The sequence below is a fragment of the Treponema denticola genome (assembly GCF_024181605.1).
Classification (GTDB): domain Bacteria; phylum Spirochaetota; class Spirochaetia; order Treponematales; family Treponemataceae; genus Treponema_B; species Treponema_B denticola_B.
The window spans coordinates 2,537,544-2,595,214 of record NZ_CP054477.1; the positions used below are offsets into that span (position 1 = coordinate 2,537,544).

54 protein-coding genes and 2 pseudogenes (2 of these 56 cut by a window edge) are annotated in these 57,671 nt (G+C 37.0%); 24 read left to right on the forward strand and 32 right to left on the reverse strand.

Annotated elements, in window-relative coordinates; translation table 11 throughout:
- The 3 genes in view from E4N80_RS11965 to E4N80_RS11975 are tightly spaced (at most 10 nt apart) and all read left to right on the forward strand, a layout consistent with a single transcriptional unit that may run on beyond the window.
- Window positions 1-1,509, forward strand: partial view of an FAD-dependent oxidoreductase gene (locus E4N80_RS11965; RefSeq protein ID WP_253699396.1) — the 3' portion only. It extends 189 nt beyond the left edge of the window; 1,509 of the gene's 1,698 nt are visible here — the last part of the coding sequence; its start codon lies off the left edge, out of view; it ends in the stop codon at window positions 1,507-1,509.
- A gap of 10 nt (window positions 1,510-1,519) precedes the next feature.
- Entirely contained in the window at window positions 1,520-2,884 is a 1,365-nt protein-coding gene (locus E4N80_RS11970) for an APC family permease (RefSeq protein WP_253699397.1), read from the forward strand.
- A 10-nt stretch (window positions 2,885-2,894) separates the two neighbouring features.
- Window positions 2,895-4,151: a YeeE/YedE family protein gene (locus E4N80_RS11975; RefSeq protein ID WP_253699398.1), complete on the forward strand. Its 1,257-nt coding sequence runs from the start codon at window positions 2,895-2,897 to the stop codon at window positions 4,149-4,151.
- A 49-nt stretch (window positions 4,152-4,200) separates the two neighbouring features.
- On the opposite strand, the gene E4N80_RS11980 is transcribed toward E4N80_RS11975, so the two are convergent.
- The 3 genes from E4N80_RS11980 to E4N80_RS11990 are packed head-to-tail and all read right to left on the reverse strand — an operon-like array spanning window position 4,201 to window position 7,203.
- The gene (locus E4N80_RS11980; RefSeq protein WP_253699399.1) at window positions 4,201-5,508 is read right to left on the reverse strand and encodes a YhjD/YihY/BrkB family envelope integrity protein; all 1,308 of its coding nucleotides are present in this window, start codon (window positions 5,506-5,508) and stop codon (window positions 4,201-4,203) included.
- Between the two features lie 11 nt (window positions 5,509-5,519).
- Window positions 5,520-6,125, reverse strand: coding sequence for a response regulator (locus tag E4N80_RS11985; protein WP_253699400.1), 606 nt, complete (start codon window positions 6,123-6,125; stop codon window positions 5,520-5,522).
- Window positions 6,106-7,203: a sensor histidine kinase gene (locus tag E4N80_RS11990; protein ID WP_253699401.1), complete on the reverse strand. Its 1,098-nt coding sequence runs from the start codon at window positions 7,201-7,203 to the stop codon at window positions 6,106-6,108. The genes E4N80_RS11985 and E4N80_RS11990 overlap by 20 nt, the downstream gene beginning before the upstream one ends.
- 156 nt (window positions 7,204-7,359) lie before the next feature.
- On the opposite strand from E4N80_RS11990, the gene E4N80_RS11995 reads away from it, so the two are divergent.
- The 3 genes from E4N80_RS11995 (at window position 7,360) to E4N80_RS12005 (ending at window position 11,085) form a co-directional block, all read left to right on the forward strand.
- Window positions 7,360-8,562 carry a M20 metallopeptidase family protein gene (locus E4N80_RS11995; protein ID WP_253699402.1) on the forward strand — a complete coding sequence of 401 codons (1,203 nt, stop codon included), beginning with the start codon at window positions 7,360-7,362 and terminating at the stop codon, window positions 8,560-8,562.
- A gap of 101 nt (window positions 8,563-8,663) precedes the next feature.
- Window positions 8,664-9,722, forward strand: a complete 1,059-nt coding sequence (locus E4N80_RS12000; protein WP_253699403.1) for a Fic family protein — start codon at window positions 8,664-8,666, stop codon at window positions 9,720-9,722.
- A 154-nt stretch (window positions 9,723-9,876) separates the two neighbouring features.
- Window positions 9,877-11,085 carry an ATP-binding protein gene (locus tag E4N80_RS12005; RefSeq protein WP_253699404.1) on the forward strand — a complete coding sequence of 403 codons (1,209 nt, stop codon included), beginning with the start codon at window positions 9,877-9,879 and terminating at the stop codon, window positions 11,083-11,085.
- A 3-nt stretch (window positions 11,086-11,088) separates the two neighbouring features.
- Here E4N80_RS12005 and E4N80_RS12010 read toward each other — a convergent pair whose 3' ends face one another.
- The 8 genes and pseudogenes from E4N80_RS12010 to E4N80_RS12045 form a co-directional block, all read right to left on the reverse strand.
- Window positions 11,089-11,721 (reverse strand): ABC transporter ATP-binding protein, encoded by a 633-nt coding sequence (locus E4N80_RS12010; RefSeq protein ID WP_253699405.1) that lies wholly within the window; start codon window positions 11,719-11,721, stop codon window positions 11,089-11,091.
- A 20-nt stretch (window positions 11,722-11,741) separates the two neighbouring features.
- The gene (locus E4N80_RS12015; protein ID WP_253699406.1) at window positions 11,742-13,424 is read right to left on the reverse strand and encodes an ABC transporter permease; all 1,683 of its coding nucleotides are present in this window, start codon (window positions 13,422-13,424) and stop codon (window positions 11,742-11,744) included.
- Window positions 13,408-14,418, reverse strand: a complete 1,011-nt coding sequence (locus tag E4N80_RS12020) for a thiamine ABC transporter substrate-binding protein (protein WP_253699407.1) — start codon at window positions 14,416-14,418, stop codon at window positions 13,408-13,410. Before E4N80_RS12020 ends, E4N80_RS12015 begins: the two co-directional genes overlap by 17 nt.
- 194 nt (window positions 14,419-14,612) lie before the next feature.
- Window positions 14,613-14,852 (reverse strand): annotated as a pseudogene (locus tag E4N80_RS12025) (FAD-binding oxidoreductase); the annotation flags it as partial.
- A 68-nt stretch (window positions 14,853-14,920) separates the two neighbouring features.
- Window positions 14,921-15,058 carry a hypothetical protein gene (locus E4N80_RS12030; protein WP_253690349.1) on the reverse strand — a complete coding sequence of 46 codons (138 nt, stop codon included), beginning with the start codon at window positions 15,056-15,058 and terminating at the stop codon, window positions 14,921-14,923.
- Between the two features lie 9 nt (window positions 15,059-15,067).
- Window positions 15,068-17,161, reverse strand: coding sequence for a methyl-accepting chemotaxis protein (locus E4N80_RS12035; RefSeq protein WP_253699409.1), 2,094 nt, complete (start codon window positions 17,159-17,161; stop codon window positions 15,068-15,070).
- A gap of 735 nt (window positions 17,162-17,896) precedes the next feature.
- A complete protein-coding gene (locus E4N80_RS13000; protein WP_366797000.1) occupies window positions 17,897-18,184 on the reverse strand; it encodes a CC/Se motif family (seleno)protein in 288 nt (95 codons plus the stop codon).
- Window positions 18,185-18,194: 10 nt separating this feature from the next.
- Complete coding sequence (locus E4N80_RS12045) at window positions 18,195-19,568, reverse strand: L-cystine transporter (RefSeq protein ID WP_253699411.1); 1,374 nt, start codon at window positions 19,566-19,568, stop codon at window positions 18,195-18,197.
- Between the two features lie 292 nt (window positions 19,569-19,860).
- On the opposite strand from E4N80_RS12045, the gene E4N80_RS12050 reads away from it, so the two are divergent.
- Complete coding sequence (locus E4N80_RS12050) at window positions 19,861-21,468, forward strand: bifunctional aspartate carbamoyltransferase catalytic subunit/aspartate carbamoyltransferase regulatory subunit (RefSeq protein ID WP_253699412.1); 1,608 nt, start codon at window positions 19,861-19,863, stop codon at window positions 21,466-21,468.
- Here E4N80_RS12050 and E4N80_RS12055 read toward each other — a convergent pair.
- Window positions 21,465-23,870, reverse strand: a complete 2,406-nt coding sequence (locus E4N80_RS12055) for an EAL domain-containing protein (RefSeq protein WP_253699413.1) — start codon at window positions 23,868-23,870, stop codon at window positions 21,465-21,467. The two genes, E4N80_RS12050 and E4N80_RS12055, sit on opposite strands and share 4 nt — an antisense overlap.
- 142 nt (window positions 23,871-24,012) lie before the next feature.
- Window positions 24,013-24,327: a helix-turn-helix domain-containing protein gene (locus E4N80_RS12060; RefSeq protein ID WP_253699414.1), complete on the reverse strand. Its 315-nt coding sequence runs from the start codon at window positions 24,325-24,327 to the stop codon at window positions 24,013-24,015.
- A 162-nt stretch (window positions 24,328-24,489) separates the two neighbouring features.
- On the opposite strand from E4N80_RS12060, the gene E4N80_RS12065 reads away from it, so the two are divergent.
- Genes E4N80_RS12065 through E4N80_RS12085 form a run of 5 tightly spaced genes read left to right on the forward strand, consistent with a single transcriptional unit; the run spans window position 24,490 to window position 29,601 of the window.
- Entirely contained in the window at window positions 24,490-26,136 is a 1,647-nt protein-coding gene (locus tag E4N80_RS12065; RefSeq protein ID WP_253699415.1) for a DUF5312 domain-containing protein, read from the forward strand.
- A complete protein-coding gene (gene dgcA / locus E4N80_RS12070) occupies window positions 26,096-27,232 on the forward strand; it encodes a diguanylate cyclase DgcA (protein ID WP_366797003.1) in 1,137 nt (378 codons plus the stop codon). The genes E4N80_RS12065 and dgcA overlap by 41 nt, the downstream gene beginning before the upstream one ends.
- Before the next feature lie 21 nt (window positions 27,233-27,253).
- Complete coding sequence (locus E4N80_RS12075) at window positions 27,254-27,883, forward strand: rhomboid family intramembrane serine protease (protein WP_253699417.1); 630 nt, start codon at window positions 27,254-27,256, stop codon at window positions 27,881-27,883.
- A gap of 20 nt (window positions 27,884-27,903) precedes the next feature.
- Entirely contained in the window at window positions 27,904-28,584 is a 681-nt protein-coding gene (locus tag E4N80_RS12080) for a hypothetical protein (protein WP_253699418.1), read from the forward strand.
- A gap of 3 nt (window positions 28,585-28,587) precedes the next feature.
- Window positions 28,588-29,601 carry a tRNA-dihydrouridine synthase family protein gene (locus E4N80_RS12085; RefSeq protein WP_253699419.1) on the forward strand — a complete coding sequence of 338 codons (1,014 nt, stop codon included), beginning with the start codon at window positions 28,588-28,590 and terminating at the stop codon, window positions 29,599-29,601.
- Window positions 29,602-29,650: 49 nt separating this feature from the next.
- On the opposite strand, the gene vapC is transcribed toward E4N80_RS12085, so the two are convergent.
- From vapC to E4N80_RS12105, 4 genes are all read right to left on the reverse strand, one after another.
- Window positions 29,651-30,055 carry a type II toxin-antitoxin system tRNA(fMet)-specific endonuclease VapC gene (gene vapC / locus E4N80_RS12090; protein WP_253699420.1) on the reverse strand — a complete coding sequence of 135 codons (405 nt, stop codon included), beginning with the start codon at window positions 30,053-30,055 and terminating at the stop codon, window positions 29,651-29,653.
- The gene (gene vapB / locus E4N80_RS12095) at window positions 30,055-30,285 is read right to left on the reverse strand and encodes a type II toxin-antitoxin system antitoxin VapB (protein WP_253682979.1); all 231 of its coding nucleotides are present in this window, start codon (window positions 30,283-30,285) and stop codon (window positions 30,055-30,057) included. Before vapB ends, vapC begins: the two co-directional genes overlap by 1 nt.
- A gap of 279 nt (window positions 30,286-30,564) precedes the next feature.
- A complete protein-coding gene (locus tag E4N80_RS12100; RefSeq protein ID WP_253699421.1) occupies window positions 30,565-32,127 on the reverse strand; it encodes an LTA synthase family protein in 1,563 nt (520 codons plus the stop codon).
- 21 nt (window positions 32,128-32,148) lie between these two features.
- A complete protein-coding gene (locus E4N80_RS12105) occupies window positions 32,149-33,348 on the reverse strand; it encodes a coenzyme F420-0:L-glutamate ligase (protein ID WP_253699422.1) in 1,200 nt (399 codons plus the stop codon).
- Window positions 33,349-33,475: 127 nt separating this feature from the next.
- Here E4N80_RS12105 and E4N80_RS12110 point away from each other — a divergent pair, with 127 nt between their 5' ends.
- Window positions 33,476-34,810, forward strand: a complete 1,335-nt coding sequence (locus E4N80_RS12110) for a DUF1015 domain-containing protein (RefSeq protein ID WP_253699423.1) — start codon at window positions 33,476-33,478, stop codon at window positions 34,808-34,810.
- 30 nt (window positions 34,811-34,840) lie between these two features.
- Here the strand turns inward: E4N80_RS12110 and E4N80_RS12115 are convergent, their stop codons facing one another.
- The gene (locus E4N80_RS12115) at window positions 34,841-36,679 is read right to left on the reverse strand and encodes an aminotransferase class I/II-fold pyridoxal phosphate-dependent enzyme (protein WP_253699424.1); all 1,839 of its coding nucleotides are present in this window, start codon (window positions 36,677-36,679) and stop codon (window positions 34,841-34,843) included.
- Between the two features lie 234 nt (window positions 36,680-36,913).
- Here E4N80_RS12115 and fliS point away from each other — a divergent pair, with 234 nt between their 5' ends.
- On the forward strand, window positions 36,914-37,354 hold the full coding sequence (gene fliS / locus E4N80_RS12120; protein WP_253699425.1) for a flagellar export chaperone FliS: 441 nt from the start codon (window positions 36,914-36,916) through the stop codon (window positions 37,352-37,354).
- A 10-nt stretch (window positions 37,355-37,364) separates the two neighbouring features.
- Window positions 37,365-37,838: a flagellar biosynthesis protein FlgN gene (locus E4N80_RS12125; RefSeq protein ID WP_253699426.1), complete on the forward strand. Its 474-nt coding sequence runs from the start codon at window positions 37,365-37,367 to the stop codon at window positions 37,836-37,838.
- Here the strand turns inward: E4N80_RS12125 and E4N80_RS12130 are convergent.
- From E4N80_RS12130 to E4N80_RS12140, 3 genes are read right to left on the reverse strand one after another with little or no spacing between them, the layout of a single operon-like run.
- A complete protein-coding gene (locus tag E4N80_RS12130; protein ID WP_253699427.1) occupies window positions 37,835-38,749 on the reverse strand; it encodes a thioredoxin fold domain-containing protein in 915 nt (304 codons plus the stop codon). The genes E4N80_RS12125 and E4N80_RS12130 overlap by 4 nt on opposite strands.
- Before the next feature lie 22 nt (window positions 38,750-38,771).
- Window positions 38,772-39,653 (reverse strand): nickel/cobalt transporter, encoded by an 882-nt coding sequence (locus E4N80_RS12135; RefSeq protein ID WP_253699428.1) that lies wholly within the window; start codon window positions 39,651-39,653, stop codon window positions 38,772-38,774.
- Window positions 39,654-39,660: 7 nt separating this feature from the next.
- Window positions 39,661-40,308, reverse strand: coding sequence for a DUF1007 family protein (locus E4N80_RS12140; RefSeq protein ID WP_253699429.1), 648 nt, complete (start codon window positions 40,306-40,308; stop codon window positions 39,661-39,663).
- Window positions 40,309-40,411: 103 nt separating this feature from the next.
- On the opposite strand from E4N80_RS12140, the gene E4N80_RS12145 reads away from it, so the two are divergent.
- Window positions 40,412-40,831 (forward strand): metal-dependent transcriptional regulator, encoded by a 420-nt coding sequence (locus tag E4N80_RS12145; protein ID WP_253699430.1) that lies wholly within the window; start codon window positions 40,412-40,414, stop codon window positions 40,829-40,831.
- 1 nt (window position 40,832) lies between these two features.
- Here E4N80_RS12145 and E4N80_RS12150 read toward each other — a convergent pair whose 3' ends face one another.
- The 4 genes from E4N80_RS12150 to E4N80_RS12165 are packed head-to-tail and all read right to left on the reverse strand — an operon-like array spanning window position 40,833 to window position 43,782.
- Complete coding sequence (locus E4N80_RS12150) at window positions 40,833-41,747, reverse strand: PSP1 domain-containing protein (RefSeq protein WP_253699431.1); 915 nt, start codon at window positions 41,745-41,747, stop codon at window positions 40,833-40,835.
- Window positions 41,748-41,758: 11 nt separating this feature from the next.
- Window positions 41,759-42,319: a YaaR family protein gene (locus E4N80_RS12155; protein ID WP_253699432.1), complete on the reverse strand. Its 561-nt coding sequence runs from the start codon at window positions 42,317-42,319 to the stop codon at window positions 41,759-41,761.
- 9 nt (window positions 42,320-42,328) lie between these two features.
- Window positions 42,329-42,748, reverse strand: coding sequence for a bactofilin family protein (locus E4N80_RS12160; RefSeq protein WP_010689276.1), 420 nt, complete (start codon window positions 42,746-42,748; stop codon window positions 42,329-42,331).
- A gap of 2 nt (window positions 42,749-42,750) precedes the next feature.
- Window positions 42,751-43,782, reverse strand: coding sequence for a M23 family metallopeptidase (locus E4N80_RS12165; RefSeq protein WP_253699433.1), 1,032 nt, complete (start codon window positions 43,780-43,782; stop codon window positions 42,751-42,753).
- 249 nt (window positions 43,783-44,031) lie between these two features.
- Between E4N80_RS12165 and pheS the strand changes: the two genes are divergently transcribed.
- Complete coding sequence (pheS, locus tag E4N80_RS12170; RefSeq protein WP_253699434.1) at window positions 44,032-45,579, forward strand: phenylalanine--tRNA ligase subunit alpha; 1,548 nt, start codon at window positions 44,032-44,034, stop codon at window positions 45,577-45,579.
- A gap of 30 nt (window positions 45,580-45,609) precedes the next feature.
- Here the strand turns inward: pheS and E4N80_RS12175 are convergent, their stop codons facing one another.
- Window positions 45,610-45,915: a hypothetical protein gene (locus E4N80_RS12175; RefSeq protein ID WP_253699435.1), complete on the reverse strand. Its 306-nt coding sequence runs from the start codon at window positions 45,913-45,915 to the stop codon at window positions 45,610-45,612.
- A gap of 232 nt (window positions 45,916-46,147) precedes the next feature.
- On the opposite strand from E4N80_RS12175, the gene E4N80_RS12180 reads away from it, so the two are divergent.
- Window positions 46,148-47,773, forward strand: a complete 1,626-nt coding sequence (locus E4N80_RS12180) for an alpha-glucosidase (protein WP_253699436.1) — start codon at window positions 46,148-46,150, stop codon at window positions 47,771-47,773.
- 94 nt (window positions 47,774-47,867) lie between these two features.
- Window positions 47,868-48,872, forward strand: coding sequence for a lipoprotein TP_1001-related protein (locus E4N80_RS12185; protein ID WP_253699437.1), 1,005 nt, complete (start codon window positions 47,868-47,870; stop codon window positions 48,870-48,872).
- A 74-nt stretch (window positions 48,873-48,946) separates the two neighbouring features.
- Here E4N80_RS12185 and gltA read toward each other — a convergent pair whose 3' ends face one another.
- From gltA to ftcD, 3 genes are all read right to left on the reverse strand, one after another.
- The gene (gene gltA, locus E4N80_RS12190) at window positions 48,947-50,458 is read right to left on the reverse strand and encodes an NADPH-dependent glutamate synthase (RefSeq protein ID WP_253699438.1); all 1,512 of its coding nucleotides are present in this window, start codon (window positions 50,456-50,458) and stop codon (window positions 48,947-48,949) included.
- A gap of 13 nt (window positions 50,459-50,471) precedes the next feature.
- A complete protein-coding gene (locus E4N80_RS12195) occupies window positions 50,472-51,308 on the reverse strand; it encodes a sulfide/dihydroorotate dehydrogenase-like FAD/NAD-binding protein (RefSeq protein ID WP_253699439.1) in 837 nt (278 codons plus the stop codon).
- Between the two features lie 256 nt (window positions 51,309-51,564).
- Window positions 51,565-52,464, reverse strand: a complete 900-nt coding sequence (gene ftcD / locus E4N80_RS12200) for a glutamate formimidoyltransferase (RefSeq protein WP_253699440.1) — start codon at window positions 52,462-52,464, stop codon at window positions 51,565-51,567.
- A 137-nt stretch (window positions 52,465-52,601) separates the two neighbouring features.
- Here ftcD and E4N80_RS12205 point away from each other — a divergent pair, with 137 nt between their 5' ends.
- Window positions 52,602-52,862, forward strand: a complete 261-nt coding sequence (locus tag E4N80_RS12205) for a hypothetical protein (RefSeq protein WP_253699441.1) — start codon at window positions 52,602-52,604, stop codon at window positions 52,860-52,862.
- Window positions 52,850-53,071, forward strand: a complete 222-nt coding sequence (locus E4N80_RS13085) for a DUF4143 domain-containing protein (protein WP_495574016.1) — start codon at window positions 52,850-52,852, stop codon at window positions 53,069-53,071. Before E4N80_RS12205 ends, E4N80_RS13085 begins: the two co-directional genes overlap by 13 nt.
- Here the strand turns inward: E4N80_RS13085 and E4N80_RS13065 are convergent.
- The 3 genes and pseudogenes from E4N80_RS13065 to E4N80_RS12220 all read right to left on the reverse strand — a co-directional run.
- Window positions 53,071-53,213, reverse strand: a pseudogene (locus E4N80_RS13065) (HD domain-containing protein); the annotation flags it as partial. The gene E4N80_RS13085 and the pseudogene E4N80_RS13065 overlap by 1 nt on opposite strands.
- Window positions 53,214-53,306: 93 nt before the next feature.
- Entirely contained in the window at window positions 53,307-53,480 is a 174-nt protein-coding gene (locus E4N80_RS12215) for an HMG-CoA synthase (RefSeq protein ID WP_252507776.1), read from the reverse strand.
- Window positions 53,481-53,487: 7 nt separating this feature from the next.
- On the reverse strand, window positions 53,488-53,931 hold the full coding sequence (locus E4N80_RS12220; protein WP_253699443.1) for a hypothetical protein: 444 nt from the start codon (window positions 53,929-53,931) through the stop codon (window positions 53,488-53,490).
- Between the two features lie 563 nt (window positions 53,932-54,494).
- Here E4N80_RS12220 and E4N80_RS12225 point away from each other — a divergent pair.
- From E4N80_RS12225 to E4N80_RS12235, 3 genes are all read left to right on the forward strand, one after another.
- Window positions 54,495-55,925 carry a cysteinylglycinase gene (locus tag E4N80_RS12225; RefSeq protein WP_253699444.1) on the forward strand — a complete coding sequence of 477 codons (1,431 nt, stop codon included), beginning with the start codon at window positions 54,495-54,497 and terminating at the stop codon, window positions 55,923-55,925.
- Between the two features lie 76 nt (window positions 55,926-56,001).
- Entirely contained in the window at window positions 56,002-56,808 is an 807-nt protein-coding gene (locus E4N80_RS12230) for a class I SAM-dependent methyltransferase (RefSeq protein WP_253699445.1), read from the forward strand.
- A 111-nt stretch (window positions 56,809-56,919) separates the two neighbouring features.
- Window positions 56,920-57,671 carry the 5' portion of an ATP-binding protein gene (locus E4N80_RS12235; RefSeq protein WP_253699446.1) on the forward strand. 544 nt of this gene lie beyond the right edge of the window, so 752 of the gene's 1,296 nt are visible here — the first part of the coding sequence; it begins with the start codon at window positions 56,920-56,922; the stop codon falls past the right edge of the window.

Consider the following 57,671-nt stretch of genomic DNA (forward strand, 5'->3'; position numbering starts at 1 on the left):
AGTCCTGAAAAGTTTAAGAAGCAATATAATATTATTGCAAAGACCTCTCATGAGGTATTAGCTGTCGATTCATCAAAAAAAATCGTTAAGGTAAAAGACTTAAATACCGGTAAGGAATTTGAAGAATCTTACGATGTTCTAGTTCTTTCTCCGGGGGCCGCACCTGTGGTTCCGCGTTCTATAACGGGATATGATAAGCCTCATGTTTTTACCGTAAGGAATGTTGTTGACATTAAAAAACTTGATGATTATGTTAATGACAATAATGTAAAAGATATTGCGGTTATAGGGGCAGGGTTTATCGGTATTGAGGTTGCAGAAAACTTTAAGCTTGCAGGTAAAAATGTTTCTCTTGTAGAAAAACTTCCTCAGGTAATGGCTCCGTTTGATTATGATATGGCCCAAATTCTTCATAAAGAAATACATGATAAGGGCGTAAACTTAGTTTTAGGCGACGGAATAAAAGAGATAGGAGACGGTTTTATTATCCTCGAGAGCGGCAAAAAGATTGATGCCGGAGCTGTTGTTCTGTCATTGGGTGTTCGTCCTGAAGTTGCTTTAGCTCAAGGTGCAGGTGTAAAACTTGGAGATACGGGAGCTATTTTAGTAGATCATAATTATCGTACCAGTGTAGAAGATATTTATGCTGTAGGAGATGCTATTGAAGTAAGTCATTTTATAACAAAGAAGAAAACGAGACTTACTCTTGCAGGCCCCGCACAAAGACAGGCCAGAGCAGCTGCAGATGATATGTACGGCATTCCTCATCGAAACACAGGAGTTATCGGCTCTTCGGTTATCCAATGCTTTGATTATAATGCTGCGTGCACAGGTCTCAATGAAAGAGAATGTCAGGCCCAAGGAATTAATTACGATTTTGTCTATGTTATTCCCGGAGATAAGGTAGGTCTTATGCCGGATGCACATCCTCTTTTCTTTAAGCTGATTTTTGCCAAGCCTTCCGGTAAGATTTTAGGAGCACAAGCAATAGGAAAAGGAAATGTCGATAAGCGTATAGATGTTATAGCTTCATTTATTATGTTGGGCGGAACCTTGGAGGACTTAAAAGAGTTGGAGCTTTGTTATTCCCCGATGTTCGGGACTGCAAAGGATATTGTTAACCATGCAGCTCTTGTAGGCTTAAATATTTTAAACGGAGTGTATAAGCAGGTTCCAGTTACAATGGTAAGAGAGCTTGTAGAAAACAATGCTTTTATTGTTGATGTCCGCGAGCCCAAGGAATTTGAAGCGGGCCATCTTTTAAATGCCGTAAATATTCCTTTGAGTCAATTACGAGAAAGAATGAATGAGATTCCGAAAGATAAGCCTGTATATGTACATTGCCGCTCAAGCCAGAGAAGCTACAATGCTCTTTGTGCTTTAAAAGGAAAAGGATATAAGAACATAGTAAATATTATGGGTTCATTTTTAGGCATAAGTCTTTATGAATACTTTAATGACATTACTCAAAACCGAAAGCCGATAGTTACTAAATATAATTTTAGATAGGAAAAAGCTTTTGGAAGATAAAAAAATACCGGCAAAGGTAAAGGGGCTGTCAAAATTCGATGTTTTAAATCTTGTAATAGGTTCAATTATCGGATGGGGTTCTTTTATTTTGCCGGGAACTCTTTTTTTACCTAATTCGGGGGTTATAAATACCGTCCTTGGCCTTTGTATAGGTGGCCTTTTTGTTATAGTAATACAAAAGGCTTATCAGGTTATGCTTAGCAATCATGTAGGCGAGGGCGGTGAATTTTCCTATACCTTGACAAATATGGGAAAGGTACACGGTTTTGTTGTAGGCTGGTCATTGAGTCTTTGTTATTTGAGCATGATACCTTTAAATGCAACAGCTTATGTTCTTATATTGCGTAAGATTTTCGGTAAAGCGATGCTATGGGGCTATATGTATGATTTTGGCCAAACAAGTGTCTATCTTGCCGATATTCTTATAGCCTCAGCTCCGATTATAGTTTTCACTATAATCAATTTAAGAGGGCTTTCTTTAAGTGCAAAGATACAAAACATCATGAGCTCTGCGCTTGTGCTTATCGTTATAGTTTTATTTTTTATAATTTTGGGAAAAAGCGATTTAAAAGTCTTTTTCGATAATTATTTGGGCTATGATAAAATATCTTTGGCAAAAACCGCATCGATAATAGCTATAATTCCTTTTTTGTTTGTGGGCTTTGATGTAGTTCCGCAAGTGTCCTGCGATTTGGGGTTTGCTCCGTCTAAGACACATTTGCCTACGATTATTTCCATAATTTTCGGCATCTTGCTATACAGCCTTTTAAACATGATAGGAGCTTTGAGCTATGGCCCTGAAGAAGCTGCTAAGGTTGAGTGGGCAGTCGCCTCATCAGTAACAAGCAAGACCGGCTTTATCGGTTTTTTCTTTTTACTCATTGCAATTTTTTCGGCTGTTACCGGAGGTATTAACGGCTTTATGATAAGCAGCAGTAAATTGCTTGGAGCCTTGTCCAATGAAAAGCTTTCTCCGGCTTTTTTGGGTAAAAAGAACGATAAGAATTTATACCCGAATGCAATTTTGTTTATTACGGGCATAAGTTTAATAGGACCATGGATAGGACGAGAAGTAATTATTTTGATTGTGGATATGGCCTCCGTGTTGGCTGCATTGGCTTATACCTATGTGGGTATAATAGGAGTCAGAAAAGGTAAAAATTTATTTGAAAAAACAATGTGTGCTTTTTCGGGTCTTATAGGTTTGATATTTATAGGCCTTCTTTTAATTCCGGGTTCACCGGCACAGCTGACAAAGGGTTCAATGTTTTTTTTGATAGCTTGGACGTTGCTGGGTTTTCTATTTTATAGATTCGGTACCCGCCGAAAAGAAAAAGTACATAATAGTTTATAAGGAGTTTTGTATGAAAAAAATCGAAAACATTATCGGTTTTGCAGTGCTGATTTTAAGCATTGTTTTGGGTTCCGCTTTATTAAAGACGGATATGTTATTTTTTAGATGGGTTATAGGAATAGCCTTAGGCTATGTTTTAACCCGTTCATTGTTCGGCTTTGCAGGAAGTGTAAACAGAGCATATCGAACAGGCTCCACCAAACTTATGAGAGCTTTGATGTTGATGTTCGTAATTTCTGCAATTCTTACTTCTGCCTTTCTTATTTTTGGAGATGTTAAAAACTATGACCTTTGGATTAATCCTATAAACTTAGGCCTAATCTTAGGAGGCCTCCTATTCGGTTTCGGCATGAGTTATTCCTCTTGCTGTGCAACAGGAACTCTTACGGACTTGGTTACGGGTTTACCGCGAGCTCTTATTACTCTTTTATTTTTCGGAATAGGTGTTTTTGTAGGTCTTCCCATTCAGGCTAAACAGTCATGGATCAAAGATTCATTATTTAAAAGCGGAACAGGCAGCGGTGTCTTTATACCCGATTGGTTCGCTTCAAATGGAAAGGGCGGATATCTAGGAGCAATCATTGTAACAGCTTTATTTGCAGGCATTGTTGTTGTAATTTCATATATGTATGAAAGTAAAAGGAAAAAGCAAAACAAATATTCAGGTGTAGGTTCCGAAAAAGATCAGGATGCAGTAAAAGAACTTGATACACATAACTATAAATTTTTTAGTGAAACAACTTACAAAAAACTTTTTGTTGAACCTTGGTCTTTAACTATGGGGGCTGTTTTACTTTCTGTTTTGTTTACTCTTTTGATGGGTGTTACAAAGGAAGGTTGGGGCGCTTCGACTCCTTTTGGCTTTTGGTTCGGAAGACTGTTAAAGTTTTTTGGTATGAGTGTTGATTTCATTGTTGCTTTTACCGGAGGTAAACCGAAGCCTTATACAATGCCTTTCTTCGAGCATCCGGTTTTCGTTCAAAACATAGGTATTGTAGCCGGTACTGCAATATGTCTCCTTCTTGCAGGAAGCTTTACAAAAAGCTTTAAGGCGGAGTTAAAAATTAGGGTAAAAGACGTTATAGTTTTTGCAATCGGCGGTTTTGCGATGGGCTTTGGAACAAGGCTTTCAAACGGATGTAATGTCGGTGCCTTGTATACTCCAATTGCAAACTTTTCACTTTCAGGATGGATATTCTTAATTTTCCTTGTTGCCGGAGGTTTTTTAGGAAACTATACCTTAAAGTTGATTAATAAAAAGAAATAAGTTTAAGCAGAACCTCGAAGAACTGAAATTTTTCGAGGTTCTTTCAATTTCAATTTTGGTCGATTAAAGATTCGGCTAAAATTTTTAAGGCCTGCCTTGAAACATTTCCATCGATTGAAATCGCTTCTAAAAAAAGATTTTCGGGAACAACGGCTAAAAGACAGTCCGTTACAGCAATAGCCGTACCCGTTCTTTTTCCGTTTAAAAGACAGGCAAGCTCTCCGAATAAGTCGCCTTTTTCGAAATTTAAAATTTTGTTTAACCTTGTGACCCTTACGGATCCTTCTATTATGTAGTAAATTTCACTTGATTCATCTTCATAATTAAAAATAGTTTCTCCTGCTTTTATTTCTATAGCTTGTTTTCTATATTCTTTTGGCGGGCTAATAAAAAGATGCCTTAAAAGCTGATTAAAAAAACCGGGAGCATCTTCTTTTGGAAGCCTATAAAGTTGTGAGATTATAAAACTATTAAAAAACTGATTAACATACATAAACTGTGCAAAAAACACAAAGAAGAAAAAGAAAAACCAGACTTGAATTAAGACAAGTATTACATTTGTAAAAAGGCCGTATACAAATGTAAATTTGACGGTAGACCCAAAAAAAATAAAAAATATCTTTATAAAATAATAAGATATGGTGCAGGCTGCAGATGAAAGCAAAGCCGTTTTAAAAGAAGGTTTTATAGGCGGCATCAAATAATATATCAAACAGACAAATAGCTGCATAAAAATGACGGGAATAAATCTAAATAGATTTCTTAAAAGACTGAATAAATTCGGCGAAAAAACAGGTTGAGCAAAATCACTTCTAAATACCGCAGAACCTGTTATTAAAAATATAAATAGAAAAACAAGCAAGATGACAACAATTATTTCCCCTAGAATAACTATCAGGCTAGTTTTTAAAGGGGTGATTTTTATTTTCTTACGGTATACTTTTCTGATTGAATGTTGAATGGTGGCAAAAAAACGTCTGGCCATCCATAAAACAAAAATCAAAACAATAAACTCAAAAAAAGAAAAGCTGTTCACGTTCAATAAAAAATGAAAAAATCTGTCAAGATTAACCGTGTTTTGAAAAATTGAAAGAGCTCTGATAGCTTCTTTTATTTGCTGAGGGCTTTGTTTTAAGACACGGAGTAAAATAGTTAATGTTAAAATAAAAACAGGGAGAGCGGACATTAAAAAATTATATGCCCCCGCGGCCGCAGTGATTAAAAGATCATTATTTACAAAACTTACAATTGTAATATATATTTTTTGATTAAAGTCATAGAGTCCTTTTTTTTGTTCTTGAATAACTCTTGTATACCAAGCTAAAAATTTTTGACTCTTGTTTTTTTCTTTTTTCAATCAATGTCCTCCTATTTTGTATAATAATATACGACCAATTGTGTTCTGTCTCTTAAATTCAGTTTTTCGAGTATGGAAGAAACATAATTGCGGACAGTCCCTTCACTTAAACTAAGGCGGTTTGCTATTTCTTTATTATTAAGCCCATCTGCAACCAATTCCAAAACATCCGTTTCCCTGTCATTTAAGTCGTCTGAAAATTGAGAGCGGGCCGGTTTTGTTTGAGGGATTTTTGATATTATCTCCGAATCGAATACAATGCTTCCTGCACCGACTGCGTTTAATGCAGGTACCAAAGAATCTATGTTTTGTTTTAATATATAACCCTTACATCCGAAGTTAATTGCCTTTGTAATATATTCTTCATCGTTAAAGGTTGTAAGCAATAATATTTTTGCATCCTTATGTTCGGCTAGAATTTTTTCGCTTGCTTCTATTCCGGTCATATTTTCCATTCTTATATCCATTAAAAGAATATCCGGTTTATATTCATTAAAGAGGGTAATAGCTTCTCTTCCGTTTGAGCCGGTTGCAATAATATCGAAACCGTTGGCCGCTAATATGGTTTTTAAAGAGGAAACTACAAGACAATCATCATCAACTATTATTATCTTCATTGTATTTATCCTTTATTTTTGGAAATATGATATGGGTTTTAAATCCGCTTTCGGAATAAAATTTAATTATACCTCTATGTTTTTCTACAAGGTCTGCTATAACCTTTAAACCTATTCCATAATTTAGATTTTTGATTTGTTTTCCTGAAAAACCTCGCCCGTTATCTTTTATTATAAGAGAGTAAAAGCCGATGTGTTCCAGTACGCTTAAATTCAATTCGCTTGCTCCGCTGTGTTTGATGGTGTTTGAAAGGCTTTCTTTTACTATTGAAAAGATATCGTATTTTAGCTCATAAGGTATGGAGTCTACTTTATATGTTAATTGTATTTTAGGTTTTTTTGTGTTTTCAACAAGCTCTTCCAATCCTGTTTGTAAATTAAAAGAATCATTATGCATATTATGAAGACATTCTCTTATTTCGGTCATACCGTTTTCTAAAGAATTTTGTAAAATATTTAAGCTGTCTTTTACTTCTTTCTGATTTGAAATATATTTTAGTGCATTCACCTGTAAAATACCGGCACTAAGTGTGTGACCTATGGAATTATGAAGACTTCCTGAAATTCTGTTTCTTTCGGCGAGGATTAAAACTTCAGCATTTTTTAAAACCTCGTTTTCTAAAATTCGCTCTCTTTTTTTCGAATTAATTTTGCTTTCGGCAAGTTTGTCTTTTAGGCCGGTTACTTCCAATGTTTTAAGTAAATAGTTTTCCTTAACACCCGAATAGAAGAATATAATCAAAGTAAACAGAAAAAAAATAAGATCGAAATTAAAAAAAACACACAACAAAGGAAGAAATTTAAAAATAAGTGACAAGGTCTTTTGATTTTCTTCGGCTTCTAAATTCATAGCGATAAAAACGGGAGAAAAAAATGCAAGATTTCTATTGAATTCTGCTATAAATATAACAAAGACGATAAAAATAAAAGGTTTTATATTGCTGTGTATCATACCGCTCCAGAGCCCTATGGAAAAAAATATCATAAAGCATGGAATAACTATAAACGATCCGGTTTTAGAGAATACAAAAAGAGAAGAAAAAAGAACTATCAAAAAATTTTCTAAAAATAAAAGCATATAATTACAGGAGTCTCTCTATTAAAATATCTACCGTTCATTAAGTATAAAGGAAAAAGCTAAAAAAATCAATCAACAAAAAAATTAGTGTTGACTTTTGCAAAAGACTGTGCAATACTTTATTATACAATTTACATAAGGAGGTTTAATTTAAATATGTATAATATAATTGACTTGGTTAAACAAAAGGAAGCTAAGATTATTCAAATTAGGCGGGACTTACATCAGATTCCCGAATTGCAATTATCCCTTCCCAAAACTGTGGACTATGTTTGTAGGCAGCTTGATGCTATACAAATACCTTATCATAAACTTGTTGACGGCAATGCTATTGTTGCACTTATTGAGGGAAAAGAAAAGGGCAAATGTATAGCAATTAGAGCCGATATGGATGCCTTACCGATAAAAGAAAATACCGGCCTAAGTTTTTCCTCAAAGCATGAGGGTTGTATGCATGCCTGCGGCCATGACGGACACATGGCTATGGCTCTTGGAGCCTGTATGGTACTCAAGGAACTGTCATCGGAATTTAAGGGCTGTGTAAAAATTCTTTTCCAGCCGGGAGAAGAATATCCCGGAGGAGCCCTTCCCATGATCGAAGAGGGCTGTATGGAAAACCCAAAAGTTGATGCCGTTATAGGCCTTCACGCCGGTTATATTTATCCGGGTGTTGAAAAAGGAAAGATTGGTGCATGTAAGGGGCCTTTTTTTGCTGCAGCCGATAAATTCAAGATTATCATAAAAGGGTTTGGTGCTCATGGTGCTTATCCGTATCTTTCGGTAGATCCTGTTCCCATAGCCTGTGAAATAGTTTCCGGTTTACAAAAGATTATAAGCCGTGAACTTCCCCCAACTTCTCATGCCCTAATTTCCGTAGGGCAAATACATGGCGGATCAGGTTTTAATATCATACCCGATGAAGTTTTTATTGAAGGAACGGTACGTTCTGCTGATGAAAATGAACGCAGCTTCATTGCTAAAAGGATTGAAGATATTGCTTCGGGTATTTCAAAATCTTACAGAGCCGAAGCAAAAACGGTTTATGATTTTAGATATCCTGTTTTGATAAATGATAAAGGTTTTACGGAATTTTTTATTGAAAGTACAAAAGAAATTTTGGGAGAAGATTCTATTCACGAAATTTCGGTGCCTACAATGGCCGGTGAAGATATGGCCTACTTTTTGCAAAAAGCTCCGGGTACGTTTTTTGTTTTATCCAATCCTATAATACAGAAAGACGGTAGTATTTATCCTCATCACTCAGATAAATTTGATATGGATGAAAGTTTATTTTATAAGGGAACCTCTGCTGTGTTGGCCGCTGTTCTAAAATATTTGAATTTAGGCGGCTTAAAATAAAGCCTTTCACATAGTTTCTGCATGAAAATTCTTGATTTTTATGCAGAAAGACTTGACTTTTCTGCATAGAAGTGCATAATTTTTATGCAGAAAGGCGGCTTATGAGAAAATTCGATTATTCTTTTTCAAAAAATGCTTTGCTTCCGGCAGGGCTTTTGAATATTTCTTCAGGGATTGCAGAGCTTAAAAATGAGGCAAAACACAGAAAACAAGATTATGTAAAAGTTTTTACGGAACTTGAAGCAGTTGCAAGAATTCAATCTATCAAAAGCTCAAATGCACTCGAAGGTATTGTTACAAGCGATGAAAGAATAAATGCTATTGTAAATCAAAACAGTGCTCCTCTTAATCATGATGAGGCCGAAATTGCAGGTTATCGAGATTCTCTTGCTGCTATTCATTCAGCCTATAAAAATATTGATTTTACGGTTAAAGATATTTTGGATATTCATAAAATTTTAATGTCCTCGGCCGGATATGAATACGGCGGCCGGTTTAAAACTTCTAATAATTCTATAATTGAAGTAGATGCAGAGGGAAATAGGAAAATCAGATTTCAGCCTATATCTGCTGAAGAAACACCTAGGGCAATGGAACAATTGGAGCTTGCTTATCTTTCTGCACGGGATGACAGCGGTATTAATCAGTTATTATTGATACCATGTGTCATTCTCGATTTTTTATGCATTCACCCTTTTAAAGACGGAAACGGAAGAATGTCAAGGTTATTATCCTTACTTTTGTTATATAAAAACGGATATGATGTAGGTAAATATGTTTCTTTTGAGGAGCAGATAAATAATTATAAATCGTACTATTATAATTCTCTAAAAAAATCTTCATATTATTGGCATGAAAATAAAAATGAATATATCCCTTTTATCGAAAACTTTTTGTCCACCCTTTATCGATGTTATAAAGAACTTGATAAGCGGTTTGCCGTTCTTCACGGAAAAAAAGTTACAAAAACGGCCAGAGTTGAAGCCTGTGTTTTAAACAGCCTTACCCCAATTTCAAAATCTGAAATATGCAAAATTCATCCCGATATTAGCTCCACAACTGTTGAGGTTGTCTTAGGCACTATGTTAAGGGATGGATTAATCAAAATTATCGGCAGCGGCCGATCTTCAAAATATATAAGAAATAAATCCGTTCTATAATTTCGATTATAATCGAAATTATAACAAAAATCCTTATATATTTCGACTATAGTCGAAACTATAGTAAAAAATACTAATTTTATCGACTATAATCGAAATTCTTCTTGATTTTATCTTTTATTTCGACTATAATCGAAGTATAAGAGGTGACGGAATGAGCTATATTGTAAGATCCCGATATATGGAAAAAATCCGGCAGTTTACCGATAAGCCCATTATTAAGGTTCTATCCGGTATGAGACGGGTTGGAAAATCAACTATTTTACTGCTCATAAAAGATGAGGTTTTTAGCCACATACCCGATAAAAATAAAATTTATCTTAATTTTGAATCCATAGAGCTTTTTACGGTAAACAAGGCCGAAGTCTTAATTGAATACCTCAAGCCCTTAGTCAAGGACTTAACCGGAAGAATATATTTTTTCTTTGACGAAATACAGTTTGTAGAAAATTGGGAGCAGGTTATAAATGGACTGCGGGTTGATTTGGATTGCGATATTTATCTTACAGGCTCAAATTCAGGCTTGCTTTCGGGAGATCTTGCAAGTCTATTGGCCGGAAGATATGTGGAATTTGAAATTCAACCTTTCAGCTTTGGGGAATTCATAAGATGCTTTGACGGTAAGCTGCTTTCTAGGGAAGATTTGTTTTTCGCTTTTGTTAAAACAGGAGGAATGCCTTTTTTGAAGTATTTTAATTTGGAGGATGTCCCGTCTTTTAAATACTTAAATGATGTTTATAATACCGTTTTGGTTAAAGATGTTTTACAGTACAATAATATAAGGGATGTGGATATTTTTAACCGTATCCTAGATTATGCAATGGAAAACATAGGGCACACCTTTTCTGCAAACAGTATAAAAAATTATTTTAAAAATGAAAACAGAAATGTTTCGGCAGATACGGTGCTTAATTATTTGGATTATTGCAGTAAGGCTTTTATCATAAAAAAGGTGCCCCGCTACGATACTGCGGGAAAAAAGGTGCTTAAAATCGACGAAAAATACTATCTGACGGATCACGGGTTTAGGCAGGCACGAGGATTTTCCAATATGAAAGACATCGAAAGAGTGCTCGAAAATATTGTTTATATTGAACTTCGTTCCAGAGGTTATGAGGTTACAATAGGCAAGGTAAAAGACAAAGAAATTGACTTTATAGCTAAAAGAGAAAACGATGTTTCTTATTATCAAGTCGCTTATAAAATGGGAGATGAATCCACAAGGGAAAGAGAATTCGGTGTTTATAAGGCAATCAAGGATAACTTTCCCAAATATGTACTCTCCTTGGATTCTATGGATTTTACTCAGGACGGAATTATCCACAAAAACATAATCGACTTTTTGTTAGAATACGGAGCCTAAACTCTAGCCCATGTAGAGCACCTCATCGGCAAGGGCTGCCGCTTCGTCTTTGTCGTGGGTAACATAAACGGCTGTGTAGCCCAAACTTTCCTGCTTGACTCTTAATTCTTTGCGTAAGTGCAGGCGGAGGTCTGCATCGAGGGCTGAAAGGGGTTCATCAAAGAGGATGAGAGCGGGCTTTACCGCAAGGCTCCGTGCTAGAGAAACCCTTTGTTTTTCTCCACCCGAAAGAAGATCCGTTTTGCGTTTTTGTAAGGCTTCCAAATGAAAAAGCTCGACGAGGGGGGCAATGGCCTTGCGGGCTTCCTTTTTGGACATGCCTTGGGAAACCAAACCGTAGAAAATATTTTCTTCAACATTGAGATGAGGGAAGAGGGCGTAATCCTGAAAGACCATTCCGATTCCGCGTTTGCCGGGAGGAGTGTGATTGATATTTTTTCCGTCCAAAATGATTTCTCCCGAATCCGGAGGGACAAGGCCTGAGATTATTTTTAAAACCGTTGTTTTGCCGCAGCCCGAAGGCCCGAGGAGGGCAAGAGCTTTCCCCTTTTTTAATTCAAAAGAAATGGAAATATCTTTTTCGGTAAAATGTTTTTTTATGTTTTTAAGCTGTAAAAATGCTTTTTCGTTTTCCATCGGTTTCTCCTTAAATTATTTCAAGTTTCTTTTTCCTGTAAAAAGAAAACAAAGCCGGTTATAAGGCTTAAGACAACTGCAACCGCAGAAGATTCTACAAAGCGGTATGAAGAAGCATAATCGAAGATCAGCAGGGCAAGGTTATTAAAACGCGGTATGTTTAAAACTATTGGTAAGGAAGCATCTCCCGCACTTATGGCAAAGACAAAGGCTAAGGCGGAAAAGATGCCCTTCTTGCATAGAGGTACTATCACCTTAAAAAAGGCCGTTTTTTTATCCGGTGAAAGCAAGACTGCCGCATTGATAATATTTTGAGGAATGCGTAAAAGCGAGGTCTGTATTTGAGTCCACGCAAAGGGCCATGCAAGTGAGCTTTGTGCAAAGATTAAAATGAGCTCCGTTCCGTTGGGTTTTAACAAGAGCCAGCCGAAGCCCAGCATTACTGATGAAACTGCCAAGGGCAGATAGGGAACCGCGTATATTTTTCTCCGGTTATAAAAGACGGTTATGTATGCGAAGAATAAAGAAGCTATCAGGCTTACAAGGGCTGTAAGGACGCCGATTTTGATGCTTGTCCAAAGAGCCGTCCAAAAGGTTCGGGATAAAAAAATATTTTTCCACGCTTTAAAATAAAAGAATTTGTTAAAGATAGATGTATAATTTACATTATATGTAGAATGTAAAAAGATAGAAAACAATGGTGCTATTAAAAAAAGAATAATTATAAAAATAGTAAAGCTAAAAAAGATTTTTTGTCCAAAGCCTTTTATTGCAGACTTCTCCCTTATCCCCTTTAGGTTTTCGTTTTGCACCATCATCTTTTTTTGCAGGTTAGAATAGATGAGAATTAAAATTAAGGCCGCAGATATTTCGGTGAGGGCTATCTTTGCGGCAAGGTTCATATCCAATTTTGTGCGGGCTGCCTTGTAAAGTTCTACCTCTAAGGTGGTAAGGGCAATGCCTCCGAAAAGCAGGATTATTATAAAACTAAAAAAGCAAAAAAGGAAAATCAACAAAAAGGAAACGGCTATCGAATTTAAAAGAGCCGGAAAGGTTATGGTTTTAAAGATTCTAAATTTACTTGCCCCTAAAAGGAGGGCAGCATTAGGTTCATCTTCGCTTAAGCGTTCCCAAACTTGAGAAATTGTTTTCATCGCAAGGGGAAAGTTGTAGAAGCCGTGGATTATAATTACTCCCGTCATCGAAAACACAAAATTGACAGGCGGTTCATCTTGGTTTAATAAGCTCTTTAAAAAAGAATTGAGGATTCCGTTATTGCCGAAAAATATTATAAATGAAAGGGCAACGATTATTGCAGGCACGCAGAGAGGGACACTTGACAGAGCCATTAAAAATTTTCTACCCCGAAAGTTTTTTCTTGCACAAAAATAAGCGGCAGCAAAGCCTACCGTGCAGGCAAGGGCTGCGGAAAAAAAGGCCTGAGAAACCGTAAAGGCTGCAATCCTAAAAATCTGCGAAAAGTCAAAAGAGCTTTTTACTCCCGTAATATGCGAAAAATCAAAGCGTGAAGAAAATAAGGGAACAAAGCTTAAAATCAGCGGAAGAAAAAAAGAAAGCAGTACAAGAAAAAAGATAAGGCCGCCGAGCGGTAAAACAAGGCAGCCTACCTTTGATAGGCTGCTCGGCCGAGAAAGTCGGTCATATCGAGTATCTCGGCCTTGTTTTTTATTTTTGTAAAACATTGATTACGGCATTTACCGATTCAGTTTGATCTTCTGAAGGAATACGCAAAACTTTTGCAGGTTTGGGAACATCCTTATAAGAAGCAGGAAGGGCAAGCCCCTTGATAACGGGATACATAAACTGAGTTTCGGGAAGGAGGCTTTGAGCTTCTTCCGTCAGCATAAAGTCTATAAATTCCTTTGCTCCTTTAGTATTAGCTGCATTGGCGGCAATACCCATGCCTTCAATCTGAATAATATGCCCTTCTTCAAAAATCAATGGTTGAAATCGGTCTGTTTTGTCATATAAAACATGGGAGGCGAGGCTGCTTGTGTAAGAGATGGCTATGGGAGCTTCTCCGGCTGTAAAATAGCCGTAGCCCGTACTCCACTTGGGGGCCATGGCAAAGATATTCGGCTTGAGGGCCTTCCAAAAGTCAAGATACTTATCGCCAAAAACGGCCTTTGTCCACGAGACTAAACCAAGTCCTGTTGTGCTGGAACTCGGATCCAAAATAACAATCTTTTTTGCATAAGCAGGCTCGGTCAGCTCTTTTAAGGATGAGGGCTTTTTGATTTTAGCTTTTGTGTCGAACATAAAGGCAAAATAGCCGTAGTCAAAGGGGGTTAATAGCCAGTCATCGGCAATAAGAACACCTGAATCTATCTTGTCTGCGGCCGTAGGTTTGTAGGCTTTTAAAATTTTTGCCTTGCGGGCCTTTTCGATAAGGTGGTTATCTATACCGATGAGGACATCCGCTGTAGAAGCCTTGCCTTCCAATATGACCCTGTTTAAAACGCCTTCTTTGCAGATAACGTACTCAACTTCCTTGCCCGTTTTTGCCTTAAATAGCTCGGCAATTTTCGGACCCGGCCCGTAATCGGCAGCAAAGGATTTTGTTGTGTAAACTACAACCTTTGTTCCGTCAGATTCTTTTGCACCGCCTGCAAAAAGAGCGGCACAACCGATAATTAAAAAAGAGAAAATTAAAATAGAGCGTAAATGATTTTTCATATGCTCCCTCCGCCGGTATTATCCGGATCAGGTAATAGGGCATCCGTGCGGACAGCCCTTTGCGGGTATGTTCTCAGCTTGTAAAAGCACCCCGGCAATATGAGTTTAGCATAAGGAAAATAAAAAATCAAGGGGCGGAAAATTTGCGGGCATCCTCTGCACCGCTTTATAAAATGACTTTGCCGTACTCATAGTTATTTTTCTTCCCAAGTTTTTCCGGCATATTTAGGTTCTCTCTTTTGGTCTTCCGTCATATCGAGGCCAAGGGTATCGCCCGGATTCATTATGTTATCGAAGATGCCGTACTGGTATTCCACATATTCTTCCTTGTTTTTAAAAAGGCCTATAAAGATAAAGTACAAGTTTGCTCCTTGCGGATAAGTATGGGAAAGATGGGTCATGCATACCGTGTGAGGGCGAGATTTTGCAAGTCTTCCGCATCCGAAAGCCTAAATACCGAGGGAAAGCCCGATTCGTTTTGCATGATCTCACGGCAGGTCTTTTAATGGTGCTTTTTAAGGAGGCTTTTTGTTTCTTCTATCGAAGTTTGAATAGCCTTAACGGTTAGGTCAATCAGATCGGTTAAGACCTTTGTTTTATGCCTTCCCGTAAAGCTTGTTTTAAGTTTCTTTTTCTTCATAATCCTAACTTACACCTTAAATTTAGAAACCTCGTTTGCCAAATTCTCAATACTTTGCTTATTTTTTTGACTTATTGCGTTTACTTCCTGTACGGCGTTGCTGATTTGCACGGCACCGGAGGCCATCTCGTTCATGCTGTCGGTAATGACGCGCGTCAGCTCATCGAGTTTTTGCATCTCCTGAGCAACATTCTCACCGCCGCGGAGCATCTCGGCAGAGCCGTCGTTGACTTGGTTGGTTACCGTGTTTATGTCGCGAATAGCCGATAAAACTTCTTTACTGCCGTTTTCCTGTTCACGCATAGCATTCATTAGGTTTTGACTCATAGTCTTTACCTGCTCGGAAAGGGCGAAAATGGCATTGAACTTTTCTTCTGCCGTTTTTGAAGAGGCTGAAAGAGCTTCAATTTCGCCTGAGAGAACTTTGAGGGTAGAAGTAATGGTTTTGCCCTGAGTGCTTGATTCTTCTGCGAGCTTTCGGATTTCGTCGGCAACAACGGCAAAGCCTTTTCCCGCTTCTCCTGCGTGGGCGGCTTCGATTGCGGCGTTCATCGCCAAAAGGTTGGTCTGCGAGGCGATGTGCTGGATAACGCTTGAGGCTTCCAATAGGCCTCCGGACTCTTCGGCTATTTTTTGCGTAACGCTGTTTGCTCCTGAAATCGTTTCCTTGCCGTCAGCCGTGGCGGAAGCAAGAGTTTTTATAACATCATCGGTTTTGCCGAGTGTCTGTGTGATTGAAGCGATATTTCCCACCATCTGTTCGATAGCGGAAGAAGACTCGGCAACGCTTGCCGCTTGATTTTCAATGCTGCCATTGAGCTGTTTTATGGTGCGGATAATTTCTTCTACTGTTGCAGCCGTTTCTGTAACACTTGCAGCTTGGGTCAAGGCTTGCTGCTTAACGCCGTCAATGTTCGCACTTATTTGGTGAACGGCACTTGCGGTTTCTGTCATGTTGGAAGCAAGCTCATTCCCGATATTTGTCATATCTTCACTGTTTTCGCCGACGGTTTTAATCGACGAGCCGATTTTTTCAATTGTTTCATTGAAGTATTCCGATAAATCGGTAACTTCGTCATTGCCGTGCACGGGCAGGCGGACGGTCAAATCACCTTCGCCTTGGGCAATATCTTTTAGAGCACCAACGACAACTTTTACGGGCTTTATCATGCGGCGGGCAACAAAAAAGACAATGATCAAACTGACTGCTAAAACACAGAACCCGATGAGAATCATTTCAAGCTTCAGTTCATTAACGGTTCCCATAAATTCTTCTTTGGGGGCCTGAACAATAACTGTCCAACCAGTGGTTTTCATAGTGGCATACGAAGCTATTTTTCTTATATCGTTGTATTCATAATATCCGACTTCGCTTTCATCTATTTCTAAGGCGTGTTGTGTAAATGTTGCTAAAGAAGTAAAGTCGCTATTAGTTTTTGCATTGTTTAAAATATTATCCTGTGATCTTACCAATTCAAAATTTTTCTGAGCGATAGTTGTTCCTGTCAAACCAAGGATATAACATTCGCCCGTTTTGCCGACAACGATATCGGAAATTTCTTCGGAAAGCTTCTGAGCAAAAAGATCGGCTGCCAATACTCCTATAACCGTACGATTGTTATCATAAATAGGAACGGCAAAAGTAAGTGAAAGGCTGCCATCGGCACGGGATAAGATAGGTTCTGTTATAAATGTTTTACCTTTAATTGCAGAGTGGAACCATTCTCGGTCCTGTACCGAGACCATCTGGCTAGCGGATACATAAGCATTTCCGGCTATATCACAAAATGTAAAGTTATGTATCAGTGGATTAAAAGCCTCTTCTGCTTTTAACAGAGCTATTTTATCTGCATAAGAGCTTGCCGGGTCCGTTAAAATGGGCATACGTGCTATACCTTCCAAAAATTGACATATAGTGTTTGCTCTACCGTCAATAATTTCAGCCGTATCTGTTGCCTTATCGATTAGGTGAGCCTCGACCTTTTCGGTTACGGCCTTCCGGGCGGTACGCACAGCTAACAGCGCTAGTATAAAACCGACTGTAAGAATAAGTAGGCCGAACACCAGTATTAGTTTGGTTCGCAGTGAAAAACGTTTTTTCATATTAATCTCCTGTAGTTTAAGGGGGATGCCCCCTTAAAAATCCCCCCAATTAGGGGTGCTTTTTTCTTTTTTCCGACAAAAGAAAGAAGCACCCCTATAACCCCGAAAAAAGAAAAGTGCGGCTTAGGGGCTATGCCCCTAAGAACCCCGCTGAAAAAGGTACATCCTGTACCTTTTTCAGCTTCGAGTTTGCGGTGCAAACTCGAACGACTATTCTGGGCGGACATCCTGTCCGCTTTTGGGGTATTCTGTATTTTTTGGATTGAATTAGTCCCAATCCAAAAAGGACATTTTGATATATAAAACGGAATATATTTTTCCGTGTTTTATGAGATAGTTGATTGTTTGTAAAAAAGTTGTGCTGTTTGCCCTTTGTAATAATCCTTTTTGCAAATAGGCGAGGCAAGTACAAGTCACAAACAAAAATTACCCGCAGGCGTGCTTTTTGCACGTCGAGGACTAATTTTTGTGAAGTAACGCAGTAATTGTCCGCATATTTGCAAAAAATTCGGGGGGGGGGGGGGGTAGTATACTCATTTTTTTTATTTTGTCTAGTAGTTTTTGAGGAAAAATTTAAATTTTTTTCTAATAAAATAACATTTTGTATCATAGCTAATATTATAGGGTAAAAAATCGGAGGTGTCAAGGGAAAATTATATCTTAGAAAAATAAAAAAGCGGCAGAGGCCTTAAAAAGACCTGTCTGCCGCTATTAGTTATAACTTAATAAGGTTCTTTAAAAGACTATACCTTCAACGATTAGTTTTTCGGAAAATAATACCTTCTTGTATTTTACAGAAAGGGTATCGTTTGATGCATTGATTTTATTTTTTACATAAACATCAATATCTCCCGACTTTATCAATTTGAATTCTTCCTTATCTTTTTTGGGCTCTACCGGTGACACGACCGGCTGGGGTTCTCCCACGCCTCAGGAAGCGCAGCCTATAAGGTCAATAGTTATGGCCTTAGAATTGATTTTTTTTAAATAATCCAAAACTTTGTCATCAATATTTATTGTCATAAATCACTCCTTATTCAACAATAATTTCTTTTCTGTTATAGATAGATTCATCCAATTCACCTGTTCTTTTTGCTGCAATTACACCGGAGAGAAGAGAATCGCTTACGTTTAAGGCTGTTCGGCCCATGTCGATGAGGGGTTCAATAGCAACAAGAAGACCGGCAAGAGTTATCGGAAGTCCCATTGAGGATAGAACTATGATTGCGGCAAATGTTGCTCCGCCTCCTACACCAACGATTCCGAAACTGCCCAAGGCTGTAATTACGATAAGCTTTACAAGGAAGACAGGAGCCAATGGGTTGATTCCTAAAGTAGGTGCAATCATAACTGCCAACATCGCGGGATAAATTCCTGCACATCCGTTTTGTCCGATGCTCGTACCTAAACTTCCTGCAAGGTTAGCGATACCTTCCGGAACTCCTAAGTTGTTTACTTGGTTTGAAACGGTAAGAGGAAGAGCTCCTGCCGAAGACCTTGAAGTAAATGCAAACATAAGGTTTGAAACACTTTTCTTAAAGAAGGTTATGGGGTTTAATCCTGCCGTAAGCAAGTATAATCCGTGTACAACAAACATTATTATAATTGCAATATAGCTTGCTCCTATAAATCCGATAAGCCTTAAAATTTCAGAGAAATTTGAGGTTGAGGTGATATTAATCATAAGAGCTAAAACTCCGTAAGGCGTAATGCGGAGAACCATTCGTACAAGCCTCATTACTACATCGGAGCAAGAATTAAGCCATTTAATGAATACATCTGCACTGTCGGGATTGCTTCTTTTTAAGAATAAGGCTGCAAATCCAAGCATTGCCGAGAAGAAAACCGTAGCCAAGGTTGCATTTGAGCCTTGACCTGAAAATGCGTAGAAGGGGTTGGTCGGGATGATTTCAAGAATTTGCTGCTGAATAGGTTTTGCTTCGAAGTCATGAAGTCTGCCTTCCATTGCCTTTCCTCTTGCAATTTCACTTTCACCGGCTGTAAGGTTTTCTGCCGACAAGCCGAACGCAGAAGTTGTAAGGGCTCCTACAAGAGCTGCTATTGCAACAGTGATTACAAGAACAGCTAAAATTCTTCCGGCTGCTTTTCCGATATTTTGTTTTTGTGTAGCAATTGATTTTGTAATACTTACAATGATTAGAGGGTAAACAATCATTCTAAGCAATCTTACATAACCGCTTCCTACTAAAGTAATCCAGCTCATAGCCTTTTTTATCAGAGCTGAATCTTTAATGGTAAGCTGTAGTATTGCACCAAAGATGATACCTACAACAAGAGCTGTAACTACGCGTACATTAAAGCTCATATTAAGTTTTTTCATGTATCTAATTCCATACATGAGTAATAACGCTGCGGCGACAATGCCGCATATCCAGATTATGTCCATAAAAACTCCTAAATAGTGGTATTTTATAATGCGCAGCGAGTTTATCATAATACAAGATTTTTTGCTAGATGGGTTTAAAATAATGTCAATCAAAAAAGTCTATTGACAGATTTTTTATTTTTTGATAAAATCCCTTCCAATATGTGCGGTTGAGTCCGTATCTTAATGGAGGTGCAATATGATTTATTCCTTAATTACTATAAGCTGCAAATTTTGCCTCCCTCGTTTATTTTGATAACATCGGTTTTGCCGATGTTTTTTTTTGCATTTTTGTTTTTAACAGGAGTTTAAAATGGAAAACAAATTTATGGGGCGTTCATTGACGGTTATCGATGATTTATCAATCGATGAAAGAAAGTACCTTTTTGAAAAGACAAAGCAATTAAAAAAAGCTATTCAAGAAGACAATCAAAAGGTAATGGATGAATTTAGAATTAATGACAAAGACTTCGGTATTTATGAGGTCTTTTTGGAATCCAGTACCCGCACAAAAGAATCATTTAGAAATGCAGCCAAATTTCATCAGGTAAAATTAAGTGATCTAGCTGTTGAATCTTCTTCTTTTAACAAGGGAGAAAGCTATGCCGACACATTTAATACTCTTGCAGGTTATCAAAACAGCATCTTCATTGTACGCAGCAAGGTAGAGGGGGTATGCCGCTGGCTTGAAGATGAGGCTCAGGCCTTTTATAAACGAAACAATTTAAAAAGAAAGCCTGCCTTTATAAATGCCGGAGACGGAAAGCATGAGCATCCTACTCAGGAACTGCTTGACGAATTTACCTTTATTGAAGATAACAACTGGTCATTCGACAAGATTCACATAGCCTTAGTAGGCGACTTGTACCACGGAAGAACTGTACACTCAAAGGCCGACGGTCTTAAAATCTTTAAGTCCGTAAAGGTTGACCTTATAGCTCCCGCTGAACTTGCTATGCCTGAATATTACAAGGTCAGGATGCAGGAAAACGGCTTTACCGTAAGAGAATTTTCTTCGATCGAGGAATATCTGGGGCAAGCCGATGTCGCTCTTATTTGGTACTTTACCCGCCCCCAGCTTGAAAGAATGGGCGAGCAGGTTTTAAAAAAGCAAGACGAGCTCCGCCGCTCCATAACTTTCCGAAAAGAATTTATCGAAAAACTTCCCAAAAATACCCGTTTTTATCATCCCCTTCCAAGACACCGTGTCCATCCGACAATTCCTACTTTTTTGGATGCAACCCCCCTTAACGGCTGGGAAAGGCAGTCCATAAACGGAATGTACGTCAGAATGGTGCTTCTTTCGATGATAGCAGGTAAAATAGGCTATGACTATAAGGGGCCTGAACCTAAATCTTGTGAATGTGCTGCAGATGAAGACTATATAGTTGAAGTTTCCATAAGCAACTCCAAAGAAAGCAAGGTTGAAACCTTTTCCGAAGGTGTGCGTCCCATACAAAACGGAATAGTTATTGATCATATTTGCCGAGGAGAGAAGCCTTCAGTAATCAGGCATCACATGTCCAAGATTATAAATGTTATGGGACTTGAAGAAGGTAAGGGCGGTGAATGGGTGTCAACTTCTACAAAAGATAAGGGAACCTTTAAAGGTATAATTTTCCGACCGGGAGAGTATAAATTTTCAAGAGCAGACTTAAAAAGGCTGTCTGCCGTTGCTTCGAGCTGTACCCTCAACCTAATAAAAGACGGAAAAATTCAAGCAAAGTATCGAACGCATCTTCCTCCCCGAATTTACAACTTTGAAGACTTGATTTGCAAGAACGAAGCCTGCATTTCACATCCGGCGCAATCCGAAGGTGTCCCTGCAATTTTCTACCGCACTATAGACAACAGATATACCTGCCAATATTGCGGAACAATCCACACCTTTAAAGAAATCTGGGGCGAAAAAAAGAACTAAAATTTATATCCGTTCCTATCGTTTTGAAACTTTATAGCTTCTTCGATAGGAATAGGTTTTTGAAAAGCATATCCCTGCCCGTAATCGACACCTATATCTCTTAAGATTGAAACTATTTTCTCGGTTTCTGCATATTCACCTATTGTGTAAAGACCTAAATGATAACACATATCTCGCATGGTTTTAACCATAGAAAAATCTATGTAATCTTTATCTATGGACTTTATAAAAGACCCGTCAATTTTTACGTAATCTATGGGAAGGGTCTTTAAATATGGGAAAGAAGAAAAGCCTTTTCCAAAATCATCCAATGAAAAAGAGAAGCCTTGTTTTCTTAATTCGGTAACAAATTTTGAGGTTGCTTCCAAGTTTCTTACCGCACAACTTTCCGTTATTTCAAAGCAGAAGTTATGAGCCGGTACATTTAATGTTTTACGGCTTTCAGCGATGAATTCTACAAGATCATTTGAAAAAAACGAATCTGCTGAAATATTAATTGAAAATATTACATTTTCGTCTAAGTCTCCCCTACTTGTCGCTTCTGCAAAAAAGGCAAAAGCTTTTCTTATGACCCACTTATCTACTTCATATATAAGATTATATCTTTCGGCTATAGGAATAAAAACGTCGGGCATAATAATATGATCATCATTAGTTTTAAGTCTTATTAAAATTTCATATTTGGGATGAGAAAAAAGATCATTTAATGGCATAATTGCCTGTGCGTATAAAACAAAACTATCCTCTTTAAGAGCCTTTTGTATTGTATTTAACCAAAATGAAATATTTCCTCTGGAAAAACCTGTTATTCCTGAAGACAATAGAAGTTCGTAACACCCGCCTCCTTTTCTAAAAGCTGTAGAACAAGCATCATATGCATTTGATACGATTTCTTGAGAGCTATGAGGTATTTTAGGAATATTTACAATACCGACACTTATGGAAATAGTCAATTTTTTTTCATTCCAAATAAAGTGTTCTCGATTTATTTTATCGATAAGGGCTTGTGTGAACCGGCATACTTCTTTCTCGTTTCCGAAACAAAAGATAGAAAATTCGTCTCCTATGACATGCATAATAGAATCTTCGGGAATATTAAATGATTTTATATGGGCTAAAATCATAGAATATATGTGCTGTATTAGGGCATTTCCTGCATAATAGCCCCAAAGTTGGTTTATAGTTTTAAATTTATCTATATCCAAATATAAGAGATAGACTTCTGCATCGGCATCCATGGTGGCAATTATGTTATCTATTTTTTGAGTCAAGGTAGTGGAATTTAAGGTAAAATTCGTTTCCCCCTGAAGATTCGATTTTGCGTTTTTTACTACAGAATTAAAACTCATTGCAATTCTTGCAAGTTCGTAATTTTTTCTATCTAAAAAATCAAACTTAATAAGTTCATTGTTTTTTGCAGCTTTCTCCAGCCTGTTTGTAATGGTTTCTATGGGTAAAGCCACTTTTTTTGCAATTAGAAAAGATAGAATACTTACGAAGATAATAAAAGTACATGCAAATACTATTGCTCTAAATTGTAAACCGTTTATAGGATGATAAAAATCCGATGCAGGTATTGTAAATCCCACCGTCCAGCCGGAGGCTTCCGATTGTGCAAAGTAAAAGAATCTTTTAGCGCCGTCATAATCTTTTACGGCAGGCAAGTTTCTGCTATATCCGGAGTCGATTTTTAACTTGGCTATATATTCTATAAAATCTATACCGCCCTCAATATTATAAATCTCAGTAAAATTATTAATCTTTAATTGGTATTGCTCATTAGGATGAGATAATATGCGGTAATCTTTTCCTATCAAAAAAACATAACTATCGTCTGCATTTCTAAATTTTCCTATGAGGGATAATAATTCATCTATTTTTATTTCCCCTAAAAACACTCCGTCGACTCCGTTTTTTGTGGTAAATTGTTTTATAACGGAAAAAGCGATTGTATCCGGGTTTGAGCTTATGCTGTGATACGGATTGGTTATGATTGTTTCTTTGGTGCTTTTTGCCTCAATGTACCAGGGCCTCTTATTGGGGGTATAGGAATCAGGAACTCTCCAGTTCTGACCATTCGCAAAAACTCCTGTTTCAAAAAATACGGCAAAATCGGTTTCGGGGTTAAATCTATTTAAATTTACCAAAAACGAAGTGCATTCTTCATAATCGGTAATATCCATATAGGTCAAGGTATTTATGCTCTGCTCTACAACGGTTTTTTTTTCGATAAGCCATTCATCTATCTCTTGAGCTATAAGCTTAGCTTTTAATTTATTTTTATTGTTGAGATTTGTTGAAAAAATATTTGCGGCATAAAAAAAGTTTAGAACTACGGAAATAATTATAAGAGCACTAAATACTATTGCATTTGAGAGCACAATTTTCTGCTTTAATCTCATGCCTTTCTCCTTCAAATTAATTGATTTAAATTATAGATAGCTGTATCGTTCTTGTTCAAAATATAACTAAATTTCAGACTAAAAGTTACTTATTTTTTATCTTTATAAAGTAAAGTTATTCATATTTATCCAAAGGGTCATCTTAAAAGCTGCCCGAAACATATTTTTTTAATAGCTTATTCAAGTCTTTTATAAGCTCATTATGGTGCCCTGCTATTATCGTTAAATCTTCTTGACTGACATCATCCGTAAGAAATAGTTCATAAGGAGTAGTATTGAGTGCATCTGTTATTTTTGATAAGGTTGCGGCAGACACCCATTTTTGTTTATTTTCGATTGCATTGATAAATGCGATTGACACATCAGCTCTCAAAGCCAATTCCATCTGGGACATTTCCAATTTATGCCGAATTCTTCTTATGTTTTTAGCTAAAATAGATGCATAATCATAACTCATAATTAATAATACCCCCAAAATTTGATGACAGCAAAGAGCTAATGGTGTAATAAAATATTCTATCAGTTGAAATATAAATCGCAACTAATGTAGAATTTGGGCTTTTATAGAAGAAATCGATAGCTATCTTGAAAATAAGAGTATTTTTTGATAATATGGAAAGTGTTAATTTTATCTAATTTAATTCAGCATATAAAAGAATTCTTCTATTCCTTGTTTTACCTGAGTGAAGAAGAAATAAGCACCCAAAATGCCCTGCGTACTATTATTCATGAACTAAAGCAGTGTAAGTACCCCGTATACCGTAATGATAATACCGTCTTAGCCGGCTTACCTATAATTATCTATGAGATTTATAGGATTAGTTTGCCCTTTAAGCATATTTTACAAGAGACCATATGCTCCAATGATATTAGGCTTTCAGCTTTATTTTTAGATAAACTTGTAGAGTCTTCATTTTCGGATAATCAAAAAATTCTAAAGGAAAATCTATCTTTTAGCAGCCGAATGGAAAGGATTTCGGATCTGATGAGAGAGGATTTTGACCAAAAACTTAAGGACCAAACAAATGAATTCGATGAGCTTTTATTTTCCTTGACCGATCCTGTTTTAAAGACAGTAGATGTTAAAATAAATAAACTGTTTGCATTTTTTGATTTTTGCAGTTTTCAATTTAATACTTTTTTTGCTTATTTTGATCCCGGTTTTAATACAATTATAAATACGGACGCTGTGAGAGAGCATTATAGCTTTGAAAATGTAGATGGAATGACTGTTCTTCAAGAGATTCTTGATTTGGATTATCTTATTCGGAATTTATCTATAGATGAACAGCTGGTAGATGGAATCTTGTTCCTAAATTCACAGCTTCCTTCAGAGAAACAGCTTGATGAGATTTATATAAAAAAGAATTTAAAGAATTTTTTCTCAAAACTCGAAAATACTCTGGGTAAAAATACGCTAAAAAACATTACAAAATTGATTAAAAAGGATCCTAAGTTTGAGGATAAAACAAAGGCTCCCCGTGTTTTTTCGGAAATAGAAGAGTACAAAACCCGTTTTATGGCGAATTTCAGTGCCGATACAAAAAAAATACTTAAACTAAGGCAAGATGTTCAAATGACATCGCTTATCAGTGACCTTTTTGGAAATATTGAAATCCTCAAACTGGATATCTATAATGAAGAATTGAACAGCAAAATTCAGGGTTTAACCGGCCTTTCATTAGACTGGATAACTCCTCTTGAGATTTTAAAAACATATACAAAAAATTTCTTTCAGCCTTCGATAGAGCCTTTTTTGCGAGAGCTTTTAGTAGAGGGTTTTTTTGAAGATAAAAAAATGAAGTCCGAATTTGCAGCAAACTATTATTACTGTTCGGCTGTTGCAGACAAAATAGATGAACTGGAAAAAATAATGTATGGCAAGAATGAGTCTTCAATAGAGCTTATAAGGGGCTATTTAACAAGAATTGAGGCCGGCGGTGATTTTGAAAGACCTTTATCAAAAATTATCGACGAAATTAACCTTCGTGCAAAGAAATTTTTGGAAGACTCAGGCAAGCACTATTGGGACCTTCTTAAATTTTGTAAGTTAATAATAAAGGATTCGTATCGGCCGGCACCTGAAAGTGTACATAATATAACGGTAATGATAAATTCCACAAAAAACAAAGAAAGATTCGCTGTTTTTGCAAACGGAATGGAGAATTTTGAAAAAATGATTGAACTTTTAAAAAGATATGTTGTTGTAGATATATCGGAGTTAAATGAAAAGGCAGGTAAAAATTATGAAAACAACTCCAAATGAAAAATTATTAAAAAAAGTATTACATGCAGGGAATTGTAAAAAATATGAAGATAAAATTCTTCATCAGGAAAAAGAAATATTTGATTTAAAGCAATTGTTACAAATTTCAAAGAGTTTAAATTCGGTTTTGGAATTTGACCGTCTTATTGAAGCGATATTATATATAGTTATGGCTCAACTAAAAACCCTCGGAGCTGCAATTTTTACAAAAAAGTCCTTTGATGATAACATTTTTGTATTAAATAGAGACCATTACGGTTTTGATATAACTCATGATGTGCAATATTCAATAAATATAGATCATCCGCTTATAAGTTTTTTGGATAAATCCGATTCAGGACACACTCCGGATGAGATAAGTAAAAACATAAAAACGGATAAGATAGTAAAAGACTTATTTAGTCTTAGACCTTCTTTTTTTGTACCTTTAAAGGCAAAAAATAGAATGATAGGCTTTTTGCTCTTAGGCGAGAGGATGGAAAGCACTCATCGATTTACGGATTATGAAAAAAACATTATAGAAAATATAGCCTCCTTAGCTGCTATAGCCATAAATAATTCTCAGCTTTTAGAAATGACAACAACCGACATAATGACTCATCTAAAACTAAAGCATTACTTTTTTACTCTGCTGATGGAGCGCCTGTATACCATAAATTCTTCGGGCGAAAAAAAAGAGACTCTTTCAATTTTGATGCTTGATATAGACTTTTTTAAGAATATAAACGATACCTATGGTCATGCTGTCGGTGATATTGTTTTAGAAGAAGTTGCAAGAATTATAAAATCATGTACAAGAAGTGCGGATACGGCTGCAAGGTACGGTGGAGAAGAATTTGTGGTAATGCTTAACAATACTCCGTCTGATGCTGCTATGGCTATAGCCGAAAGAATAAGAAAATCCATAGAAGAGAAGATTATCATGTACAACGGTAAAAAAATTAATGTAACTATTTCTATAGGTGTATCAAGTTATAATTTTGATTTTGAGTCGGCAAAGTCTATAGTAGACAGAGCAGACAAGGCCTTATACGAATCCAAGCAAAATGGACGGAATAGTGTAACATTATCCAAAAATAACTTGCCTAAAACTTGATAATTTTCGATATTTTATAGTATGAAGTATTTAAGAAAACCTTTTAAATATACATATAAGAATGCTGTGCTTGTCATAGCCGTGATAAATGTTGCTGTTTTTGTTCTTACAAGTCTTTTTAGAAATTTAAGTGCATATTTAGGGCTTGTACCTATTCTTGTAGTGGAAGCACAAACTTATTGGCAGTTTTTCACTTATCAATTTGTCCATGGGGACTTTTTTCATTTGGCATTTAATATGCTCGCCTTATTCTTTTTCGGTGTTCCCGTAGAACGCAAGATTGGAACAAAGGAATTTATACTTTATTATCTTTTGATAGGGACAATCGGCGGCGCCTTGAGTTTTTTGGTGTATGCGGCAACAGGCTTTTATACTATTACTCTTGTAGGTGCATCAGGAGCAATTTTTGGACTTTTGCTTTTATATGCAGTGCTTTATCCCAATTCTGTAATCTACATTTGGGGTGTGATTCCCGTGCCGGCTCCTCTTTTAATTTTAGGTTATGCCGTAATCGAATTAATAAGCATTTTTTCCGTAGGTGACGGAGTAGCTCATTTGACGCATTTTATTGGACTCCTTGCAGGCTGGGTATATATAAGAATTCGGTTTGGAATAAAACCTCTTAAAGTCTGGAATTCAACGGGACGGTAAAATTGTCCGATAATTAGGCTATGAGAAAGTTCATTGCTATTCTTCTGTTTTTTATAAGTTTTTACCTATATGCGGATACTTATTCCGGGGCTTCCGGCAGTGATGCTTTGATTGTAAGAGCTCCTGTCTGGGTATTTGTAGAAGAAGCACCGAAAGGAATCGATGATGAGAATAAGGCTAAATTCATACCGCCTAAGGAGGCCTTGCTTGAGCTTTCAGCCTATATTTTATCAGGCATGACCTATGGTCTAAACTTTGTATATACTCCCTTGGATAAAAAACGTAATGTAGATGAATATTTTGAACTTGAATCTGTTTTTAAACCAAGCACCGAAAATATAAAAATTACGGATGTAAGGGTTAAATACCCTTATTGCTATTCTTGGGCCGAATACGGCATCCCCGAATCCTATGCAGGTCATTTTAAACTTTGGACAAAAAATGCTCATAAGACGATAAAGGGAAGGGGAAAGGGAGATCGATTTGATGAGCTTGAAGGGGTTTATGCCGCTTATACTGAGGCTGTAAAAAATGCTGTCCGTGAATATGCGCGAGGTTTTTTAAAAAATAAACCTAAGGAAATCAGAGGGGCTGTTTTGATAAAATCTCCTCCCCGCCTATTTGTAGAATCGGGCTTTTTTAAGGCTGAGCTTGAACTTTATATCCAAATAGATGAAATCATAAAATATACGGTTTTTTAGCCTATGAATTTGATATCGGCACCCATGGCTGCAATAACTCATTCCGCTTTTAGAAGGCTCACAGCCTGCTTTAAGGAACCTGATGAGTATTTTTCGGAAATGATACATGCTCCCTCGGCTATTTCAGGCGGAGGTTTTGAAAAATGGTATTTTAAGGCAAATCCGTCGCCTGAAAAACTTGTTTGGCAGGTTACAAGCCCTGATGAGGATGCCGCTGCTGCTTGTGTTCCTCTTTTGCTTCAGCACGGAGGTTTCGGCATTGACCTGAATATGGGCTGCTGTGCTCCGCAAATTGTAAATACCGGAGCCGGTTTTGCATGGATGAAAAAGCCGCTTTCAGAGACGGCCTCATTGGTGAACAAGGTCAAAAAAGCCGTCCAGCTGTATGATGAGCAAAAGTCCGGGCCGCAAACGGAGCCTATCCGCCTTAGTGTAAAACTGCGCTTAGGCGAAGAAGAAAACTATGATAGGCTTTTATTCTTTTGTAAGATGCTTATTTCGGAAGGAGTAGACCTAATTACCCTCCACCCCCGTACCCAAAAGCAAAAATACTCACGCCCCTGTAAGCATGAGTACACTGCCCGCCTTGCCTCCGATTTAAACGTTCCGGTCTACGGTAACGGAGATATAAATTCCCTTGAAACCTTAAAAAAAGTTAGCTCAAAATATCCGTGTTCAGGCTGGATGATAGGACGGGCTGCCGTGCAAAAACCTTGGATTTTTTATGAACTTTCAAAAGGTATTTTAAAAAACGGAACCTCCGAAGACAAGGACGAAAAACTCGAAATCGATTTATTAAAAACGGCAGAGCTGTTTTTAAGTTTTTTACGGGAAGAACAGCCTCAAGAATTTTACCTTACAAGAGCTCAAAGGTTTTTTGCTTTTTTTTGCGATAATTTCAGCTTTGCCCACCACATAAAAAGCAAGGTTATAAATTGCAAAAATCTTGACGATATGCTTCATAATTTAAGTGCCTATTTTGAAGAGGTCCCTGAAGACAGACTCATAAGAGTTTAGTTCTTTTGATGTAAACATTCTAATAATACATATTCAATATATTTTTCCATTATTCTTTTGTCCAGTCATCGACTTTTAGTCCAGGTATTCTAGAAAATTCTCTTATATTATTTGTAACCACAGTAAGATTTCTTGCTAAAGCTTGAGCAGCAATCTGTGTATCAAAAGGTCCAATCGGAATCCCTTTATTTTCAAGATAAGCTCTAATCATTCCGTATGTTTCTGTATCTTCTGTCGTAAAATCTATTATGTTAGTAAAATCGGAACAAAAATCCAGAAGAGCATGGCGATTCTTTTCTCTAAATTGACTTTTTGAAACACCATACTCCAACTCAGCAATTGTAATGGAAGAAAGAAATAATTCTTCTTTTTTACAGTTAAATATTTTTTTCTTTAAATATGGATTTTTATTCTTTATGAGGAAAATACAGATATTTGTATCTAGCAAATACATTAAAAAACTTCCCTTTCTTGCATTGCCGGTTGACTCCTTCCTTCTGTCATGAAATCATCAGAAAATTCAGAAAGACTTCTTTCAAGATTTTCCCAATTGCTTTCTTTTGGTGTTAGGATTATTGATGAACCGATTTTCTTGATGAGTAATTCAGAAAAATCAATATGAAATTCTTTAGGGATTCTTACAGCCTGACTATTTCCACTTGTGAATACTTTTGTACAAATCATATCAGCACCTCCGTATATATTATAGTATATACAAAGGTAAAATTATCGTCAACTTCTATTTGTCAGAAAATCAATTTTTAGCTTTTTTATTCGTGCGGAGGGTTTAATACCCCGACGCTTGCGTCGTAACGAAGGGTATTAAAGCCGACTGCAACCACCTTATGAGAACAACATACCTCGACGCTTGCATCGGGGTATGTTGATTAACAATAAGCGGTATAGTGAACCATCAACCTAACTCAAATTATACATAGAATTCTATTTTTTTATATTCATAATTCAGTGTTTTTTCATCAGCTTTTCTTCATAAAAGATTGAAGGTTTTTCAATTTCGGAATTAAGTTTCTTTAAGCCTTTTTCTTCAAGAAGAGTTTTTTCTCCCGAAAATAAGGAGCGGCCGAGGCCTAAGCCCTTGGCATTAAATTCGATGCCCATGCTTTCTACGACTGTGGGGAAAAGATCAAAAGTCGTAAACAGTCTGTTTTTGTTTTTATCCGTTGTCTTTGCAGAATTTATAAAGGCATTGTAGGGGTGCCTGTCTTGTAACTTTACGGTCGGCAGGTATAAATCTCCGCCCATGTACAAGTGATCTCCCAAAATGATTATTGTAGTATTTTCATAAAAGTCTTGCGCTTTAGCCCATTCTACAAAATCATAGGCTTTTTTTGATGCTCCGGCATATACATTGTGTATTTTTTCAAAATAAATGTTGGGGCATTTTTCATCGGCATAACCGTGGGGAGAATGTGTGTCGGCAGTAAAGAAAATATAGGCAAAAGGCTTATCTTTTTTTGAAAGCTCCGTAATGTCTTCCCGTGCAAATTGATAAAGCTTTTCGTCTTCAAAGCCCCACCAAACATTGTAGTCTTTAGGGATTCTTTTATTTTCTACAAAATAAGAATAATCTTGAATTTTAAAATTTTTATGGTTGGTTAAAAAATTACCCAAACAGCCGAAATCTTTGTCTGCGGCCATACTGAACACAAGATTGTAGCCGTTATCGTATAAAAGATCTCCGAGTCCGTAACCGCCTTCCATAAACCTGTCGATTTTTATTAAAGAAGTATTCAAGGATGAAATTTTTAAAGAAGATGAGTCGAAAGAAGGAAGATTTAAAATTAATGGAACTCCCATATTTAAGGAGGTAAGGGAGGCTAAGGAATGAGAGGTTCCCATAACCTGGGTACCTCCGCCTAATTTTTCACAGTGGCTGAATGAAAGGTTTTGCTCGGCTATCCCGCGTAATTCGGGAATAAGATCATAGCGGGACAGACCTCCGAATTCGTTTGATGTAGCACTTATTTCCATCGACTCAAGGTAGAGAATTATAAGATTTCTCTTTTTTGGAGGAAAATTAAATTCTACCTTTGAAGGGTCTATATAGTTCGTTTCATAAAGATCTGTCGGCGGGCTTAATTTATAATAAACATATTGAATATAGCCGAATTTATATTGGCTGTAGCCAAAAAAAATACAAAGGTAAATCAAAACATAAAGACGAGGCCTTCTTATTAAAACGGGAAAGAGCCGGTAAGATTTTCCTTTTTTTGTTTTTAAAACAAGCTTTACTTCTTTTAGGATTAAAATGAGGTTTACAAAAGATAGGATTATTGGAATTACAAGGGCTTTTAAATAAAAACTTAGAAGAACAGCACTGCTTGTGCCGTCAATGGGTGTTACGGCAGTAAAGATAAGCTGATCCATCTGGGCATGAGGGAAAACTCCCAAAAGCCAAATTATGAGCATTATAAGAAAAGTATACAGAAATACAAAAAGACTTCCTAAAAAAGCCTGCTTTTTCTTTTCTTTTTTATTTGTGAATTCAATTTTTTCCCTAAGCATAGCACATCTTCAAAATAAAAATTATCCTGTATACTTGTCGAAATATCCCTGTATAAATATGATAGGAGTTCCCTTGTCTCCGCTTCCCGATGTGAGGTCTGAAAGTGAGCCGATTAAATCTATAAGCCGCCGCGGGGTCGTTCCTTGAGACTCCATAGAGTCTATATGGGAGGCGGTTTCTTTTTGATGTTTTTCGATATATTCAGCGATTTTTTTCTTTTGTTCTTCTTCATTTAAGTCTTTGAAGTTGTTGTCTGCCAGATATTTTAGCTTTACTTCATTGGGTCTGCCTTCAAGTCCCTTTGTATAAGCAGGCGAAACAACAGGATCGGCAAGTTCCCAAATTTTACCTATCGGGTCCTTAAAAGCTCCGTCTCCATAAACCATAACTTCGATGGTTTTTCCTGTTTTTTCTTTTATTATAGCCTGTATTTTATCGACGATGACTTGTGCATTCTGAGGGAAGAGTTTAATCCTGTCCTCTCCTGACTTATTGGAACCCAAAAGCCCGTAATCCGAATTAAAGCCGCTTCCGTTTACCGGGCTGCTCAAAATATCGTCGAGGCCTAAAACGGTCTTTGCTCCGGCCTTCTTTAAAAGTTTTTTTGTTCTATTCCGTGTATGAATATCGCAGGCTAAAACCGAATCTGTATATTCTATTATTTTTTTCGGATCATTGGAGAGAATTACAAAGGATTCGGGATTATGTTTTTTGATTATCGAATCATAATATTCTATATAGTCCATTCCTGTGAATTTATGCTTGTGATCTCCGAATTTGCTTCTAAATTCTTCTCTTGTAAAGGAATTTGTCCATGGGTTTACATCGGAATCTTCAAAAACATCCGGGTCAATCAAGTGATTACCTACCTCATCGCTGGGATAGCTTAACATGATGATTAGCTTGTTTTTTGAGCGGGCTATACCTTCCAAACAAACTGCAAAACGGTTCCGGCTTAAAATAGGAAAAATTAGGCCTATACATGAGTTTCCGAATTTTGCCTTTATATCGGCTGCTATATCGTCAGCTGTTGCATAGTTTCCCTGTGCACGGGCTACTATGGACTCCGTAACGGAAAGAATATCTCTATCTTTTATTGTAAAGTTTTCGGCTTTTGCAGCATTTAAAAGGGTTTCGGCAGCAATGGAGGCTATGTCATCCCCCTCACGGATTATTGGAGCAATCAATCCCCTCGATACAGTTCCTACAAATTTCTTCATTTTGAACCTCAGAAAAGTATTATAGGTGCTTTTTTTTTGTTTGTCAATAAGTTTTAACCAAGGCTTTTCAGACAGGTTGTCCTTCACCATATTGAAACTATCTTATATATGATATATATTATTCCATATGTTTGAAAAATATGCTATTAAAATTCCTAATATTTTACTTCCAAACAAGACAATAAATATGGAAACTTGGTCAGTAATCGCTTGCGACCAGTATACACAAGACTATGATTATTGGAAGAAGGTGTCTTTAATTACAAAAGATCAAAAATCGACCTTAAATCTTATATTTCCCGAAATATATTTAAATAATTTTTCAGAAAAACAAAAACAAGAATATATTTTAAAAATACATAAAAATATGTTAAATTACCTTGAAACAGGCATATTTAATGATATAAAAAATTCTATGATATATGTGGAACGAAAAACCGGATATGATCATGTGAGAAAAGGACTTATAACATGTATTGATTTAGAAAATTATGATTGGATGGCCTCTTCAAGAACAATGATACGTGCAACAGAGGAAACTATATTGGAACGTATTCCTGCAAGAGTAGATATAAGAAGATCTGCTCCGATTGAAACCCCTCATATTATGCTTCTACTGAATGACCATAATAATCGTCTAATAGAATGCATAGGCGATTACTTGCACAAAAATAACACAGACCCTGTTTATGACTTTAATTTAATGATGAATTCCGGGAAAATAACCGGCTGGTTTGTTAATGAAGATGCTTTGTATTCGCAAATAGAAAAAGAACTTGAATGTATATATGATGAAAATAAAGACGAAAAAGGTGATTCTTTTATGTTTGCAGTAGGAGATGGTAATCATTCTCTTGCAACTGCAAAGGCTGTTTGGGACGAATATAAAAAGAAATTTGGAGGAATATCTTCTGATGATAAGTCCATATCTGTTCCTGAGAATATAAAAAATCATCCATTAAGATACGCTCTTGTCGAGATAGTAAATTTATACGATGAAGATCTGATATTTGAACCTATACATAGAATTATTTTTGATGCCGGCATTGATGAGCTGGTAAATTTTGCACAATCAAAATTAAGCGGCAGGATTATAAGATGTAATACTAAAAGCGAATTAATTGATATGGTCAATTTATCAAAAAATTGTTTTGGCTTTATATCAAAAGATAATAATTTTATTTGTTTACAGTCCGATATTGAATGTCTTGCAGTTACAGCGATTCAACCTGTATTAGATGAATTTATTTCTTCTGCAAATAAAATAGATTACATCCACGGCTGTGAGGAGACATTTCAACTTGCAAAGCAAGAAAATGCTGTCTCAATATTATTGCCGCCAATATCAAAAGACAATGTTTTTTCGACCATCGCTAAATACGGCCCCTTACCTAGAAAAAGCTTTTCTATTGGGGAGGCTGATGAAAAAAGGTTTTATTTAGAATGTAGAAAGCTTTTCTAAATAAAACCTCGAAGTAATTGCTGGGACCGGTTAAGAGCATTTTGATAAAATTTCTTTTAATGCCGTTATAAGATAATCATTATCTTTTTTATCTCTTACCGCAAGTCTGATATAATTGCCGTTTTCAAAACCTTTTTTTGATGAAAGGTCTTTGATAAAAATATTATATTTTTCAAGCAGCGATATAGCTAATTTTTCGGGAGATATAGCATTATCCAATTTACACAATACATAATTTGCCTGACTCGGAAAAACGGAAAAATATTCTAATTTTGAAAGTTCTGAAATAAAACGAGTCCTTTCATCAGCTATAAGATCACAGGCTGCTTGATATGTTTTGTTATATTTATCATAAATTTGTAAAAAATATTCTCCAAAGGAATTGATGTTCCAGATACTATTTGTTTTTTTGATTTTATTGATATACTCGGTGTCGGCATTTGCTAAAACGCCCAAACGTAATCCCGGAATACCGTAACTTTTACTTATGGATTTTATAACAATCAAATTGGGATATGTAGTTAAAATATTTTCGTCCATAAGGGAATATCTCTTTTCTTTTTCTGCAAAATCTATAAATGATTCATCAAAAACTATAAGAATATCTTTTCTTTTTAACTCATCACAAAGTCTTATAACATCGTTTTTTTCTAAAAAGTTACCTGTAGGATTATCAGGGTTAATCAAAATTACTGTTTTTATATTTTCTTTATTTACACAGCTAATTATATCATCAACAGAGTAGCTAAAAGTATCAGGATCGGTATGTATAGGGACTATTTCTCCATTTACTAACCTTTCCGGATACTCATTAAAAGTAGGATAGGGAATTGCAATCTTACCCTTGATATATTTAGATATTGAAGAAATAAGCTCTGCGGCACCGTTTCCTACAACAATATGCTCAGGTAAAATATTAAATACTTTTGCAGCAAGTAAACTTTGCTGAAAAGCTCCGCTTGGATATTGTGTAAGCAGAGTCTGAAAACTGGATGTCATTTCATTCACAAGTTTTTGCGGCGGAAAATACGGATTTACCAGATAACAAAAGTCTTTTAGCTGAGGGAATCTCCAATAGCCTCCATATCTCTTTTGTAAACTATGCAGTTTGTCTACTCCGGTTTTAAACCGATCTTCTGCTATAGCTAAGTCTGCAGGATCATCAATTTCATACCAATCCTCCCCCGAAACGACAAAACCTTTTAGTACGGAAGCCGATAAAAAGGATAAAACCTTTAGGACTTGTTCATAATACTCATTTTTTCCAAAGGCTTTTTGATATGCTTCAAGAAATGGAATATAATATTCCTTACTGAATTCTTTTGAAAATTTATAAATATTAACTGTTTTAAAGTAATGATTTATATCATCCCAATTAAATTGTGCCTTATCCAATATGTTGATTATATAGTTATCTTGATCAAGCACAGTGCATGTGCCGTCCATCCACGCTTCAAATGGTGATACAACAGCAATATTTTTATCATTATTTTCAATAATATCTTTTATGAGAGCCGGTTTAAAAATTAAATCACTTTCAAGAAGAATGGTATCGTCCTTTGCCATTTCATTACAGGCAAGATATAACGAATAAATGTTGTTTGTTTTGTCATATATAGGATTTTCTATATACTCAATTTTCATCCCGTTTAAATTACTTTCATTAAATTTTGAAGAAATGAATTCTTTTAAAACATCGCCTTTATATCCTATAACAACTATCAGTTTATCAATTTTATTTGGAATCAAAGTCTCGATAGTATATTCAATCAATGTTTTTCCGTTTACGGGAACCATGCACTTAGTTGCATCTTTTGTATAATTTCGAAGCCTTTTTCCCATTCCTGCTGCTAAAATAATTGCCTGCATTTTACTCCTCCAAAAATACATTAAGTATGAGTTTACTTGTTTTATATCTAAAATTGATTATAGGTGATGGTATATACTTTGTCAAGTCTACGCTTTTATGTAACTTTTTGTATTTTTATACATTATTTTTAATTTTAAAGTAAAAGGTAAATTGAAATAAAGGCTTTTTCTAAAGGCCTTGTTTTAAATACCGATAAATTTAGGAGATACCTATTTTTATTTTTGGAGGGGGGTATGAGTTATAATAGTCAGGCTGCAGCAGCTTATAAAGAAACAAGTGTTAAAACGGCAAGTCCGGGTTCTCTTATTCTTATGCTTTATACTGAGGGGATAAAAGAAATAAATCTGGCAATTTCAAAGATGCGTGTGCCAAAGATTCCTGCAAAGGATATAGAAGTCATCAATAATCACATAATTAAAGCCCAAGAGATTATAACGGAGCTTATGGCGGCCTTAGATATGGATATCGGCGGAGAAATAGCTGCAAATCTTCTTTCAATTTATTCATATTTTAATCAACAGCTTTTAACTGCAAATCTAAAAAAAGACTATAAGCCTTTGTTGGATGTCAGCAATATGATGCAGGAATTATATGACGTATGGAAGCAAATTCTTGAATCCCAGCCCGTACCTCAAAGGTCTGAAGCTTCCGTAGGTGTAAACATAGCCGGATAAGGGGGCTCTTATGAAGAAAACATTAAGCCGTCAAGAAATAGATCAGAGGGTGGCTGTTCTTAAAAGGTTTAAGGCTCTTTTACAAGAACAAAGAAAAAAATTCAGCGATTATCTTGTTGTTCTTGAAACTCAGGAACGCAGTATCCACGAGGAAAATATAGATGCTCTTGTGCATCACACGGAGTTGGAGCAGTCAATAATAGGGGATATTTTTACAATTCAAAAGGTAATAGACCCTATAGAAGAAATGTACCGCTTAGGTATGCCCGACAAGGACGATACCGAGGTTGTAAGGCTCAAATCAGATCTCAATAAACTTCAATCTCAAGTCTTGGACCAAAACCAAAAAAACCGAGAGCTTTTGCAGTCGAGAATGGCCGATTTACGTCAAGAGATGATATCTATAAACCCGAATTACAGTTATACATCAAAAGCCTTCGCCAAACAGGAAGCTGTTTCAAGTTTGGTGGATATAAGCATTTAATTCTTAGCTTTTAAGTATTCAATATCCTCTTTTATTGTTTTAGCCCTAAAAGAATTAGGAGCTTTTTTTAAGGCCGCTTCGAGATGCTCGATTATCGTTTTTATTGAAGAATTCGGCAGGCGGGAATAAAATGAAGCTATATTGCACAATGTAAGCTGCTCTTCTTCGGGAGTTAAAAAACCTGTTTCTAAGACCTTTTTTAACTCGGCTATTATTTCCGTGTATTTTTGCTGTTTAAACAAGGGTTCGATGTTTAGGCTGGTTTTGGCAAGTATAAATGAACCTAATAAGCTGCTTTCATTCGAAGGGTCGCTTGCTATGCCCTCATCAAAAAGAGGACGGTATTTTTCGGAATCTACAAGATAAATTTTATCAAAAAATGCGTTTATAGCCCTTGTTTTTTCAGGTCCGCTTACCTCATTTATGTTTTTTCGTAAATTTTCTACGGTTAGCCCCTTTTCTTTTAGCTTATTCAGATACTCTAAAAATGAAGAGGAATTATTAACTTGTTCAGGAATTATATCTGAATGGTAAACATCTCCATGTTCATTCATCAAGCAAAGATAGGGTACTTGGGTAATATTATAATCGGAAAAAAGAACATAGTTTTTTTCCAATTGGACCGAATCAACTGAGCGGTTTTCTTTTACTATATCTATATTATAAAAAATAAAATCCTTATTTATTTTTGAAAATAAGCTGTCCGTAAAAACATTTTCCAATAAGTTCTTACTTTGCGGATCCGTATCGGAGGCACTAAAGAACATGAGTCCCTGTTTTTTTGATGAGGTTATGTCCTTTTCGATAGTTGAACCGTCTGTTTTCCAATCCTTTTGTACGCTTGAACAGCTTGTAAGAAAAAGCACAAAAAAGACAAATAGACAAATTCTCATAAGATTTATAGATTTCATATTAACTCCAACAAAATAAATTCTATTTTAATATTCTAAACAAACTTAGAATAAAAGGCAAGGCCGTTTTGACAGAAATGTAGAGTAAAAAGCTATAAGCTCCGATTTGAAGGATAGAACCTATCAGGCCGACAATCCTTTCTTTTCCCTTTAATTTGTAAAAAAGGCTCGTTCTTCCGGCCCAAGCCAAATATCCCGAAGCTATTATCGGAATACTCATACCTATGGACATAGCTATTGCTGCAAAGATACCTAAAACCAAAATATCGAGGCTTACAGCCAAAACCAAAACAAGCATTGCTGCCGGACAAGGATAAATACCGCTTATTAAAAGTGCTCCAAGTTTAAGCTTTTTATGGTTTGAATATTTTTTTGTATTTATGTCCTTTATTGCATCGATTATTCCGTAAAGGGATAAGATTATTAAGATTAAAAAGGAGATTCCTTCCATGTATATCATTGCATCATTTGAGCGTGAGAGGATTGCTCCCGAAAGTCCTTTAAAAATAAGCATTAGGACTATGGCTGCTCCTCCATGCATTCCTGCTAAAGCAAGGCCTGTAAAAAGAGGTTCTAAGCGGTTTGATTCTTTTGTAAGGTAAAACGAGAATATAATCGTTTTACGGTGTCCCGGACCTGCCGCATGTACCAAGCCGTATAAAAATGAAAGAGCCAGAATGGGCAATAAAACATCAAAATTTTTATTTTCTTTCCAAGTGCTTATATAATCTCCCAGCTTTTGGTTTAAAATACGCTGCCCCTTTAAAATATTTTCTGAAGGCTGACCCTGATATACCGGCGTCGGTGAATTCTTTTTTCCCGTAAAGGGATTTGCAGACAGCTTTGCAGATAGCAAGGTGAGATTAAGAATAAAAAGAATAACAAAAATACCTTTTTTTTTCATAAGCGTTTTAAAACCTGATTCTTACCTCTTTTGGATAATAGGTATTAAGGCCGGGTGCCCACTTATAATATATTCTATTATCATCCATCGCTCCCAGAGGGTCATAGTAAACAGGATAGTTTTTATTTTCAATAATAGAGTATGAAGGGATTATTAAACTCTTGTCATATATGAATTTAACAGCTTTGTTTTCAGGATAACTTATGTCACAAAAGAAAGTATAATCGTAACAGGCTAAAAATATTTCCTGCCCCTTAAACCCGCTTAAGTCTATAAAAAAGCGGTAACTTACAATCCCCTTATTTTGCCAAACGGAAAAGGAAGTCTTTTCAATATGGTCGGGACTTGTACGCTTTTCTCCCTGCCTTATAAATGTAAAATAGTAGTAATTTTCAGTATAACTAAAAGCATTTTCATATACATCAGCCGTTTCCGCTGCACTAAATACGCCGTCTCCGTTTAAGTCATAACCGCTTATAATATCCGCACTAAAAAATCTATCAAAGGTCCATGTAACATAGGCTCCTTTTAATGTTTTTCCTGCAAAAACGACCTCAAGAGAGCTGGTAAACCACATATGCGGGTGAGAAAAGGATTGAAAATTTATAAAAATTAAAAAGATAAATAACAGTATATTTTTTTTTGATTTTAACATATTTCTATCTTGCCGCCGGAACATAAAGTTAGAACAAATATTCTTTTGATATGATACAAAAAACTCCTTGTTTTGTCAAAGGAAATAGTGTATAATGTTAGACATGAATAAAAGAATACATGTAACAGGAACCATTACTTCTTCAAAAGAAGATTATCTCGAGCGGATTTACGACTTATCTTTGATTGATGAGCAGGTAAGATCAATTGATGTTGCAAGGGCATTGAATGTTTCTCGGGCAAGTGTTAATAAATCGCTTGGAGGACTAAAAGAGGATGGATATATAGAGCAAGAACCTTACGGAACAATCACTTTAACAAAAAAAGGCAGAGCGATTGCAAAAGATGTCCGCACCAGGCACAATGCACTTAGAACTTTTTTAACTCAAGTTCTTAATGTAGATTATGAAATTGCAGATAAGGACGCTTGCGAAATGGAACATGCAATCAGCAAGCATACAGCAGATAAGCTTTATGCCTATTTAAAAAAACTTGGTATAACGGAAGAAGGCTCCGGCAAATAGTTTATCTTACTTGCCATTTTCCTCCGATATTGACCACACGCTTTGAGGGCAGAGAAAGGATTCGTCCGTCTTCTCCCAATAAGGAGACCATTTGGGTAAGAAGGTTTACCTCGGTAATCTTAAAGGTTGTGCCGTCATATGGGAATCTTGCGCCTTCAGGCGGCATTAATCTCCTAGCCTCTGCATACCAATCATATTCGTAAGAAAGGCAGCATAATAACCTTCCGCACTGTCCCGATATTTTTGATGAATTGAGCGATAGGTTTTGCTCCTTTGCCATTTTTATAGAAACGGGTTTAAGTTTATCGGTTACATTATGACAGCAATAGGGCCGTCCGCAGCAGCCGAGGCCTCCTATAATGCGGGATTCATCCCTAACGCCGATTTGCCTTAATTCAACTCTTATTTTAAAAACGGAAACAAGATCTTTGACCAATTTTCTAAAATCAATCCGAGTATCGGCACTGAAAAAGAATAAGACCTTAGGTTCATCAAGCAAAAAATGGCAGCCTATAAACTTCATTTCCAAGTTATTTAGGGCAACCTTTTCTTTAAAAATCTTGGCAGCTTCTTTTTCTTTTTTGTTGTTTTCCTCTAATATGCTCTCTTCTTCAGCATTTATTTTTCGAATAATTTTTACAACATCATCGGGATTTGCATTGATGGGAGCCTTGACAGGACCTCCGAAGCGGGCCGCATCATTACCATACCGTGTAGGTACAAGAACAAAGTCTCCTGTTTTAAATTCTTGATGTTTATCAGCTGTCGCATAAAAGCTTTCTTTTGAGTAATCCAAATTAAGCTCATATAGAGGTTGAGGAAAATCGTTGGGATTTGAGCTCATTTTTACAGGGCTTTGATCTTTGTCTTCAAGAGATTCGATATCTTCTATATTTTCGTTAATGTCATAATTCATTATTACCCCGCCTATGTAGTCAAGTTGACTAAAAGACCTTTTATTTCATCCAGTTTAGCTAAAATTTGCAGTTTTTCAAGTTGATTGAATAAAAGTTCCTGTGTTAGTTTGTCTATTTTTTCATCAATAACTTTTACTATTACATAATTACGCTGTTTTAGCGGATTTAAACCGCCTGAAGTTACAGCTTTTACATTAAGTGAATGTTGCAGTGCAAAGTTTACAAAGCTTTTGACTGCTTTTTTATATTTATTTATTGTTTCCGCATTTACGTTTTCGGCCAGATTAGCTCCACTGGAATAAACCTCGTCCTGCAAGTCGGCTAAAATATCGTCTACAGCTTTTTTTCTTTCTTCAGGATTAAGACCTTCCAGTCTTTTTTCGTAATAGGATTCTTCGGCTTCTTGAATATTGCTATCCAAAATTGTGTCTAAAAAAGTTTTTTGTTTTTTTACTTTGGTATTTTCCGTTTTTCGCGCTTGATTTTTTTGAATGTGTGAATCTTTTGCTATTAGAGGTGCGGCGGTATTAAGAGCGGAAACATAGTTGCTTGTATCCACGGAGTTTCCCATAATTTAACCTCACCTGGAATGTACAAGAGCAGAAGCCGCAAGGCCCTGCCTGTTTTTGTATTCTTTTTCCGCCTTCTCAAATTCGGCCTGATTATCTATTGCAAAGCAGTAGCCGTGTAAAAAAACATCGTCATCTAAGCGTATTTTTTTTGTCAAAACCGAGCCTAAAATAAGGCCGGTTGACAGGACGACTACGCTTTCCGGAGCTATAACATCGCCTTGAACCATTCCGCCTATGGTTATCGACTTGGCATGTATGTTTCCTCGGACTCTTGCATTCTCTGCAATTATAACTCTTCCGGGGGTTTTTATGTCTCCGTTTATATCTCCGTCTACACGTAAAAATCCGGGTACACTTAAACTTCCGTTTACAAAGCTTCCCGGGCCTATGATTGTGTTTATGGAAATATCGTCAATAAAATCAGCCATGACTATTTTTTTCTTCCGGTATTTTTTATGTTAAGATATTTCATAGGATCTACGACGTCGGAACCTATGTGAACCTCATAGTGTAAGTGGGGGCCGGTAGATATACCTGTATTGCCTATATAGCCTATTACCTGTCCCTTTTGTACATGCTGTCCTCGTGTAACCCTAAATGAGCTTAGGTGAGCGTATCTTGTAAAGAAACCATGTTTATGTTTTATAATAATATAGTTACCCCAGCCCGGATCCGTTTCTACCGTAATAACCTGTCCGTCAGCCGTAGCCATAATCGGGTCGCCGGAGCGGCCTGTCGCAAGGTCTATACCGGTATGAATATACCATTGTCCGGTAAAAGGATGGCGGTTTTGACCGAAGGCCATCGTGATATGCCCGATGCCGCCCTTAATGGGCCAAAGACTCGGAATATCCGAAAAGAGGGCTGTTTGAGTGTCCATCAGTTTTGCCATTTCCTGTACGGGTTGGATGGTGTCCTGTAAATAGGCTGAAAGTTTTTTAAGCTCGCTTACTTCTCTTGCCGTTCCTTGGGCTTGTTCTTGCACGTTAAACAGGAGTGAAAGGTCGCTTGAATCATCGTTTTCAGTACCTGTTTCCATAATGGACTGTAAACCCAGTGATGTTAATGTAGAAGAAAGAGTGGATTGAAAATTCTTTGCATTTTTTAAAAGGTCATTGGTTTCATTCTTTAAAACGTTAAGGCTGGCTTGAGTTTTACGTGTTTCTTCCTTTAGGTTGGCCAGTTTTCTGGCAGAAGCTACAGATTCGGCTGCAAACCAAAAAAATGAAGCTAAAACACCTACAAGAAGAATTGATACAAAAACAAGTGAAAAAATACTTGCCTGAAAATTTACAATTCTCTTTTGAGAATGCGGAACAACCATTACTGTAAGTTTTTTACGTCCGCCGTTGATGAATTTCATTACACCCTTAGACACGCTCGTGCAAAAAGCCTTAAAAAGCTCATTAAAATAGCGTACTAAGTTATTTTCTGCGCGTTTATATGTTCGTGTTCTTGACACTTTAAACTCCTCTTCTGACTATACCATAATTAAATAATAAAAAGTACAAATAAACATTCTAAAATTACAGATACTGTCTTTCTTTTATCGGTTTTTTACGCCCAATTATTTAGCACACAACCGACATGATATTATATAATAAGTACGATTTTTTGTAAAGACCTAAAAAATTATATAATCAAAATTGTGTACAAAAAATTGAAAATATGCTATAATCCTTTATCTTTTTAGATGAATTTCGGAGTAAATATGGACATCAAAAGCATTATCAAAAATCTGCATCCTCTTGAGATTAAAGTTTTAAAAAATTTTAAAATAGGCGAGTATCTTGATAACAAAAAACTTGAGCTTAAACTTGCATATAAGGAAGGCCATGCAAATCAGGTTTTCTCATGGCTTAAAATGAAGGGCTTAATAAAAGAAACCGACCGCAAAAAGCACATATTTTTTGAGCTTACAAATATTGGAACAGATTTTGCCGAACACGGCACTCCGGAACAAAGAATTTTACAGCTTTTAAAAGAAAAAGGCGAGCTTAAGCTTCCTGAAATTGCTGAAGCCCTTAATCTGGAAAATAAGGATGTAGGTTCGGCCTTCGGTATTCTTTCAAAAGAAGGTGCCGTCAAGATGAATGAAGAAAAAAAGGCTTCCTTTGTGCAAGAACCGCAGTCAAAACGCTTTAAGATAACCGTCGAATTGTTGAAAAAAGGCCTTAAAACCGAAGGTCATATCATAGCTGAAGAAGATCTTGATGATGAAGAACGCGAGATTATCAACTCAATTGCAAAAAAACGCGGAGCTGCCGACAGTCCCTATAAGATTGTAGAGCGGGATTCGGTTGTTTACGGGTTTACTGACGATGTTCCTTCTCTTCAAAAAGAGCTTGAAGCAGAGGGGATTACTGGCGATGAAACGGGACAGCTTACAGCCGAGAGCTTAAAAACCGGAAGCTGGAAAAATCAAACATTTAGAAGCTACAATATAAATCTCCCGCCTGCCCGTATAATTTCGGGAAGGACGAATCCCTATTGCGATTTTTTGGAGGGAGTAAAGGACAAACTCGTAGGTTTGGGCTTTGAAGAATTTGACGGTCCGCTCGTAGAAACCGATTTTTGGAACTCGGACGCTCTTTTTATGCCCCAATTCCATGCAGCCCGCGATATTCATGACGTTTACTACATAAAAAATCCGACTCATGCAAAGAGTATTGAAGAACCTTTTTTATCCCGCGTTGCCGAAACCCACGAAACAGGCGGAAACACAGGAAGCCGAGGTTGGAATTATTCCTTTGACAGGAATTTTACAAAACGCCTCTTACTCAGAAGTCAAGGCACGGTTCTTTCAGCCCATCAGCTTGCAAAGGCTAAAATACCCGGCAAATATTTCGGCATAGCCCGATGTTTCCGGTACGATAAGGTGGATGCTACCCACTTGTCCGACTTTTATCAAACAGAAGGAATAGTTTTAGGCAATGATGTTAATTTAAAAACCCTTTTAGGCATCCTCAAAATGTTTGCCGTTGAAATAGCCGGTGCTACTGAGGTTAAATATGTCGGCGGTTATTTCCCCTTTACCGAACCTTCGATTGAAGTGCATATAAAACACCCCGTTTTAGGCTGGTTCGAGCTTGGCGGCTCAGGCATCCTTCGCCCCGAAGTATCGAGAACAATGGGAGTTGATGTTCCCGTATTGGCTTGGGGAATAGGCATTGACCGAATGGCCCTTATGGCTCTTGGCTTAAACGATTTGCGAGAGCTGTTCAGCTCGGACATTGAGGGAGTCAGGCTCAGGAAGTAAAAAAAAGCCCCATCGAAGGACGGGATAAATTTACTTTTTCTTGGGTACAAAGCGTTTTCTTAATTCAGCTGCTTTTGTACCTTTTGCGATATCTGTGCCGGGTTTTTTATCCACAATTTTATAATTTAATGTTGCAGCTCCGTCATTGGCAAGATCAAGCCCTTCCTTTACAACTTGTGCAGGCATTGGATTATCTTTAGCTCCCCTTTCAAGACCGGATATAAACGCTTCATAATGTGCTTTTTGTGCAGTATTCATTTTAAAAGCACAAGAACTAAACAACAAAGCTGCTGCTGCCAACAAAAGTACAACTGTAAAAATTTTTTTATTTTTCATTAATATCTCCTTATAGACACTTAAATATTTTTATTTAAAGTCTTTAAGAAAAATTCCGCCCTTCTTAAAAACTTTGCAAATGTCTATGGAGCTATACTATACTACAATATACATACTGTCAAGAGCCCGCATATTCTCTATATCTTTTTGAAATATATACCCCTTAAATATAGACAAATAATAAAAAACAATTAGAATATAAGTTAGATAAAATTTATTTAGGAGAAGATGTATGGAATGGTGGAATAAAAGGGTTTTTTATCAGATATATCCTAGAAGTTTTTGTGATGTAAACAATGACGGGATGGGAGATATTCAGGGTATTATTTCAAAATTGCCTTATTTAAAGGAACTGGGTATAGGGGCAATTTGGCTTTCTCCCGTAACCGCATCCTCCGATTATGATAACGGCTATGATGTTTCCGATTATTGCGATATAAACCCCAAATTCGGCACCATGGATGACTTTAAGGCTCTATTAAAAGAAGCGGATAAACTCGATATAAAGATTGTGATGGACTTGGTTATAAACCATACAAGCGATCAGCATAGATGGTTTATAGAATCTAAAAATCCCGAATCGCCCTACCATAATTATTATGTGTGGAAAGAACCTAGGCTTGTAAAGGGTAAAAAGCTGCCTCCCAATAACTGGGACAGCCTTTTTTTAGGTTCTGCATGGAAGTATTGCGAAGAAAACGGACTCTATTATCTTCATCTTTTTACCGAAAATCAGCCCGATCTAAACTATAACAATCCCGCGGTGATTGAAGAAGTAAAAAAGATATTGAAGTTTTGGCTGGATATGGGTGTTGCCGGCTTCCGTTGCGATGTTATAAACTGCATTTATAAAACTTCTTATGAAGATGCAAAAAAAAGAAGGATTAAAACAGGTAAAGAGTTTTATCTTTCTCAAAAGGGCTGCCATGATATTCTAAAAGAATTAAATAGAGATGTCCTAAAACCCTACAATGCCTTTACAGTAGGCGAAACTATGGACGTTTCTTTAGAAGAAGCTAAAGATTTTATTCAAGATGAATTGACTCTTGTTTTTCCTTTTGAACATCACACCGGGGTAGACTGCTGGTTTCAAATTCCGGTTTTAAAACGGAAATATAAGCCTTTCCGAATGATTAAAATCCTAAAAAAATGGCAGACTAAAATGCCGTGGACTCCTCTTTTCTTTGAAAATCACGATCAGGTGCGTTCCGTTTCGCGGTTTGGGGATGAGGGAAAATACTACAAAGAAAGCGTCAAAATGCTTGCAACGGTTCTTTTAACCCAAAAAGGAACCCCCTTTATTTATCAAGGAGAGGAAATCGGGCTTACCAATACCGATTTTAAGAGCATGGATGAAATTGACGATATAGCCACAAAGAATATTTATGACACCCTCCGCCGTCTTAAATTCGGTAAAAAACGGGCATTTAAAATGACCATGAACTATGCCCGGGACCATGCAAGAACTCCCATACCTTGGGATGATTCCGAAAACGGTGGCTTTTGTACCGTAAAGCCTTGGCTCCGGCTTAACGAAAAATATAAAGAAATAAATGTAAAAAAGAATCTTTCCGAGCCTGATTCCTGCTTTAATTATTATAAGAAACTGATAGCCTTAAGAAATGAGGAAGAAACCTTACAGTTCGGAGATATAGAATTTGCGGATTTGGGAAAGGATATTTTTGCATATTATCGCAAAAAAGACGATAAAACTTTTTTTATTGTTTCCAATATGTCAGGCAAGGCTCAGAAGATAAGGGAAGAGGTCAGAGGTCTTCCGATTCTATTTAATTATAGAAACTTTAACCCTCAACAGAAGATTTTACGTCCCTTTGAGTCTGTAATTACAAGAATTTAGGGTATCTCAAAAAAACTTATTGGATTTTAAGAAATATTTTAAAATTTTACTATAAAGGCTAAAAAAAACATACAAGATAGGTAGGAGGTCTTTTATGAAAAAAAGATTTTTTTTACCTGTTTTGTTGGTTTTGAGTTTATGTGCTTCTTGCAGCGGAATGATTGAACAGCCGGGCTTTGTTTCAATTTTTCTTGGGTATAATGAGAGCATTACTCTCAAAGAATTTGAGCAGTCCCCAAATAATGAGATAACTCTTATTTTTGAAGGGCGTGTTGTCAGTCTCCAAGCTTATGCTTTAAAAGGAAATTTACCCGAAGAAATTTTGTGTACTGTTGAAGAGATTGAAGCCGCCGATTTTTCGCAGGACAAGGCTTATAAGGCTAAGAACGGAGATCTTTCCGTTTTTAAGATTAAGCCCAGTGCAAGCTTTGAGATAGGCGAGGATTTTAAAATATGCGGAAAGGTTAAAGTTCAAAATCAATTTCTTGATTTTGAGCTTCCCTTTAAGGGAGCAAACACTAGGCCTGCAGAGCTGTCTTTTTCTTCTTTAAAGCTAGGCTCCGCATCTAAAGAGGGCTTTATAAGATTCATCGTAAAAAAAAGCGGAAACTTATTTGGGGTAAGTCTTGTAAATGCGGGGAACTCAAAAGAACCGGACTATGTGTTTCCTGCTTTTGAGGTAGAAGCAGGAAATATAATTGTATTCTATTGGTATTTACCTCTGGACGGTTCAATGCCTGAAGACGGTATTTTAGTTTCCGCCGATGCTTGTAATGCTCTTGAGCCGGGAGAAAAGGCTTTTTGTTTTTGGGCTAAGCTGCAAAAGTTTCAGCCGAAAAGAACGAATGCCGTTCTTATTAGAACAAGTCAAAATGAGGGTTTACAGGATGCCGTTTTGTTTAGGAATCCCAAGGATGAGGAATGGGGAAGGCCTGAAATTGAACGAGCTGCATTGGAAGCTGCCGAAGCCGGTTTATGGCAGCCTGATGGAGATATTTTAAATGCAGTACAAGCAAATATAACTCCTACAAAAATGATTAGACGGATTTCTCAGGTAACAATAAATCATAATGCAGCGGACTGGGTTTTGACAAAATAAATTTTTAAGAAAAAAAGCTGCCCAAGCATATTAAACTTGGACAGCTTTTTAATTATCAGCCTAAACTAAAAGACTTATTTTGTTTTCAGGTACTCATTTATTGCAGCAGCGGCTTTTCGGCCTTCGCCCATTGCAAGAATTACGGTAGCAGCACCTAAAACAATGTCGCCTCCTGCCCAAACTCCTTCTATAGAGGTTTTTTGGTTTTCGTCAACGATGATATTTCCCTTTTTGGTAACTTCCAAGCCGTGACTTGTCTGAGCCATGAGGGGATTGGAATCGTTTCCGAGGGCAACAATTACGGCATCAACTTTTATTTGATGCTCGGTTCCGGGTTTTGCTACAGGTTTTCTTCTGCCGGACTCATCGGGTTCGCCCAATTCATAGTCTAAGACTTCGATTGCACAAACCTTTCCTTCTTCATCTCCGATTATTTTTGTGGGGTTTTGAAGGAAGCAGAACTCTACGCCTTCTTCTTCGGCGTGAGCAACTTCTTCGATTCGGGCGGGCATTTCTGCACGGGTTCGGCGGTAAATACAGTAGACTTTTTTACAGCCAAGGCGGTAGCCCATTCTTGCAGCATCCATAGCAACGTTTCCGCCTCCGATTACGGCCAAGGTTTCAGCCTCATAAAGAGGGGTATCGGAGTTTTCTGCATCGTATGCCTTCATGAGGTTAGCCCTTGTCAGGTATTCGTTTGCACTAAAAACACCGATGAGGTTTTCGCCTTCAATTCCCATAAATTTGGGAAGACCGGCACCGGTTCCGATAAAGGCGGCATCATATCCGTCTTCTTTTAAAAGCTGCTCAAGGGTTTCGGTTCTTCCTACCAAGAAGTTTGTTTTGAATTCAACGCCCATCTTTTCGAGGTTTTCGACTTCCTTTGCAACGATTTCTTTCGGCAAGCGGAATTCGGGGATTCCGTAAACCATAACGCCGCCTGTTTTGTGGAAGGCTTCAAAGACTGTTACCGAGTGGCCTTCTCTGCGGACATCGGCTGCAACGGTAAGTCCTGCAGGGCCTGAACCGATGATAGCAACTTTTTTTCCGGTTTCGGGAGCAACGGGCGGAACAGTGATCTTGTTATTGTTTCTTTCCCAGTCGGCAACAAAGCGTTCAAGACGGCCGATTGCTACAGCTTGTTCGGGGGATTTGAGCATCTTGCCTATTGTACAAAAGGCTTGGCACTGCTTTTCTTGGGGACAAACGCGTCCGCAAATTGCCGGTAAGAGGTTCGTTGTCTTTATTGTATCGACGGCTTTTTTATAGTCGCCTTTTTGAATTTCAGCAATAAATTCAGGAATCGGTACACCTACGGGACAGCCCTTAACGCATGGCTTGTTTTTGCAGTTTAAGCATCTTTCCGCCTCAATGCGGGCCTGTTCATCTGTGTAGCCCATAGCAACCTCATTCATCAGAACAGCTCTTTTATGAGGATCGAGGGTAGGCATTTCCTGAATCGGAATCTGAGTTCTTTCTTTGGGGCTTAAGGTTTTGCCGTTTAAGTCGGCCCAAAGCTGTTTGGCCCGAGCTGAAAGCTCTTCATGGCTTATGTGTTTATGACATTCTTTATTTGTATTTTCCATATTTTTCCGCTCCTTAATTAAAAATACCGGACTTGCACTTATGCCTATCCTGATCTTCGCGTCCGCGGAAGGCCTTCATTCTCATCATCATATTATCAAAGTCAACTTTGTGTGCATCGAATTCGGGACCGTCAACGCAGACAAATTTTACCTGATTGTCTACAGTTACACGGCAGCCGCCGCACATTCCCGTACCGTCAATCATAATCGTGTTAAGCGAAACCGTTGTTTTTATTCCGAAGGGACGGGTGGTTTCGGCGCAGAATTTCATCATTATGGGCGGGCCTATTGCAAAAACTTCATCGGGAGGCGTTTGACTTTCACAGAGCTCTTTTAAGGGTACGGTTACAAGGGCCTTTCTTCCATAAGAACCGTCATCGGTTGTAATGATGAGCTCATCGGCAATAGCTTTCATTTCATCTTCAAAAACGATTAAGTCCTTGTTCCTTGCTCCGATGATAACTATGAGCTTGTTCCCTGCTTCTTTAAAAGCTTGGGCTATAGGGTACATGGGGGCAACACCAATACCTCCGCAGACACAGACAACCGTTCCGCACTTTGTGATGTGGGAGGGGCGTCCAAGAGGGCCTAAAATTGCAGCGATAGAATCACCTACATTTTTATTGCAAAGTTTGATGGTTGTAGCTCCTACGGCCTGAATGACGAGGGCAATCCAGCCTTCTTCGGCGTTCGCATCGGCAATCGTGAGTGGGACTCTTTCACCGAAGTTGGTATCTATTTGAACGATTACAAACTGTCCCGGATGCCTGTTTTTTGCGATCTCCGGTGCTTCTACGCGCAAATAAAAAACCTCAGGCGAATATTGCCGTTTTTCAAGTATTTTGTGCATAATCATACTCCTTAAGGTTTATAATCTATAAAAAAATAATGATTTAAGATGTTAGATAAGTCTTCAAATCAATGACAACCTTAACGGGTTATTATATCAAAATTCAAGAAATCTTGCAACATACAAGCCGGAATTTGTTGTATGTCTGCATACCGGAGAAGTTTCCCCCTAGCCGCAGAATAAAGCAGCATAAAATAAAAAACAGATTACCGAGCATTCCCGATAATCTGTTTTTAAAAAAATTCTTATAGTAAATCTATTCGAGTAATCTTGCCTCGATTATCTGGCTGAATTCAAAGTTTTCGATTTGGAGATAATAAGAAGCAACATCCATTAAGGCGGCCATCGGGGTAAGACCGACAATTTCGGTACCGGCAACATTTACGCCATAGCGTTTTGCTTCCATTTTTACCATTTCATAGGACTGATAAAGAGAAGTTTTTGTATAGTCCGTCATGTTCATTGAAACTTGAACAATTCCGCGCTCCGTAAGGTCTACACCCATTGCTTTAACAAAGCGTAAACCGCCGCCTAAGAAGCGGACCTTTTTTGCAATCTTATCTGCGATTGAAAGATCGTTTGTGGCCAAGTTTACGTTAAAGGCAACGAGGGGCATTCGGCAGCCGACTGCTGTAACTCCTGCAGAAGGATGAATTTCCGTTCCGCCGAAATCGGGCTTCCATTCGGGCTGCTTTACCTTTTCAGCCATACCTTCAAACTGTCCCTTTCGGATATTGGAAAGGTTTTCACGCGCAGGGGCAGATGCCGATTTTTCATATAAAAATACGGGAATCTTGTGCTGTTCCCAGATGAGTTTTCCAACCTCCTTGGATAATTCGATACATTCTTCCATTGTGGAATTTTTAATCGGAATAAAGGGTACAACATCGGTAGCTCCCATTCTGGGGTGAGCTCCCTCATGCTTGCGCAAGTCGATAAGGCCGGCTGCTATTCCGATAGCTTCTACTACGGTTTTTTTAAGTTCTTCGGGTTCACCGATTACGGTTACAACAGAGCGGTTATGGTCCTTGTCGGATTCGTAACCAAGCAGTTTTACATTTTCTTTTCCGCGGAAGGGGGCTATAATCTTTTCCAAAACTTCAGGATCGCGGCCGTTACTAAAGTTGGGAACACATTCAATTATTTTGTTCATCATAAAAAACTCCTAAGACCTTTAACGTCTTTCGCAAGTGTAACACAAAAAAAGGTATTAGACAAGATAATAAGAACGGCCGATATCACAACATTGAAACCGGCTCCTTAATTTCAATTAAAAAGAATGTAAAGGATATTTTGATTCCATCAGAAGAAATGAAAATTGCCGTTCATCCTATGGATTTTGAAGAATTCCAATCGGCAATTCAGGGGAACACTTACCAGTTAAGAAAGGAAGTATATAAAAGCGGGAAGAGTGCCGGCGGGCAGATACACCGAAAATGGATGAAAGATTTTAGATTATATATGGCCGTCGGAGGAATGCCTCAGGCCATGAGCTTTATTATCATACATGGGATAAAGAAAAAAGCACCCACTATTATGAAATTGATTTTTTAATTTCTCAAGGTGCAAAGGTAAAGGCAATCGAGGTAAAATCTTCGGGTATGGGCAGACATGAATCTTTAAAAATATTCCGTAAAAAATATTCCAAGGTCTTAGCCTCCTCAATCTTAGTTTCTTCTAAAGATAGAAAAACAGAGGACGGCATAGAGTTCCTGCCGATGTACATGCTGGATTTTGCGGCTAATAACATCGAGATTAATTAAATATGCATATTCTTATTTATTACCATATCATACATTATGTTATTTTTTTCCAAGAATAACCTTCAGACATATAATTTTGAATTATCGGTTCTAATCTATCAAATACGGAAGCAAATTTTGCTTCATTCGTTATTAACTCCTTATTATAAAAACAGCATCGGTCTAACATTGTTTTAAACCGCAACCCGGCTCGACCGGCATGTCGGCTTTGAAAACTGTGTTAGGTTCTATCTCTCTACGAATTTGAAACCTTACTACTTGCAAGATTTATTTTTGTAAATTGCTTTTTTTCAGAATCTGTTAAAGAAGAAATAGGAACTCCTTTCTCTTTTGCATAGTTACGCAACGCTTTCATATTGACAAAATAGGGAAGCGTATTAACATCTATCGGAGAATAAGTTTTCTGCATATAAGAATTATAATTGTTCATCTGTCCATTCATATGTATAAACCTCCATAATATTTTTCATTTGGTCATCAAATATCCCAAAATGAAACTGATGAAGCATACAAATTGCTTCTGCTCCAAGCTTCTCGACATAATGTTGCAATAATTTTTCATCCGCAGCAAAGCCAAAAACATCGCCATCATATCCATATTCAATAGATTTTTTGCCTGCGATTGCAAATAAATGGCCTCCAACACCAGAATATTTCGGTGTATCAGTCAATTGCTTATTATTCTGCGGAGCAGTACACATCCATTGAATATAAAGTGCGCCTGCATCTGGATTATTTTGAACGGAAACCAACCCTTGAATATCCACAGTTCCCTTTATTACAAGGGCGTAAACTTCTGAATTTTTGGTCAACTGCGACCAATCTATATACCAACCATTCTTTTTGTTATATTTTTCCAAAAAAGAACTTCGTTTTATGCGAATAACTTCCGTATCGACTAGTTCGCCTGTAACATTATCTTTTAGGCACGAAGTGAAATCATCTATGTAGACAGATATAAATCGTAGACAGATATAAATCCAAAATCCATACTGTTATTATAGCATAAAAAGTACTTTTCTGCATTAAAAATTCAGTATGAAAATATAAATATTTAAAGCCCATATTGCAGGGTATAAGTCCTACGCTACAGGCTTGTTTCCAATTTGAGAAAAGTGAATTGTGAATTTTGGCATGAGGCGAGAGGTTAGGTCAAGAGGTCGCAAAGACGAATTCATCATCTCAGCGGTATGTATAGGCCATCCAATTTTTCTTTCGCTGCAACATGCTTGTTGTATTTGTTCTATCGTCATTGAATTATTATAGCATAAAATTACCTTTTTGTGTGAAGAAATTGTAATTTTTACACAAAAGCGGCTCAGTAAGCCGTGGTAGTCCCCCATTGTATCTTGCCGTTAATCGATAAAAGATGTATACTCTAATTGTAAAGTAAGCATAACTTTAATACAATTTCGGAGGAACTATGAAATTTAATATTGCAAAAAAAGGCGGTGTAGCTGCCCAGTTGGTTTTTGAGGAGAAAATTGAAGGCGGCTATCTTAATCATTTGAAGGAAAAAGAATTGTTTTCCGGAAAGGCGGAAGAGGTTTATTATACTCTCGACTCCAATCTTAAAGCCCAGCTTTTTATCGGTTTAGGTAAAGAAGAAAAAATTGACTTGGAAGTTTTAAGAAAAACTTTTTTTAAGGCAGCAAGTGAGCTTTTAAAGAATAAGGTAGAAGAAGTCGAGCTCAACATCCCTAAACTTAACAATCTATGTAATTATAAGATGGCTGAGGCTATTGCAGAAGGTATGCTCCATGCCACCTACAAATATGATAAGTTTAAAAGCGATCGTAAAGAACAAACCGAAATTACGGTCAATTATAACTCCGAAAAGGGCAAGGAAGACAGAGCCGAAAAAGGTGTAAACGAAGCCGTCAAGCTCATGGAAGCGGTTTTTTTAACCAGAGATTTGGTAAATCAGCCGGCAAATGTAATCTATCCTGAAACCTTGGCTAAAATTGCCAAAGAAAAACTTGAAGCAAAGGGCGTCAAGGTTACAGTCCACGGCAAAAAAGAAATTGAAGCTCTCAAAATGGAAGCCTTCCTCAATGTAGCCAGAGCAAGCACCAAGGAGCCTAAACTCATCGTTATGGAATACTATAATAATCCCGGCTCCAATGAAAAGATCGCTCTTGTCGGTAAGGGCTTAACCTATGACAGCGGCGGATACGCCATTAAACCTGCTACAAGCATGGTTGATATGTTTACGGATATGGGAGGCTCAGGTACGGTCATCGGAGCAATGCATGCTCTGGCCGACCTCAAAGCAAAGGTAAACGTTGTCGCTGTTGTTGCTTCTTGCGAAAATATGATTTCGGGAGACGGCTACAGAAACGGCGATATTATCGGTTCAATGAGCGGTAAAACTATCGAAATTATTAACACTGATGCCGAGGGTAGATTAACATTAGCCGATGCCGTTTATTATGCTACCAATAATTTGGGAGCTACCAAGCTGATTGACCTTGCAACCCTCACCGGCGCTTGTGTGTCAGCTCTTGGAGAACAGGTCAGCGGTGCAGTTACAAACAATGATGAGTTCTTTTCAGAACTTGTTAAGGCAAATGAAAGAGCAGGTGAAATTGTCTGGAGAATGCCTACTATCGAGTATTATAAAAAAATGAACGAATCGAAAGTTGCAGATCTAAAAAATTCGGGTGGAAAGTTAGGCGGAATGATGACGGCCGGTCTATTCGTCGGTTCCTTCCTTGCAAAAGAAGATATCCCTTGGATTCACATTGATATAGCCGGAACTGCCTACATTACCGAAAAATTCGGCTACCTAAAAGAAAACGCCACAGGAACCCTTGTAAAGAGTCTTTACTATATGCTAAGCAAAGAAGCTTAAACAGCTCTTTCTAATGCCGCAGGGAAGCAAATATCTTTCTTGCGGCATTTTTATTATAAATAAGGAGAATTATGATATGAGTACAAAAAATTTACTTGATGGTGTAGAAGATACATTATATATCCCGCTTGCAGCAAGAATATATGCATCCGAGAAATTCCCTAAATTTTTCTATGATGAAAAAGCATTGTCATTAAAACAATATATACCGACGGATAACATAGAAAATAATACTACCGAATATTTTTATATGGCCAGTGTATGCAGACAACAAACAATCGATAAAAAGATAAAAAAATTTCTTGAAGAAAATATTCAAAGCAATGTAGTGTTTTTAGGAGCCGGTTTAGAAACCGCTTACAATCGTATCAATAATATTAAATCTAACTTTTATCAAATAGATTTGCCTAACGTTATAGATACCAGAAAAAAAGTATTAGGAAATGCAGATAATGAAAAGCTGCTCTCAGGGGATATGTTTACTCTTGATTGGGTAAAAGAAATAGATACTTCATTGCCGACTATGATTGTTGTTTCGGGAGTATATCAGTACTTCGATGAAGGTAAAATTGTAGAGATGATTAAAAAAATGAAGTCTTTAATTCTTAAAGGAGAATTGGTATTTGACGCAACAAATTCTACCGGATTAAAATTAGCTAATAAATATGTTCAAAAGACCGGTAATGTCAATGCTAAGATGTATTTTAGTGTCGATAACCCAAAGGAATTTGCAAATATTACTAATACAAAACTTATAAAAGTCGATGGATTTTTTGATGGAGCATTAAAACATTGTGATGGATTAAAATTCCTAACTCGAATATATATGTATTTCGCCGATAAATTGCACAGAACATTGGTTGTTCACTTAAAATTCAATTAGGGTTGAATGCAAGAAACTTTTCTGTGTTTTAATGTGATTTTTTAAAAATTTATCCTTGATAAATACACGAATATTTGCTATAATTTTACTATAAAGTACAGGAGAATGGATATGTACAGAAAAATCAGCAAGGATTTGGAAAAATGGAAGAACAGCAAATATCGTAAACCACTCATATTGCAAGGAGCAAGACAGGTTGGCAAAACCTATTCTATCTTAGAGTTCGGCAGAAAAAATTATGAAAATGTAGCCTATTTCAATTTTGAGATGAATCCTAAGCTAAATGAAACCTTTAAAGAAACCTTAAGCCCCGATTACCTGCTTCCTATACTTTCCAATATTGCGGGTAAGTCCATTGTAAAAGAAAAAACATTGATTGTATTTGATGAAATTCAGCTTTGTGAAGAAGCCTTAACCGCACTAAAATACTTTTATGAAGAAGCACCTGAGTATCATATTCTGGTTGCCGGAAGTCTTCTCGGCGTTGCCGTGAGCAGAAAAAAATTTTCTTTTCCGGTTGGTAAGGTTGATATGAAAACGCTCTATCCTATGGACATGGAAGAGTTCCTCCTTGCTGTGGGCGAAGAAATTCTTGTAAAAGAAATAAAAAAAAGCTTTGATACAAATACCCCTCTCTCCGCTGCCTTGCACGATAAGGCAATGATTCTTTATAGAAAATACCTCATCGTGGGGGGAATGCCCGAATGTGTAAAACTTTTTATTGAAACGGAAAATTATATCCTTGTCCGCCACATTCAAGATACTATACTGGCAAGCTATCTAAATGATATGAGTAAGTATAATAACTTAAATGAAATAAAAAAAACCAGACTTGCCTATGATAACATAACCGTTCAGTTGTC

Bases quoted from the DNA above. Each gene is read 5' to 3' on its own strand.
- E4N80_RS11975 (WP_253699398.1), top strand. From the start codon at position 2,895: ATGAAAAAAATCGAAAACATTATCGGTTTTGCAGTGCTGATTTTAAGC.
- E4N80_RS11985 (WP_253699400.1), bottom strand. From the start codon at position 6,125: ATGAAGATAATAATAGTTGATGATGATTGTCTTGTAGTTTCCTCTTTA.
- E4N80_RS11990 (WP_253699401.1), bottom strand. From the start codon at position 7,203: ATGCTTTTATTTTTAGAAAATTTTTTGATAGTTCTTTTTTCTTCTCTT.
- E4N80_RS11995 (WP_253699402.1), top strand. From the start codon at position 7,360: ATGTATAATATAATTGACTTGGTTAAACAAAAGGAAGCTAAGATTATT.
- E4N80_RS12000 (WP_253699403.1), top strand. From the start codon at position 8,664: ATGAGAAAATTCGATTATTCTTTTTCAAAAAATGCTTTGCTTCCGGCA.
- E4N80_RS12005 (WP_253699404.1), top strand. From the start codon at position 9,877: ATGAGCTATATTGTAAGATCCCGATATATGGAAAAAATCCGGCAGTTT.
- E4N80_RS12010 (WP_253699405.1), bottom strand. From the start codon at position 11,721: ATGGAAAACGAAAAAGCATTTTTACAGCTTAAAAACATAAAAAAACAT.
- E4N80_RS12015 (WP_253699406.1), bottom strand. From the start codon at position 13,424: ATGTTTTACAAAAATAAAAAACAAGGCCGAGATACTCGATATGACCGA.
- E4N80_RS12020 (WP_253699407.1), bottom strand. From the start codon at position 14,418: ATGAAAAATCATTTACGCTCTATTTTAATTTTCTCTTTTTTAATTATC.
- E4N80_RS12030 (WP_253690349.1), bottom strand. From the start codon at position 15,058: ATGAAGAAAAAGAAACTTAAAACAAGCTTTACGGGAAGGCATAAAACA.
- E4N80_RS12035 (WP_253699409.1), bottom strand. From the start codon at position 17,161: ATGAAAAAACGTTTTTCACTGCGAACCAAACTAATACTGGTGTTCGGC.
- E4N80_RS12045 (WP_253699411.1), bottom strand. From the start codon at position 19,568: ATGGACATAATCTGGATATGCGGCATTGTCGCCGCAGCGTTATTACTC.
- E4N80_RS12050 (WP_253699412.1), top strand. From the start codon at position 19,861: ATGGAAAACAAATTTATGGGGCGTTCATTGACGGTTATCGATGATTTA.
- E4N80_RS12055 (WP_253699413.1), bottom strand. From the start codon at position 23,870: ATGAGATTAAAGCAGAAAATTGTGCTCTCAAATGCAATAGTATTTAGT.
- E4N80_RS12060 (WP_253699414.1), bottom strand. From the start codon at position 24,327: ATGAGTTATGATTATGCATCTATTTTAGCTAAAAACATAAGAAGAATT.
- dgcA (WP_366797003.1), top strand. From the start codon at position 26,096: ATGAAAAGGCAGGTAAAAATTATGAAAACAACTCCAAATGAAAAATTA.
- E4N80_RS12075 (WP_253699417.1), top strand. From the start codon at position 27,254: ATGAAGTATTTAAGAAAACCTTTTAAATATACATATAAGAATGCTGTG.
- E4N80_RS12080 (WP_253699418.1), top strand. From the start codon at position 27,904: ATGAGAAAGTTCATTGCTATTCTTCTGTTTTTTATAAGTTTTTACCTA.
- E4N80_RS12085 (WP_253699419.1), top strand. From the start codon at position 28,588: ATGAATTTGATATCGGCACCCATGGCTGCAATAACTCATTCCGCTTTT.
- vapC (WP_253699420.1), bottom strand. From the start codon at position 30,055: ATGTATTTGCTAGATACAAATATCTGTATTTTCCTCATAAAGAATAAA.
- vapB (WP_253682979.1), bottom strand. From the start codon at position 30,285: ATGATTTGTACAAAAGTATTCACAAGTGGAAATAGTCAGGCTGTAAGA.
- E4N80_RS12100 (WP_253699421.1), bottom strand. From the start codon at position 32,127: ATGCTTAGGGAAAAAATTGAATTCACAAATAAAAAAGAAAAGAAAAAG.
- E4N80_RS12105 (WP_253699422.1), bottom strand. From the start codon at position 33,348: ATGAAGAAATTTGTAGGAACTGTATCGAGGGGATTGATTGCTCCAATA.
- E4N80_RS12110 (WP_253699423.1), top strand. From the start codon at position 33,476: ATGTTTGAAAAATATGCTATTAAAATTCCTAATATTTTACTTCCAAAC.
- E4N80_RS12115 (WP_253699424.1), bottom strand. From the start codon at position 36,679: ATGCAGGCAATTATTTTAGCAGCAGGAATGGGAAAAAGGCTTCGAAAT.
- fliS (WP_253699425.1), top strand. From the start codon at position 36,914: ATGAGTTATAATAGTCAGGCTGCAGCAGCTTATAAAGAAACAAGTGTT.
- E4N80_RS12125 (WP_253699426.1), top strand. From the start codon at position 37,365: ATGAAGAAAACATTAAGCCGTCAAGAAATAGATCAGAGGGTGGCTGTT.
- E4N80_RS12130 (WP_253699427.1), bottom strand. From the start codon at position 38,749: ATGAAATCTATAAATCTTATGAGAATTTGTCTATTTGTCTTTTTTGTG.
- E4N80_RS12135 (WP_253699428.1), bottom strand. From the start codon at position 39,653: ATGAAAAAAAAAGGTATTTTTGTTATTCTTTTTATTCTTAATCTCACC.
- E4N80_RS12140 (WP_253699429.1), bottom strand. From the start codon at position 40,308: ATGTTAAAATCAAAAAAAAATATACTGTTATTTATCTTTTTAATTTTT.
- E4N80_RS12145 (WP_253699430.1), top strand. From the start codon at position 40,412: ATGAATAAAAGAATACATGTAACAGGAACCATTACTTCTTCAAAAGAA.
- E4N80_RS12150 (WP_253699431.1), bottom strand. From the start codon at position 41,747: ATGAATTATGACATTAACGAAAATATAGAAGATATCGAATCTCTTGAA.
- E4N80_RS12155 (WP_253699432.1), bottom strand. From the start codon at position 42,319: ATGGGAAACTCCGTGGATACAAGCAACTATGTTTCCGCTCTTAATACC.
- E4N80_RS12160 (WP_010689276.1), bottom strand. From the start codon at position 42,748: ATGGCTGATTTTATTGACGATATTTCCATAAACACAATCATAGGCCCG.
- pheS (WP_253699434.1), top strand. From the start codon at position 44,032: ATGGACATCAAAAGCATTATCAAAAATCTGCATCCTCTTGAGATTAAA.
- E4N80_RS12175 (WP_253699435.1), bottom strand. From the start codon at position 45,915: ATGAAAAATAAAAAAATTTTTACAGTTGTACTTTTGTTGGCAGCAGCA.
- E4N80_RS12180 (WP_253699436.1), top strand. From the start codon at position 46,148: ATGGAATGGTGGAATAAAAGGGTTTTTTATCAGATATATCCTAGAAGT.
- E4N80_RS12185 (WP_253699437.1), top strand. From the start codon at position 47,868: ATGAAAAAAAGATTTTTTTTACCTGTTTTGTTGGTTTTGAGTTTATGT.
- gltA (WP_253699438.1), bottom strand. From the start codon at position 50,458: ATGGAAAATACAAATAAAGAATGTCATAAACACATAAGCCATGAAGAG.
- E4N80_RS12195 (WP_253699439.1), bottom strand. From the start codon at position 51,308: ATGCACAAAATACTTGAAAAACGGCAATATTCGCCTGAGGTTTTTTAT.
- ftcD (WP_253699440.1), bottom strand. From the start codon at position 52,464: ATGATGAACAAAATAATTGAATGTGTTCCCAACTTTAGTAACGGCCGC.
- E4N80_RS12215 (WP_252507776.1), bottom strand. From the start codon at position 53,480: ATGCAGAAAACTTATTCTCCGATAGATGTTAATACGCTTCCCTATTTT.
- E4N80_RS12225 (WP_253699444.1), top strand. From the start codon at position 54,495: ATGAAATTTAATATTGCAAAAAAAGGCGGTGTAGCTGCCCAGTTGGTT.
- E4N80_RS12230 (WP_253699445.1), top strand. From the start codon at position 56,002: ATGAGTACAAAAAATTTACTTGATGGTGTAGAAGATACATTATATATC.